Source organism: Mesorhizobium sp. M1143 (assembly GCF_040318435.1).
In the GTDB taxonomy this organism is placed as follows: domain Bacteria; phylum Pseudomonadota; class Alphaproteobacteria; order Rhizobiales; family Rhizobiaceae; genus Mesorhizobium.
Genome location: NZ_JAMYMJ010000002.1, coordinates 56,970 through 114,279, shown reverse-complemented (window position 1 = coordinate 114,279; position 57,310 = coordinate 56,970). Strand labels below are relative to the sequence as shown.

The window sequence follows — 57,310 nt, the reverse complement described above, 5'->3', positions numbered from 1 at the left end:
CATCGAATTGGCGGTGAACATGCCGGAGCACGAGCCGCAGGTCGGGCAGGCCGAGCGTTCGATGACCTTGACGTCCTCGTCGGAGATCTTGTCGTCGGCGGCGGCAACCATGGCGTCGACCAGGTCGAGCGCTTGTGTCTTGCCGGCGAGCACCACCTTGCCGGCTTCCATCGGCCCCCCGGAGACGAAGACGCTTGGGATATTGAGGCGCAAGGAGGCCATCAGCATGCCGGGCGTGATCTTGTCGCAATTGGAGATGCAGACCATGGCATCGGCGCAATGCGCGTTGACCATATATTCGACCGAGTCCGCGATCAGCTCGCGCGACGGCAGCGAATAGAGCATGCCGTCATGGCCCATGGCGATGCCGTCATCGACGGCGATGGTGTTGAATTCCTTGGCGACGCCGCCGGCCTTCTCGATCTCGCGCGCCACCAGCTGGCCAAGGTCTTTCAGATGGACATGACCCGGCACGAACTGGGTGAAGGAATTGACCACCGCGATGATCGGCTTGCCGAAATCCGAATCCTTCATGCCGGTGGCGCGCCACAGGCCGCGGGCGCCGGCCATGTTGCGGCCGTGGGTGGTGGTGCGGGAGCGATAGGCAGGCATGAATTTTCCTTGGCTGGCTGGCTGCGCCCGGTGCGGAGCGTGGCGGCGCGGAACTTGGATCGCAGGGTTTATAGACCGGCAAGTATGGTCTGGCCACTTTTTTGCAATGCGCCAGAGTCTCGCTGAAAATCAGGGTTTCGAAAAAGATTGCCGGCCAGTGTCGGATCGCTAGCCCGGCATCCGTCCTTGGACGACGGCAAGGGAATGGCACCATTTCTATAAGTCAGCAGCTTCACCTGTAACCGCAACCAAACACCCGAGGAGCATGACATGCAAAAGATCACCACCTGCCTGTGGTTCGATGGCCAGGCCGAAGAGGCGATGAATTTCTACGTCTCCATCTTCAAGAATTCGAAGGTGCTGAGCGTGCTGCGTTGGCCCGAAGGCCAAGCCGATGCCGGCAAGGCGCTGGTGACCACGTTCGAACTCGACGGCGTGCAGTTCCAGGCACTCAACGGCGGACCGCAATTCAAGTTCAACGAGGCGATGTCACAGTCGATCGACTGCAAGACCCAGGAAGAGGTCGATTATTTCTGGGACAAGCTCATCGAAGGCGGCGGCGAACCGTCGCAATGCAGCTGGCTGAAGGACAAGTTCGGCGTCTCCTGGCAAGTCGTGCCGGAGCAACTGCCGCGCCTGCTTCTGGATCCGGACCGGGCCAAGGCCGGGCGGGTGATGTCGGCGATGATGCAGATGAGCAAGATCGATATCGCCAAGATCGAGGAAGCTGCCAAAGGCTGAGTGAAGCCCTCAACGCCTCGCTGCCCCTCATCCGCGCTTCGGGCACCTTCTCCCAGTGAACGGGGAGAAGGCAAGATGGCGCCTTACGCCGCCTTGTCGCGGACCTGGTAGTCCTTGACGGTTGCGAAGCGGATCGCCTTCCAGCGTTCGGCTTCGTAGTTCAGCGAGAAGGCGTGCTGGGCCAGAAACACAGGGTCGTTGTCGAGGTCGCGGGCGATGTCGCCGCGATGCGCTTCGATGAAGCGAAGCGTCTCGCCCTTGTCGTCGGCCGAGATCCAGCGGCAGACCGAGAAGCGCGACATTTCGAATTCGACCGGCAGCGTGTATTCGAAATTCAGCCGCTCCTTCAAGACGTCGAGCTGCAACGCGCCGACGACACCGACGATGGCCGGCGAGCCGTCTTCCGGCGAAAACAGCTGCACGACGCCTTCCTCGGCCATCTGGTGCAGCGCTTCCTTGAGTTTTTTCGCCTTCATCGCGTCGCCGAGGCGCACACGGCGCAGGATTTCCGGCGCGAAGTTGGGTACGCCGCGGAACAGTATCTCCTCGCCTTCGGTCAGCGTATCGCCGATACGCAGCGTGCCGTGGTTGGGAATGCCGACGACATCGCCGGCAAACGCTTCGTCGGCGGTGACGCGGGTGCGGGCAAAGAAGAACTGCGGCGCCGACAGGCTCATCGGCTTGCCGGTGCGCACCAGCTTGGCCTTCATGCCGCGCTCGAGCTTGCCCGAACAGACGCGCACGAAGGCGATGCGGTCGCGATGGTTGGGGTCCATATTGGCCTGGATCTTGAACACGAAGGACGTCATCTTCTCCTCCGTCGCCTCGACCTTGCGGGTGTCTGCGTCCTGCGCACGCGGCGGCGGGCCGAAGGCGCCGAGCGCCTCGATCAGGTCGCGCACGCCGTAATTGCGCAGCGCCGAGCCGAAATAGACCGGTGTCAGATGGCCTTCGCGGAAGGCGTCGATGTCGAGCGGGCGGCAAGCTTCGCGCGCGAGCTCCAGCTCCTCGATGAAGGCCTCGCGCTCGTTTTCCGGCAGCAGGCCGGCGACGCGGTTGGAGTCGGGGCCGTTGACCGGCGTGCGCTCTTTCTCGGCATCGCCCCTGCGCACAGCGTTGAGCGCCAGGTGGTAGGTGCCGGCAAAAGTCTTGCCGCGGCCGATCGGCCAGGTGATGGGGGCAGTGTCCAGCGCCAACTTCTGCTCGATCTCGTCGAGAATTTCGAACGGGTCGCGGCTTTCGCGGTCCATCTTGTTGATGAAGGTGATGATCGGGATGTCGCGCAGCCGGCAGACTTCGAACAGTTTCAGCGTGCGCGGCTCGATACCCTTGGCGGCGTCGATGACCATGACGGCGCTATCGACCGCCGACAGGGTGCGGTAGGTGTCGTCGGCAAAATCCTCGTGGCCGGGCGTATCGAGCAGGTTGAAGACATTGTCCTCATATTCGAAGGTCATCACCGAGGTGACGACCGAAATGCCGCGCTCGCGCTCGATCTTCATCCAGTCGGACCGGGTCTGGATGCGGTCCTTCTTGGCCTTGACCTCGCCGGCAAGCTGGATGGCGCCGCCGAACAGCAGCAGCTTTTCGGTGAGCGTCGTCTTGCCGGCGTCGGGGTGGGCGATGATCGCGAAAGTGCGGCGGCGCGATACCGCCTGTTCGATGTCTTCAGCCAATTTCTGGAATCCTGTCTGTGGCGCGGGCTTCTAGCAGCGCATTGCCAGCCTGTCGACCGTTTCGGGCCGGCAGGCCTCGACCGCCCTTGAGCTTAACCCGCTGCGGTGGCATCAGAGGAGCCCATTTTGAGAGGTCCGGTATGAGCAGCGCTAAAGAAGTCATCGTCATCGGCGCCGGCATTGTCGGCGCTTCCATCGCCTGGCACCTGACCAAGGCTGGCGCGCGGGTGACGGTGGTTTCGGAGAGCGGCGCCGGTGGCGTCGCGACGCCCAATTCCTTTGCCTGGATCAACGCCAGCTGGGGTAACCCCGAAATCTATTTCCGGCTGCGCACCCGCGCCATGGCCGAGTGGAAGCGGCTGGCAGACGAGTTGCCTGGACTGCCGCTCGCCTGGTGCGGCGGCTTGTGCTGGGATTTGCCGGCCGACCGGCTCGAAGCCTACGCGGCTGAGCACGCTTCCTGGGGTTACGGCATCGAACGCGTCGACGCCGGGCGGGCAGCGCAAATCGAGCCCAATCTCGTCGAGCCGCCGGAATTCGCTGTCTATGTCGCGGAAGAAGGCGTGGCCGAACCGGTCGCAGCGGCCAAGGCGCTGCTGGCCGACGCAGAACGGCAAGGTGCGCGCGTTCTCTCCAGTTCTGTAACCGCACTTGTCCAGACCGATGGCAGGATTGCCGGTGTCGATACATCGCATGGGCTGATGCCAGCCGAAGAGGTGGTGATCGCAGCCGGTGTCGGGGCGCCCGATATTGCCGCTACCGCCGGCATCAAGCTGCCGATCGAGACGCCGCCCGGTCTGATCGTCCACTCGCAGCCCTACAAGAAGCTCCTCACCGGGCTGGTGCATGCCGAGAGGCTGCATATGCGCCAGACGGCGGAGGGCCGCATCATCGCCGGCTCGGATTTCGCGGGGAGCGATCCCGGTGAGAATCCCGACGCCACGGCGCGCGAGCTGTTTGCAGCAATGAAGGCGGCTTTGCGCGGCGCCGACGAACTGGAATTCGATTTCCACACGGTTGGCTACCGGCCGACGCCGATCGACGGCTTTCCGATCATCGGCCGCGCCGAGGGCGCCGACGGCCTCTATGTCGCCGTCATGCATTCCGGCATCACGCTGGCGCCCGCGGTCGGGCTGTTCGCCACGCGCGAAATTCTCGACGGCGAGCGTGATCCGCTGCTGACGCCTTATGGGTTGGGTCGGTTTGCTCAGTAGCCCGGCGGACGCTTGAAGCCGCCGGTCAGCGCTTCGATCGCCTTGGCGATGCCGAGCAGCCGCGATTCCGACCAGCGCTTGCCGACCAGTTGCAGGCCGATAGGCAGGCCGTCGCGGTCTTGCCCGCAGGGCAGCGAGAGTGCCGGATGGCCGGAATAATTGAAGACCGCGCCATAGGCCGGTAGCATCCAATAGCTTTGCTCCTTGCCGTCGACTTCGATCGGCGTGCCGGGCTCACAATGCGCGAAGGCCGTGGTCATGGCGACCGGGCACAGCAAGGCATCGCAGGTTTCGAAGAACCTGTCCCAGGCCAGGATCGAGCGGTCGCGGCGAGCGAGCGCCTCGAACCAATTGGTGATCGGCGTTGGCTGCTCCGGCGGTTCGGGCTGCGCTGCCTCCAGCATCATGCCGATCAGATCGCCGCCCTGCTCCAGATCGTCATGCAGATCGATCTCAGGCAAGTTCGCTTCTTCCACAATCACCCCTGCTGATTGCAACCGCTTGGCCAGGCTTTCGGCGGCGACAGCGATTTCGCCAGCCACCGGAAAGCCGGGGAAGGACGGCGCGACGGCGATGCGCAATGTCTTGAGGTCGAGCCTGGGCATGGCCTCTACGGGCACCGGCGCGAGGTCGGTGTCTGCTCCGTCCGGGCCGGCGATGATTTTGTAGATCAGCGCAAGATCGTCCACGCTGCGCGCCAGCGGGCCGAGGCAGGACATCAACCGCACGCTTCGCGCCGCGCCGTTCGGATCGGGGAAGGCGCCGGCCAGCGACACGCGGTGCTCGGTCGGTTTCAACCCGTAGACACCGCAAAAAGCCGACGGCAGGCGGATCGAATCCTGCATGTCGGTTCCCACATCGAACGGCGTCATGCCGGTCGCCACCGCTGCCGCGGCGCCACCGCTGGACCCGCCTGACGTGCGCGAGCGGTTCCACGGATTGCTGGTGCGACCGAACAGCGGATTGTCCGACTGCCAGTCGCCCAGCATGGTCGCGACATTGGTCTTTCCAATCAGGATGCCGCCTGCGGCTTTCAATCGGGAGACGACCGGGCTGTCCGATTTTGCCGTATGGTTGGCGAAAGGCGGGAAACCGACCGTGGTCTCCATGTCGGCCGTTTCGTGCGTATCCTTCAGGGTGAAGGGCACGCCATGCAGCGGGCCGAGCGCATCGCCATGCGCCAATGCCACGTCGGCGTTTTCAGCGCGCTCACGGGCGCCTTCGCGGTCGAGATTGACGATGGCGTTGACGGCCTCGTTGTGTCGGTCGATTTGGACCAGATGGGCGTCCAGAGCTTCGACGGCGGAGATCTTTCGCGCCGCGATTGCGGCGGCGAGATCGATGGTCGAGGAAAAGGCGAGGTCCATGATTGCTCCGGCTGCTGCCAAACGTATCGCGGTTTGAAACCAAGTTCAGCATTCGGAGATCATCGGCGCTTGATCAAAATTGCGCTTGCCGGTCGGTTGAGGTTGGCGCTCTACGGCGCCCCCTCTGTCCTGCCGGACATCTCCCCCACTTTGGGGGGAGATTGGCAGCTTTGGCTTCGGCGCCCCTTTTCCTGCGTTGAAAATTGGCGAAGGCCGCCGTGACCTCCAATCTCCCCCCTCGTGGGGGAGATGTCCGGCAGGACAGAGGGGGGCGCGAAGGAATGCGGCTTAGACTAGGGCCTAGACGACCAGTGCCAGCCTTGCCACAGCCGGCACGAACGGCCGAATGCTCATCCCATCGCCAGTGATCGTGACAAAACTCGCCGGCGGGATCGCCTGCCAGTCGCCGCCTTCGCGGTCGAAGGGTTCGGACACGATGCAACGACCGCCGTTGCGGAGCGACGTGTACAGCGTCGGTGCGTGGGCATCGCTTGCGTAGCGCACGGCATAGAGCGCGCGCCCATCCGAAAGGGCCGCAGTGAGTTTCAAGGCCGGTTCGAGACCGGCGTGGCGTGACGCCTCCAGAACCCGAGCGGTGGCGCGCGATACTGCCCCTTGCGGGTCGCCAGCAAGACCCTCGTCGATCATCAGCAGGAAAAACAATTCGGAATCGGTGGTGCCCTCGCGCTGGTCGAAGACGGCGTCAGAGAGCGAGTTCTCCAGCGCGCGGCGGATCTTTTCGAAGCCGCCGATCTGGCCGTTGTGCATGAACGACCAGTTGCCGGAGATGAAGGGATGGCAGTTCATGCGGCTGGTGGCGCCGCCGGTCGACGCCCTGACATGGGCGAGGAACAGGCCGGATTTGATCTGCCGGCATAGGCTTTTCAGATTGGGATCCGACCAGGCCGGCAGGATGTCGCGGTAGAGGCCGGGCTCGGGCCGGTCGCCATACCAGGCAAGGCCGAAACCGTCGCCATTGGTCGGCGACTTGGCTTCCTGGGCGCAATGGCTCTGGGCGATCAGCGAGTGGCAAGGTGCGGTGACGACGTCTTCGAGGAAGACCGCTTCACCCAGATAGGCCGCCCATCGGCACATGGCTTCTAACCAATCCTAGGCGCGATCCAAGAGAGCCTGGGGCTCCTTGACCGCGTGCGAGCCTCTGTTGTGCGTCCGCTCGTAGAGTTCGCGAACGATTCGGCTTGCCGTAGTTTCGAAGAGAAACGGCAAGAAAGCGTGAACGAGTGCCGCACCAGCGGCCATCAGGAGGCGCGAGCAGAACCAGGCGGCAAAGGCCATATGGCTGAAATAGGTCTCGCCCACCTTGGCCGGGTGAGAGGTGAACAGGTTCGAAAACAGCGTCGTCATGGTGATCCCTCCTGCCGGGATAAGCCCCGATGTGGGTATCCTGCCACGGGGTAAAGGTTCATCGGTCTCAATTTGTCCTTGTCTAACGCCGTGGTTCGGGACATTCATCCCACATGGCGCTTGAATTTGATGAAATCGACCGAAGATTGCTGGCCGAGCTGCAACGCGACGGCACACTATCGGTCGATCAGCTCTCCGAAAAAGTGTCGCTGTCGCGCAACGCCTGCTGGCGCCGGGTCAAGCGGCTGGAAGGGGACGGCGTCATCACCGGACGGGTGGCGCTGGTCGATGCCGACAAGCTCGGGCTCGGGCTTTCGGTGTTCATCCTGATCCGCACGTCCAATCATGACCCGGACTGGCTGCAGAAGTTTCGGGCGGCGGTGACCGGTTTTCCCGAGATCACCGGAGTCTATCGCATGTCCGGCGATCTCGACTACGTGCTGCGCGCCCGCGTCGCTGACATGAAGGCCTATGACCGGCTCTATCAGCGGCTGATCGCCAAGGTGGCGCTGTCGGACGTTTCGGCCTCCTTCGTCATGGAGGAGATCAAGGAGACGACGGTCGTTCCGGTGGAATTGCGCTAGGTCACACTGACGCCCGAAAGAAAGCCGTTGATAGGCCTGCGGACGAGTTGACCGAATCGCCGTTCGCGCCGATAGGATCGATTTTATGCGCGCAGCCCTCCACAATTCCTCCGTCATCGGTCCAACCGTCGGCTTCGTCAGGTTGCCGCATGGCGATGGACTTCCCCTTCCCTCTTACGAAAGCACCGGCGCCGCCGGCATGGATCTGCGCGCCGCGGTGCCGGAAGACCGGCCGCTGCTGATCCTGCCTGGCAAGCGCGCCTTGGTGCCGACCGGTCTGATCCTGGAAATTCCCGAAGGAATGGAAGGCCAGGTGCGGCCGCGCTCCGGCCTTGCCTTCAAGCATGGGCTGACCGTCCTCAATTCACCAGGCACGGTCGACAGCGACTATCGCGGCGAGGTTAAGGTGCTGCTGGTCAACCTCGGCGACGAGGATTTCGCGGTGACGCGCGGCATGCGCATTGCCCAGATCGTCTTTGCCGCGGTGACGCAGGTGACGGTTGAGGAGCGCTCGCTGGCCGGCGCCACGACGCGCGGCGCGGGCGGGTTCGGATCGACCGGCACCGCCTGAATGAGCATACCGAAACTGGTCATCTTCGACTGCGACGGAATCCTGGTCGACACCGAGAACCTTGCCAACCGGCGGCTTGCCGAGTGGTTTGTTGCCGCCGGTTATCCCACCACATTCGAATATTGCCGCAAATATTTTTCCGGCCGCAGCATGGCTTCGGTGCAGAAGGAAATCGAAGAGACGACCACGGTGCGGCTCGGCGCCGATTTCGTCGATCGCTGGAATGCCGGCCTGCCCGATCTGTTTGCGCATGGCGTCGAGGCGATCCCCTATGTGCGCGACTTCATCGAGGCGGTTCGCGCGGCCGGCATTCCCTATTGCGTAGCCACTTCCGCGCGTATCTCGAAGATGCACATCACGCTCGGCCAGACCGGGCTGCTGCCTTTGTTCGAGCACGCCATGTTCTCTTCGACCATGGTCGGCCGCGGCAAGCCGTTCCCGGACCTGTTCCTGCATGCGGCAAAGACCATGGGCTTTGCGCCCGCCGACTGCATCGTCATCGAGGACAGCGTTGCCGGCACGCAGGCCGGCATTGCCGCGGGCATGCGTGTCTATTCCTATCATGGCGATCCCTATTCCGACCGCGATGGCCTGGCCGGCGCCGGCGGCGTCCTGTTCGACGACATGCGCGGACTTGCCGGGCTGGTGCCGATCCACTGAAGCTGTGTTAGGTTCCGCGCGGCCAGCCTGAGGCACCCATGCCAACGAACCTGCTTCGCTCCATCCTAAAGCGTTTCACCGTTTCATGGAAACGGCGAACCGCTCTATCTTTTTGTTTTGTCGCAATTTCCGGCCGGAAAACTGCACACACTTTTCCTGAAATTGCTCTAGCGCTTGTGCTGCTGCCGTGGCTTTGGACCGCAGCCGGCGCGCAAGCCGTCAGCTTCCCGGAATTCGGCAGCGCCATCCCCGGCCACATGGATGTGACCTATCTGGACCTCGCAAGGATGGTCATTCCCGGCCTCGCAGGTGACAGCAACGGTTTCTACCGGGGTGGATTGCCGATCGAGATGCGCCACATCGAGGGACCGGATGGCGGCGGTTCGCCGCCTGAGACATCGGGCCTCTCCAACGCCGGCGTGCTCGCCATCAAGGCCGGGGGTAAGGACCGGCTGGCGATGCTCTACGACCTCGGCGACTCTCCCGACAGCGCCGAAGGCTATGCCGTGCTGGCGCTCTACGACATCACAGACAAGCCGAAGCTGCTCGACGCCGTCAATGTCGCGCTCGACCGCGGCACCTATTTCCGTGAACCGGGCAAGCTTTCCGTTGGGCCGAACGACGACATCGTGATCACCATGAGCGCGCATTTCAATTCAAGCCAAAACTACGCGATCACGCCGCTGATCATGGTGCGCGACGACAAATTCCAACTGATCGACATGATCTTCACCTTCGATGAGAACCTGTGCGCCTACAGCCGCAAGCAGGACGTTGCTTTCCAGACGATCGCTGACGGGCAGCCTTATGCCGCAGTCAAAGTGACGGTGACCGACGCCACGGTGCTCAACGGCGAGAGCTGCGACGGCCAGCCGCCCAAGCCTGAAGCCCACGCAATTTCCGTTGCCTATCATTGGGACAAGAAGACGTTGCACTACGTCAAGGATTCCGACGCGCTGGACAGATTGGCAGGAGAGAACGCCAAACGCTTCTGAGCCAACCGCATTCGTTTGCCCGGTGCATTTCTGCACGATAGAATCTGCCGATATTCCGCATCTGAAGGGAGCACTCATGGACAAGGGCAAGATCTTTCGCGACCTGCACGCCTCGACCTTCGTCATGCCAAACCCCTGGGATGTCGGCACGACCAAGCTCCTGGCCTCCTTCGGCTTCAAGGCGCTGGCGACGACCAGCGCCGGTTTTGCCTTCTCGCGCGGCCTGCCCGATGGCGCAGTGACCTTCGAGGCGATGATCCACCATTGCCGCGAGCTGACGGCGGCAACCAGCCTGCCGGTGTCGGCCGATCTCGAGAAAGGCAAGGGCGACAGCGCGACGAGTGCCGCCGAGACGGTTTTTGCGGCCGAAGCGGCAGGTCTCGCCGGCTGCTCGATCGAGGACCATACCGGCGATCCCGACAAGCCCATCTATGAGTTTTCACACGCCGTCGAGCGCGTTGCAGCTGCTGCTGAAGCCGCACGGGCGCTCAAGCATGATTTCGTCTTCACCGCACGGGCCGAGAATTTCCTTTGGGGCAAACCGGATCTCGACGACACGATCAAGCGGCTGCAGGCCTTCGAAAAGGCCGGCGCCGATGTGCTCTATGCGCCCGGCCTCAAAGATGTCGAGACCATCCAGAAAGTCTGCTCGGCGGTGAGCAGGCCGGTCAATGTCATGGCACTCCCGGCCTTCACCATCGCCGACCTTGCCATGGCCGGGGTCAAGCGCATCTCGCTCGGTCCGTGGCTGACCAATTTCGCCTTCGGCATGCTGGAAACCGCGGCGCGCGAGATCCAGCAGGACGGCACGTTCGGCTTCACCCGGGCCGCCATCCCGTTCGGCAAATTGCAGGCGCTGTTTTCCAAATCCTCAGGCTAGGGGGTCCCGGCGCATGACGCTCACCGTCGTCGACATGCACACCGGCGGCGAGCCGCTCAGGATCGTCACCGACGGCTATCCAGACATTCCCAAAGGCACGATCCTGGAAAAGCGCGCCTATGTGCGCGACCACCTCGACCATTTGCGCAAGCTGCTGATCTTCGAGCCGCGCGGCCACTACGACATGTATGGCGCGCTGCTGGTGGAGCCCGACCTGCCCGGCGCCGAGCTGGCCGTGCTGTTTATGCACAACGAGGGCTATTCGACGATGTGCGGCCACGCCATCATTGCGCTTGGCCGCTACGCCGTCGACGAAGGGCTGGTGGTCAAGCAGGAGCCAATCACCACCGTCAACATCGAGGCGCCGTGCGGCATGGTCGTCGCCTCGGTGGAGGTCAGGGACGGCAAAGCGGGATCGGTGTCGTTCGAAAGCGTGCCGGCCTTTCTGTTTGCCCATGACCAACAAATCGAATTGGGGGGATACGGCAAGATTGCGTTCGACATCGCCTATGGCGGCGCCTTCTACGCGCTGGCCGGCTGCCATCAATTCGGCCTGGAGTTCGGCCGCAGCCGGGTGCGCGATTTCGTCGACGCGGCAACCGCGCTGACCGAGCGGCTGAAGGCGGCGTTCCCTCTATCGCATCCTGACCATGCCGATCTCGCTTTCCTCTACGGCACCATCCTCACCGATGGACACGATGCGTTCTCCGGCGAGGCAACAAAAAACATCTGCGTCTTTGCCGATGCCGAGGTCGACCGCTCGCCGACCGGCTCCGGCGTCACCGCGCGGCTGGCGGCAATGCATGCCAAGGGTGAGATCAACCCTGGTCAGGAGCGGTCCTTCGAAAGCATCGCCGGCTCGCGCTTTTCCGGAGCGGTGGCGCGCACGACCATGGCCGGCCCGCATGATGCGATCATCGCCCGCGTCGGCGGCCGCGCCTACTATTCGGGCCGGGCGGAATTCACCGTCGAGCCGGATGACGAATTGGGACGCGGTTTTCTTCTGCGTTGATAGGCCTATCGCCCGGCGCTCTCCCGCGCGCCGACCGCCTTGTGCAGATGCACCATCATGGCGGCGGCAAAGAGCGGCGTAAGCAGGTTGAGCAGCGGCACGGCGAGAAAGGCGGCAATGAGCAGCCCGGCCAGAAACACGGTGCCGGCATGTTTCCGGCGCAACGCCCTCGCCTCATCTTCCGGGCGGAAGCGCATGGCGGCGAATTCGAAGAATTCACGTCCGAGCAGATAGCCGTTGACGATGAAGAAGGCGGCGATGTTGACGCCTGGAACCAACAGAAGGAGCAAGGCGACGATGTTGCCCAGGATGACGACGCCGAAGAATTTCACCGACAACACGAGCGAGCGCAGCGCCGGCATGGCGCGTCCGACGGGATCGGCCGGATAGTCGGTGCGCTCGACCACTTCGGCGATGTCGTCGAGAAACAGGCCCGCCACGATTGCCGTCACCGGCGCGATCAGCAGCGCCATCCCGAAGGCAAGCGCGATGGCAGCGATGATGCCGCTCAGCCATCCGGCCCAGGACGGCAGGCCGGGCAGCAAGGAGTGAACCCATGGCAGGGCCAGCCAATCGACAAGCCCGGTCAAGACGAACCACAAGGCGACCAGCGCCAGGACGGTCAAGCCCAGCGTCTTCAGGAAAACCGCGCGGAATTCGGGAGAAAACAGCCGGCTGAAGGCGGCGCGGGCAGCGTTGGAGATCACGGCGTTTCCACCCCCAGGAACAAACGGATATCTCCGACATAGGCGGAGACCCTGTCAGCCGCAAGCCTGCTGGAGCGGGCGCAATTCCGGACGGGAACTAGAGCATGATCCCAAAAAGTGGGTACCGGTTTTTGGAAAAGATCATGCTCCAACAAAGGGTAAGATCATGATGAGATTTCAACCAAATCTCATCACGATCTAGCGCGCCAGCGCCCGGGAGCGGGCGGGGATGGTCATTGCCGCAACGCCGGCGACGACGCAGCCCATGCCCCAGAAAGCTGTCGGCCCAAGGCTCTCGCCGAGGAACACGACGCCGATGCCGACGCCGATCGGCACGCGCAGATAGGCCTGCGACGTCGTGCCGACCGAACCAAGCGTGTGGATGAGGCGGAAAAAGATGCAGAAGGCCAGCGCCGTGGAGAACACCGACAATGCCAACAAGGCCAGTATCGACGCCATTGAAGGCGACAGGGTCCACGGGCGGTCTAAGGCCAGGCTCAAGGGGACGAGGATGACTGCGCCGCACAGCATCGAGCCGGCGGCCGGCAGCATCGGGTCGAGTCCCCTGAAGCCGCGGCCGAAAATGGCGGCGCCGGCATAGCAGACCGTGGCGGCAATGACGGCAAGCTGCGCCCACAATTGATGGCCGAGCCCGCCAAGCGCCTGGGTGCCGACGATCAGGCAAATACCGGCGATGCCGGCACCGACGCCGAACAGCTTGCGTGCGGTCACGGATTCGTGGCGGGTGATCAGCGCGGTCAGCAGAAAGGTGAAGATCGGCGAGGTCGCGTTGAGAATGGTGGCCAGGCCGGCATCGATGGAACGCTCGGCGGCGGCGATCAGCGTGAACGGCACGACGCTGTTGAGGCAGGCCTGGACCATGAACCGCCACAAGGTCGCGCTGTCCTTGGGCATGGCGAGGCCGCGCCAGCGGATCAGCGCGAGCAGGATGGCGCCGGCAATCAAGGTGCGGGCAGCGATGAAGGATATCGGCGGGATCGTCTCGACACCGATCTTGATGAAGGTATAGGACGCGCCCCACAGGGCGGCCAGCACGCCAAGCAGCGCCAGTTCGGTGGTCATGTCGGTCTTTGCTTGCATGCGGGTGCTTCCAGCGCTTGATTTGAGGCCAAGCTTGTAGGCGACCCGGCGGTCAGATGCTTCGGCCACGGTCGAACTGTGATGGAGCCTCGTCCCAGGCGCGCGCGCCGGCTTGGGCCGGCAAAGGATGGAAATCGGTTGCCATTTTTCGGGGTGATGCTGTAGACCCGCCCGGGCGCGGCAGAAAGCCGGCAGGTTCCGAGGCGGAGACATTGATGCCGGATTTTGACGTGCTTTGCATCGGCAATGCCATTGTCGACATCATCGCCCAGTGCGACGACGCTTTTCTCGAGACCAACGGCATCATCAAGGGTGCGATGAACCTCATCGACACCAAGCGCGCCGAGCTGCTCTACAGCCGCATGGGGCCGGCGATCGAGGCCTCGGGCGGCAGCGCCGGCAACACGGCGGCGGGCGTCGCCAGCTTCGGCGGCCGCGCCGCCTTCTTCGGCAAGGTGTCGAACGATCCGCTCGGCGAAATCTACGCCCATGACATCCATGCCCAGGGCGTTGCCTTCGACACCAGGCCGCTTGAGGGACAGCCGCCGACGGCGCGCTCGATGATATTCGTCACCCCCGATGGCGAGCGTTCGATGAACACCTATCTCGGCGCCTGCGTCGAACTCGGCCCGGAAGACGTCGAGGCCGACAAGGCATCCGGCGCCAAGGTTACCTATTTCGAGGGCTATCTGTGGGATCCGCCGCGCGCCAAGGAGGCGATCCGGCAGACGGCGAAGCTCGCACACGAGGCCGGGCGCGAAGTGTCGATGACGTTGTCGGATTCGTTCTGCGTCGACCGCTACCGGGACGAGTTCCTCGAGCTGATGCGCTCGGGCACTGTCGACATCGTCTTTGCCAACAGCCACGAGATCAAGTCGCTCTACCAGACAAAATCCTTCGACGAGGCGCTGGCGGCTATCCGCAAAGACTGCAAGATTGCCGCCGTCACCCGCTCCGAAAAAGGCTCAGTGATCGTGCGCGGCGACGAGACCGTCACCATTCAGGCGACGACGATCCGCGAACTGGTCGACACCACCGGCGCCGGCGACCTCTATGCCGCCGGTTTCCTCTACGGCTACACCTCGGGGCGCAGCCTGAAGGATTGCGGCGATCTCGGCTCGCTGGCCGCCGGGCTGGTGATCCAGCAGCTCGGACCGCGGCCACGGCAGAATCTGCGCAGCGCTGCCCAACTGGCGGGGTTGCTGTAGGGCCGTCTTTCGGCGCGCAGCGCCCAGCCAGATGAGGGGTGCCCGCCGGTTCAGGCTGTCCGGCGCTCCGCTCAGGCGGTGCGGCGAAGGTCGTCGGACGTAGGCCCAGGTTCCAACGCCCCGGCGGTGACCAGCCGGTTGCGGCCGCTCTTTTTGCCGATGTACATCAGTCGGTCGGCGAGCGTTATCAGCGCCTCCGAATCGGACGCTTCCGCCGGGTAGATGGCGACGCCAACGGTGCAACCAACATGGATGGCACCATTCGGCGTCGGCACCTTGATCCGCAACTTTTCCAGGATACGTTCGGCGACGCCCACGGCCTTCTGTCGGGCCCGGCCAGCCTCTCCTGAAAACAGGAATGCGAACTCGTCTCCACCGAGCCGCGCCACGAAATCAGCGCTGCGCAGGATGGTGCGAAGCTGACCCGCCACCTCCTGCAGCAGCGCGTCGCCGGCCTCATGGCCGAGCGTGTCGTTGACCTTCTTGAACCTATCGAGGTCGATGAACAGCAGGCCGGCCGCCTGGCCGGTGCTGTCGCAGCGGTCGATCACCGACCTCAGCTCATTGTGAAAGGCGCGCCGGTTGGGCAGGCCGGTCAATGCATCGTGGTTGGCCGAGTGGTCGCTATGCTGCTTGGCCAGCTCGATCTCGCGCTTTTGTACGGAGAGTTCCTCATTGGCGGCCTTGAGTTCGAGCAGCAGCTCGGCATTGAGATCCTCGACTACCTTACGGTCGCTGATGTCGACGACGAAACCTTCCAGGAATTCCAGTTCGCCGGCCTCGTCCCAGACGCCGCCGCCGATCTCGCGGACCCAGAGCGGCTCGCCGACCTGCGGCACGATGCGGTAGTCGACGTTCCAGTTGCAGCGCGCCTCGAGCGCGGTATCGACGGCGGCATAGACGGCAGCGAGATCATCCGGGTGGATGGCCGAGACATAGTCGCGCACGACATTTTGAATGAAGTCGCTCGGCCGATAACCGCTGACGGTGAAAATGCCGTCGCTGATGTAGAGCATGGTGTAGGACGCATCGTTGCGGCAACGGTAGAGATAACCGTCCATGCGGCCGGTGATGCTGAGCAGCGCATCCAGGCGCTCGTCGTGATAGACCCCCTGGCCGACCACAGATGCCGTGTCATGCTTCATGGCCGCACCCCCGTTTTGGCGGTCTGAGCGCGCCGCCAATGCCATAAGGGCATAGGGGGCGAGAACGTTCCCTATAGCAGCCGAATATTATCAATCTCTTATGGGTTGGCTATTTTGCCGCCAATCAGGCTCCCGCGCTATAGGCCGCGATCGCAGCCATGTTGACGATGTCCGAATCCTTGGCGTTGAGCGAGACGATCTGGACCGGTTTGTTCAAGCCGACCAGCAGCGGGCCGATGACGGTGGAGCCGCCGAGTTCCTGCAGCATCTTGGTCGAGATCGAGGCCGAGTGGAACGCCGGCATGATCAGCACATTGGCCGGGCCGGTCAGGCGAATGAATGGATACTGGGCCATGGCGCGGGCATTGAGCGCCACGTCGGCGGCCATCTCGCCATCATATTCGAAATCGACGCGGCGCTTGTCGAGGATGCGTACCGCTTCCTGGACGCGTTCCGAGCGCTCGCCCTGCGGGTGGCCGAAAGTCGAATAGGCCAGCATGGCGAGCCTCGGCTCGTAGCCCATGCGGCGGGCGAAGCCCGCCGCCTCCTCGGCGATATCGGCGATCTGCTCGGCATTGGGCATATCGTGCACGGCGGTGTCGGCGACGAGCACGGTCTTGCCCCGGGCGAGCACGATCGAGACGCCGATGACGCGGTGGCCGGGCTTGGCGTCGATGACGCGGCGGATATCGTCAAGCGCCGTGGAATAGTTGCGAGTGACGCCGGTGACGATGCCGTCGGCATCGCCCAGCGCCACCATGCAGGCAGCGAAATGGTTGCGGTCGTTGTTGATCAGCCGCTGGCAGTCGCGGAACAGGAAGCCTTTGCGCTGCATGCGCTCGTAGAGATAATCGGTATAGATGCCGTTGCGGCGCGACAGCCTGGCATTGATGATCTCGATGCCTTGCTTGTTGAGGTCGATGCCGGCGTGCCTGGCGTTTTCCTTGATGACATCGTCGCGGCCGAGCAGGATCGCGGTGCCGAGCTTCTGGTTCACATAGGAGACGGCGGCGCGCATCACCTGTTCTTCCTCGCCCTCGGCAAAGACGATGCGCTTGGGCTGGCGGCGGACGCGATCGTAGATGCGCTGCAAGGTCGAGGCGATCGGGTCGCGGCGGGCCGACAGCTCCTGCGCGTAGCGGTCGAGGTCGAGGATAGGCTTGCGGGCGACGCCCGACTCCATCGCCGCCTTGGCCACCGCGAGCGGGATGGCCGAGATCAGGCGCGGATCGAACGGCACCGGGATGATGTAGTTCGGGCCGAATTTCGGCCGGTTGCCCTGATAGGCGGCGGCGACATCATCGGGCACGTCCTTGCGCGCCAGGTCGGCCAGCGCTCTCGCTGCGGCGATCTTCATGTCGTCATTGATGGTGGTGGCCCTGACATCCAGCGCACCGCGGAAGATGTAGGGAAAGCCCAGCACATTGTTGACCTGGTTGGGGTAGTCGGAACGCCCGGTGGCCATGATGGCGTCGGTGCGGATTTCGGCCACTTCCTCCGGCGTGATCTCCGGGTCGGGATTGGCCATGGCGAAGATGATCGGGTTCTTGGCCATCGATTGCACCATCCTGGTGGTCAATGCGCCCTTGGCCGACAGGCCGAGGAAGACGTCGGCGCCATCCAGCGCCTCGGCCAGGCTGCGCGTGTCGGTTTTGACCGCATGCGCCGACTTCCACTGGTTCATGCCTTCGGTGCGACCCTGGTAGACGACACCCTTGGTGTCGCACAGGATGATGTTCTCGGGCGCAAAGCCCATCGCCTTCATCAGTTCGATGCACGCGATGCCGGCGGCACCGGCGCCGTTGCAGACCATTTTCGTGGTCTTCATGTCGCGGCCGGTGATCTCCAGCGCGTTGATCAGCCCGGCGGCCGAGATGATGGCGGTGCCGTGCTGGTCGTCGTGGAAGACCGGGATGTCCATCAATTCACGCAGGCGCTGCTCGATGATGAAGCATTCCGGCGCCTTGATGTCTTCCAGGTTGATGCCGCCGAAGGACGGGCCGAGAAAGCGCACACAATTGATGAACTCGTCGGCATCCTCGGTGTCGACTTCGAGGTCGATGGAATCGACATCGGCGAAGCGCTTGAACAGCACCGCCTTGCCTTCCATCACCGGCTTGGAGGCCAACGCGCCGAGATTGCCGAGGCCGAGAATGGCGGTGCCGTTGGAGATGACGGCGACCATGTTGCCGCGCGTCGTGTAGTCGAAAGCGCGGCTGGGGTCTTCGGCGATGGCCAGCACAGGAACCGCCACACCCGGCGAATAGGCGAGGCTCAGATCGCGCTGCGTCGCCATCGGCTTGGTGGCGACGATCTCCAGCTTGCCGGGGCGGCCCATGGCGTGGAATTCCAGCGCCTCCTCGGCGCTGACGGAGGGGCCGCTGTTTTCGGTTTTCTTGGCCATGATGCTTTTGATTTCCTCGCCGGTGTCGCCCCCTTGAGACGGGTGCGTGTTTTTGAAACTTCTGGATCAAGGCTACACGCCACCGCTGTAAATCGCCAAGCGATCTTCACGCCCGCAGCGAAATCTCCCGAGGGTCGGATGGCGTCACGTCGGCTCTGGCTCGCTCACGAAGGCAGCGATTTCGCGCACCGTTCCCCGTCGCATCATGCCGTCTGTGCCGGGGAAAGGCCACGTCTCGATGAGTGGCCCACGGCTCCCCTTGCGCCGCAGCAATGCAGTCAGGAACGCCATGAATTCGATGCGCTGGGTACCGACCTTCTCCAGTGTCCGGCGGCGGATCTCCTCGCGCGGTATAGCGCGGTCGAGCAGCGTTTCGACAGCGCGGCGAATGGCAGCCCGTTCCGGCTCGGCGACGATGCAATAATCCGGATCGAAATAGACGTCGCGACCGCCAAGGCTCGGCGTACTGACAATCGGCAGACCGGCCATCAGATATTCCATCGAGGAGTACATCGCTCCTTCCACGGCCGACAGGCACAGCCCGACGGCGGCCTGGTTGTAGACGCGGTTGACCTGTTGGGCCGTCAGCTTGCCCGGCCAGCCGTCGACGAGCGGATTGGCGATTTTGTGGAGCGGCGATTGCGCCTGCAGTCGCCGGACAAAGGCGCGGGCGGCAACCGGCGGCAATTCGCCGATCGAATAGGTGATGTGGGCCAGCCGCTCTATGTCGAAGGCGAGGTGATGGCGTTTGATCGGCGAGATGCGGCCATTGTAGACGGCGTCGAATTCGACCGGCACGTCCGGCAGTGGCCGGAAGATCTCCTCCGATACCATCAGATTGTGGTTGGAGAAGATGGCATTGCCGCCCGCAGCGGCGATGAGACGGCGCTCTTCCTCGGTGTTGCACAGGAAGATGATTTCGTGCAGCGGAAACCGGCCGGCATACCAGGCGAGATCGCGGCCCATCCGGGCGATGACAGCCGGCCGCTCCATGGTCCACGTCTGCATCGTTAGAAAGGTGACGCGGCGCGCCGCCAGGCGCCGGCCGAGCGCTGCCAGCGGATAGAGCGGCCGCGCCCCGCCAATCGGGACATAGAGCACCAGCGGGTCGCGGCTGAGCACATGCAGCGACATGTCGATGCCGCCATCGACATCGGACAGCGGCCCGCGTGTCGGCAGGAGGAAGGGGATGCGCTTGCGCACTGTCCCCCTAAGCTTGCTTTTGGTGCGGTGGACGCGCCGCGCCGCCAACAGCAGCAGGCGCTCACGCGCCGATCCAGCCGGACCGACCAGCTCTTCGAACGCCTCCTGTTTGTCCTGATCCATGCCGCTTATCCCCGCCATGGCGATCATAGGGTCTGGTTGGCGCCCGAAGCAACCAACGGCTTCACCCGGCGTAGAAGGAGCACAAGCCGCCGTCGAGGCCGGTCGTCCCCTGCTTTTCGGGCCGCCGGCATTAAACCCCGCACCCACATCTGCTAGCGTGCGGGCATGAACATGCACACTTCAGCAGAAACCGACGCCCCCGAGGTGACACCGCCTGCGCCCGTCGGCAGCGTCACGCCGATGATGGAGCAATATATCGAGATCAAGGCGGCGAACCCGGATTCGCTGCTGTTCTACCGCATGGGCGATTTTTACGAGCTGTTCTTCGACGACGCCGAGAAGGCGAGCCGGGCGCTGGGCATCGTCCTGACCAAGCGCGGCAAGCATCAGGGCCATGACATTCCGATGTGCGGCGTTCCGGTGCATGCGGCCGACGACTATCTGCAAAAGCTGATCGGCCAGGGTTTTCGCGTTGCCGTCTGCGAGCAGATCGAGGACCCGGCGGAAGCCAGGAAGCGCGGCGGCAAATCGGTCGTACGCCGTGACGTGGTGCGCCTGGTGACGCCAGGCACCATCACCGAGGATAAATTGCTGGCGCCGTCGGAATCGAGCTTCCTGATGGCGCTAGGGCGGGTGAAGGGCGGCAACAGCGGTGACGCCTTCGCCCTGGCCTGGATCGAGATCTCGACCGGCGTCTTCCGCGTCGCCGAAACCACGGCCGACCGCCTGCTGGCCGATGTCTTCCGCGTCGACCCGCGCGAGCTGATCGTCGCCGAGCCGGTGTTTTACGATCCCGAGCTGAAGCCGGTGTTCGACGTCATCGGCCGCGTCGCCAGCCCGCAGCCGCCGTCGCTTTTCGATTCGGCTTCGGCAGCGGGGCGGATCGCGCGCTTCTTCGACGTGGCGACGCCGGACAGTTTCGGTGCCTTCTCGCGCGCCGAATTGTCGGCGATCTCGGGCGCCATCGCCTATGTCGAAAAGACGCAGAAGGCCGAGCGGCCGCCTTTGTCGCGTCCCGAACGCGAGGAGCAGGGCTCGACGCTGTTCATCGATCCTGCGACACGCGGCAATCTGGAACTGTTGCGCACGCTGTCGGGCAGCCGCGACGGCTCGCTGTTCAAGGCTATAGACCGCACGGTCACCGGCGGCGGCGCCAGGCTGCTCGCCGACCGGCTGATGGCGCCGCTAACCGATCCGGCGGCGATTGCTGCCCGGCTTGATTCGGTATCGTTCTTCCGCACCGAGACGCGGCTCTGCCAAGCTGTGCGGTCAAGCCTGAAGAGCGTCGCCGACATGCCGCGAGCGCTGTCGCGGTTGGCGCTCAACCGCGGCGGCCCGCGCGACCTCGGCGCGCTGCGTGCCGGCTTTGAAGCGGCGGGCGCCATTGCCGAAATCTTCGCCGCAACAGCGCTGCCCCATGAATTGACGGAAGCACTTGCCGCGATAAAGGCGCTGCCGCGTGCGCTGGCCAAGCATCTGGCCCAGGCTCTTGGCGAGGAACTGCCGCTGCTGAGGCGCGACGGCGGCTTCGTGCGTGGCGGCTACCATGCCGAACTCGACGAAATGCGGGCGCTGCGCGACGAATCGCGCAAGGTGATCGCCGGACTGGAGCGCTCGCTGATCGAGGAGACCGGCATCCGCTCGCTGAAAATCCGGCACAACAATGTGCTGGGTTACTACATCGAGGTGACCGCCAACCACCATTCGATCATGACCGGAAGCGACGGCGCCAAGGCGCGCTTCATCCACCGCCAGACCATGGCCAATGCCATGCGTTTCACCACGACCGAACTTGCCGAACTCGAGACCAAGATCGCCAATGCCGCCGACCGGGCGCTGAGCATCGAGCTTGCCGCTTTCGATACGCTGACGGCTGAGGCGGTCGGCGAGGCGCAGAAGATCCGCGCCGGCGCCGATGCGCTCGCCGTGCTCGACGTGTCGGCGGCGCTCGCGCTGTTGTCGGAGAGCGAAGCCTGGTGCCGGCCGCTGGTCGATTCCAGCCTCGCCTTCGATATCTCGGGCGGACGCCATCCGGTGGTGGAACAGGCGCTGCGGCGCTCGGGCGAAGGGCCGTTCGTCGCCAATGATTGCGATCTGTCGCCGCAAGACGGGGCCAAGGCCGGCGCGATCTGGCTGCTCACCGGTCCGAATATGGGCGGTAAGTCGACCTTCCTGCGGCAAAACGCACTGATCGCCATCCTCGCCCAAACCGGTTCCTTCGTGCCGGCGACATCGGCCCATATCGGCGTCGTCGACCGGTTGTTCTCGCGGGTCGGCGCCTCGGACGATCTGGCGCGTGGCCGCTCCACCTTTATGGTCGAGATGGTCGAGACGGCGGCGATCCTCAACCAGGCCGGTGAGCGGGCGCTGGTGATCCTCGACGAAATCGGCCGCGGCACCGCCACTTTCGATGGCCTGTCGATCGCCTGGGCGGCGGTCGAGTACCTGCACGAGAAGAACCGCTGCCGGGCGATCTTTGCCACCCATTTCCACGAGATGACGGCGCTGTCCGGCAAACTGCCGCGCCTTTCCAACGTCACCATGCGGGTCAAGGAATGGGAAGGCGACGTCGTCTTCCTGCACGAGGTCGGCAAGGGTGCCGCCGATCGCTCCTATGGCGTTCAGGTCGCTCGCCTTGCCGGTCTGCCGGAAGCGGTGGTCGGCCGCGCCAAAGAGGTGCTGCATCAGCTCGAGGAAGGCGATGTCTCCGGCAAGGCCAACCGGCTGGTCGACGATCTGCCGCTGTTTTCGGTGGCAATGAAGCGGGAAGCGGCAAAGCCTGCGAAGAGCGACGCATTGGGCGCAGCGCTGGGTGAGATCAATCCAGACGAGATGACGCCGCGCGAGGCGCTGGAAGCGCTCTACCGGCTGAAGGGGCTGGCGGGGAAAACCTAGCCCGATTTCGGCCTTGACCAATTGTACCGATTGGTACAATGCTCGCCATCGCCTTTGCCGATGGGAGAATGACATGAGCCGTCCGCCGCTGCCGCCCTTCACCGCCGAGACCGCCGCGCAGAAGGCTCGGCTTGCCGAAGACGCCTGGAACAGCCGCGATCCCGAACGGGTTTCGCTCGCCTATACGCAGGACAGCACCTGGCGCAACCGCGCCGAGTTCGTCTCGGGCAGAAATGAGATCGTCTCCTTCCTCACGCGCAAATGGGCTCGCGAGCTCGACTACCGCCTGATCAAGGAGGTCTGGACCTGGAACGACAACCGCATCGCGGTGCGCTTTGCCTATGAATGGCGCGACGACAGTGGCCACTGGTTCCGCTCCTACGGCAATGAGAATTGGGAATTCGACGCGGCCGGGCTGATGCGTAGGCGCGTCGCCAGCATCAACGACCTGCCGATCGCCGAGGGTGAGCGCAAATATCACTGGCCGCTCGGCCGCCGGCCGGACGACCATCCCGGCCTGTCCGAACTCGGACTTTAGAATATGATCCCTAGAGCTGTGTCGCGGTTTTCGGCAAAGATCATGCTCAAGCGGAAAAACTAGCGCATGCGCAGGATCGCGCCCGATCGCGCCGATTTGCTCTCCATCATCGGCGAGGTTTTCCGCGAACACGGCTATGAAGGGGCGAGCCTGGCGCGGATCGGTGCGGCGACCGGCCTAGGCAAAGGCAGCCTTTACCACTTCTTCCCGGGCGGCAAGGAAGAGATGGCGGCGGCTGTCATTGCCCATATAGATGGCTGGTTCGAGGAGAATGTCTTCGTGCCGTTGCTGGACAGGGCCGACCCTCGCACGGGCATCGACCGGATGTTCGAAGCGACCGAGAGCTATTTCCGGTCGGGCCGCCAGGTGTGCCTGATCGGCGCCTTCGCGCTGGACGAATCCCGCGACCTCTTCGCCAAGGCCATCAAAAGCTATTTCGGCCGCTGGGTGGCGCATCTTGCCGAAGCGCTGACCCGAAGCGGGCACAGCGCTGCCAGGGCGGACGAACTCGCCGAAGAAACAGTCGGCGCCATCCAGGGCGCGCTCACGCTGGCGCGCGCCTTCGACGACACCGCAGTGTTTTCGCGCGCGTTGCGACGGGCGCGGGCGGCGCTCGGCTAGAGTGCTACAAGGGCTCGAAGCGGAAAGCCGTCTCGGTTCGAAAAACCCGGCCGACGCCGGGCGAATCAAGATGCGCGCCGGCGACGTAGCAGTCGGTGTTGGCCGCAAGCGCCAGCATTTGCAACCGGCTTTCCCTCGCCTGCTGCTGGTCTGCGTCGAATTCCCACGTGATCTCGGGTCGATCGAATTGAAGCGACGGCACATGTACGATGTCGCCCCAGATCAACAGTGTTTCGCCTGCGCTCACAAAGCGAAAGCAAGTGTGGCCGGCTTCATGGCCAGCGGAGCCGATCGTATCGATGTCAGCGCTGACGCGCTGTCCAGCATCGAGAGGCTGGGCGCGATCGTGGAAGCGTTCCAGCCTCGCCACGTCGCGAAACATGCCGAGCTCAGCGCGCGGGACAAGCAGCCGAGAGAGCTGCGGGAAGCCGTCGCCACCATCGGCAAGGATGAGCCCGTGTATATGGTCGAGATGGGTGTGGGTGAAAGCAACAGTCCGAATCCGCTCGGTGGCGATCTTCGCCTCGCGCAGCGCCTCGGGCAGGTGCCCCATTGTCGGGTGCCAGGCGTTCGAAGCCCCTGTGTCGATCAGCGTGATGTCGTCGCCGTCATCGATGGCGAAGGCGTTGACCGACAGCCTGAGCGCACCGTCGACGAGCGGTACATGCGAGGGCAGGTTGTCACCGAATGTCAGGTCTCCGGGCTGGCGCAGCCGCCTGATTGGCATGTCGACGTAACCGTCGCGCAGCGACGTGACCGTCATGGCTCCGACTCTATACGCCGTATGATGATACCCGGTCGAAACCCGTTCCAATCTAGATCATCTCCAGCCCGCGCTTGCGCGCCGGCGGTGGAAAGGCGCGGTCGAGTTCGGCGAGGTCTTCGGCCGTCAGCTCGATGTCGAGCGCGGCAAAATTCTGGCGGACATGCTCCTGGCTACTCGCCTTCGGGATGGCGATGACACCGGGCTGCGCCATCACCCAGGCAAGCGCGATCTGTGCTGCCGTGGCGTTGTGGCGGGCGGCGATGGTTTCCAGCCTGGAATTGCGCGCCAGCGCGCCCTGCTCGACCGGCGAATAGGCCATCAGCGGGATGCCGCGCTGCCGGCTCCACGGTGCGAGATCGAATTCGGGGCCGCGCCGCGACAGATTGTAGAGCACCTGGTTGGTCTGGACATGATCGCCAGACGACAGGCCGGTCAACTCCTCCATCTCGTCGGTGTCGAAATTGCTGACACCCCAGTGGCGTATCTTGCCGGCCTCCTTCAGCGCCTCGAACGCCTCGACGGTTTCAGATAGAGGCACACTGCCCGGCCAGTGCAGGAGATAGAGATCGATGCGGTCGGTGCGCAGGCGCTTCAAGCTGTTTTCGCAGGCCCGCGCCACGCCGGCGCGCGAGGCATTGGACGGCAATACCTTGGAGACAAGAAAGAGTTCGTCGCGGCGCCCGGCAATGGCTTCCGCTACCACCTCCTCGGCGCCGCCGCTGGCATACATTTCAGCGGTGTCGATCAACGTCATGCCGAGGTCCAGCCCGAGCTTCAGGGCATTGACCTCGCCGGCGCGGCGGCGGGAATCCTCGCCCATCTTCCATGTGCCCTGTCCCAGCACCTGGACGGCCTCGCCCGAAGGCAGTGTGGTGGCTCTTATCGTCGATGGCATGTGGGCTCCTGGCGCCGTGTAATCGATGCGAATGGCATCACAAGCACGGAGAGAAATCCAGAATGAATCTCTCCGGCATGGCCGTTGCTGCCTTACTTCGCCGGATGGGCGGCGAGCCAGACCTGCATCTTGGTGATCTCGGCTTCCTGCGCGTCGATGACATCTTCGGCCAGCTTGCGGATTTCGGGATCCTTGCCATTGGCGAGTTCCACCTTGGCCATGTCGATCGCGCCCCGATGATGCGGGATCATGCCGCGCACGAAATCGACATCGGCATTGCCGGAATATTCGATCATCATGTCGGTGTGCATCTTGTCCATCGCCGCCTTGTAGCCGTCGGTCGAAGGACCTTGCGCGCCCATCGCGCCCATGTCGTGTTTCATCTCTTCGGATTGCGCCGGGACGCTTTCGAGGAAAACGGCAAGCAGCATTCCCGCCGCCATCATCAAAAGCACGATTTTCTTAGCCAAGGTCATCCATGATCTCCTGTTGATTGAAATTCGTATCTGGGGGCTTTGCTCAGAGTTTCAACGTCCGCAGCCGCAATGCGTTGGCGATGACCGAAACCGAAGACAGGCTCATGGCCGCCGCCGCCAGCATCGGCGACAAAAGCGTGCCGGTGAGCGGATATAGCACGCCGGCAGCAACCGGCACGCCAAGCACATTGTAGAGGAAGGCGAAAAACAGATTCTGGCGGATGTTGCGGATCGTCCCCTGCGCGAGCGTTCGCGCCCTGACGATGCCGTTGAGATCGCCCTTGACCAGCGTAATGCCGGCGCTCTCGACAGCGACATCGGCGCCGGTGCCCATGGCGATGCCGACATCGGCGCTGGCCAGGGCCGGCGCATCGTTGACGCCGTCGCCGGCCATGGCGATGCCGGCACCTTTCGCACGCAACTCCTCGACAAGGGCTGCCTTTTGTTCCGGCAGCAGGCCGGCGCGCACCTCGTCAATGCCAAGGCTTTTGGCGATGGCGCGCGCCGTGCGCTCGTTGTCGCCGGTCGCCATGATGATCCGCAAGCCTCTGTCGTGCAGCGCCCTGATCGCCTCGGCTGTCGTTGCCTTGACCGGATCGGCGACCGCGACAATGCCGGCCAGTTTTTTGTCCACCGCAACGAACATCGCCGTCTTGCCTTCTGCCTGCAGCGCCTCGGCCCTGGCCGACAGGGAAGCGGTGTCGATGCCAACATCGGCCATCATAGCGGCGTTGCCGAGCGAAACCTTCCTGCCAGACACCGTGCCGGATACGCCCTTGCCGGTGACGGCGTCGAAGCCGCTGGCCTCAACGAGCGTCAGGCCGCGTACGTCGGCGCCGCCGACAATGGCCTCGGCCAGCGGATGCTCCGAGCCTTTTTCCAGGCCGGCGGCGAGCGCCAGCAATTCATTCTCAGACAGGCCTTCGGCAGCGACGACATCGGTCAAGCGAGGCTTGCCTTCGGTCAAGGTGCCGGTCTTGTCGACGATCAACGTGTCGACCGAAGCGAAGCGCTCGAGCGCGGCCGCGTCCTTGATCAGCACGCCCGCGTGCGCCCCGCGCCCGGTGGCGGTCATGATCGACATCGGCGTCGCCAGGCCGAGCGCGCAGGGGCAGGCGATGATCAGCACCGAGACCGCCGAGACGATGGCAAAGATCAAGCTGGGTTCGGGACCGAAGATCGCCCAGGCGGCAAAGGCCGCGAGCGCGACCAGCACGACGGCCGGCACGAAGTAGAAGGAGACGCGATCGGCTAGACCTTGAATCGGCGCGCGCGAACGCTGCGCCTTTGCGACCAGCTCGACGATGCGCGAAAGCGTCGTTTCGGAGCCGACCTTTTCGGCGCGCATGATCAGCGAACCGTTCTTGTTGAGCGTGCCGCCGGTCAAGGCATCGCCTTTCGTTTTTTCGACCGGCAGCGGCTCGCCCGAGATCATCGATTCGTCGATGGAGGAACGGCCTTCCGTTACGATGCCGTCGACCGGCACGGCGTCGCCTGGACGCAGGCGCAGGTGGTCGCCGGTCCTGACCGCATCGAGCGGCACGTCGGTGTCGGAGCCGTCCTCCCCGATCAGCCGTGCCGTCTTCGGCGCCAGGTCGAGCAGCGCACGGATGGCCGAGCCGGTCTTTTCGCGCGCCCGCAATTCGAGCACCTGACCGAGGAATACCAGCGCGACGATGACGGAAGCTGCCTCGAAATAGACCGGGACGGTGCCGCCATGGCCACGGAACTGATGCGGAAAGATGTCCGGAAACAGTGCGGCGACGACGCTGTAGAGGTAGGCCGCACCCACACCCAGCGAAATCAGCGTCCACATGTTGGGGCTGCGGTTGACCAGCGACTCCCAGCCGCGGTGGAAGAAGGGGAAGGCCGCCCACAGCACCACTGGGCTGGCCAGCGCCAATTCCAGCCAGACCATCGTTCGCCCGTCGACAAACGCCTGGAACGTCAGGCCGAGCATCGGCGCCATGGCAACGATCAGCAGCGGCAGGGACAGCACCGCGCTGACCCAGAACCGTCTGGTGAAGTCTACCAGTTCGGGGTTCGGGCCCTCATCGCCAGTGGGAACGCCCATCGGCTCAAGCGCCATGCCGCAGATCGGGCAGGAGCCGGGCTTGTCTCTTATCACTTCGGGGTGCATCGGGCAGGTGTATTGAGTGCCTTTCGGCACTGGCGACGCCGCCGGCCTATCGCCGAGATAGTTTTGCGGCTCGGCCTCGAACTTCGCCCGGCAGCCGGCCGAGCAGAAATAGAAACCCTGGCCTTCGTGGCGGAAAAAATGCCTGGCGGTAGCGCGGTCGACACTCATGCCACAGACGGGGTCGGTGGCGGTCAGGTATTTTTCAGGCCCGGCGACGAATTTCGTACGGCAACCCTCGCTGCAGAAGTGAAAAAGACGGCCGCCATGCTCGGCCGTCGGCTTGCCGGCTGCCGGATCGACGCTCATGCCGCACACCGGATCGCGCACCACGGCTTCGGCGGCCGGCTCAGCAGCCTTTGCCACACAACAGCTGCCATCGGCCGCGTGGTGGTGATGCTCGGAATGCGCCATCGAAAAGTGCCTTATATCTGTCTGGGTGAGGAGGTAGTGCTTCCAGTAACTGGAAGGTCAAGGGGCGATTTCCACTTTTCGATCGTGGCCGTCATCGCGCACATCGAGGGAAAATCGCTTACGCAACTTCGTTCCCATGCTATGGACGCGCGTCCCACTGCATCGATCCCACCCAAATGAAATGCCTGATTATCAATCTCGATCGGTCCCGCGATCGCCTCGCCCATGTAACGGCGGAGTTCGCCCGCATCGGCATCGCCTTCGAGCGGGTCGCCGCCATCGATGCGCGAGATCGGCCGGATCTGGCCGAAATGCCGCAGGGCAAGAAGCATTTGCGCCTGGCCGACGCCGAGATTGCCTGCCTGCTCAGCCACCAACAGTGTTGGTCGACGATCGCTGCAGGTGAGGATGCTTACGCGGCGATTTTCGAGGACGATGTCGTTTTCCCGGACAAAGCCGGCGCTTTGCTTGCCGATGCGGGCTGGATTCCCGCCGATGCGGACATCGTCAAGTTGGAAACGTTCTTCAACCGGACCGTAATTTCACGCAAGCAAGTTGCCTGCGGCCACGGTTTTTCTGCGAGCAGACTGCACGGGCTCCATATCGGTACGGCGGGATACATCCTGTCCAGACAGGCCGCGCGGGACCTTCTTGCGGCAACGAATGAGATCAGCATTCCCGTCGATCACCTCATCTTCAATCCGCGTTTTGCTACCTCGTCCGACAAGGTCATTTACCAACTCGTCCCAGCATTGTGCCTGCAGGCACAATTCCTCGGCGACAGTCCGGTGAGATTGCCAAGCCTGCTCAAGCAGGAGCGAACAGAGGAATGGGTGGCAAGCGGGATAGGTAAACGGCGCCCCAGGCCAATCACCGCCAAGGTAAGGATCGAGACCAGGCGGTTGACGCGGCAGATCGCCGATCTCTTCCGGCTCCGGCGCGAGATGATCATCCCTTTCTGGTATCGCGGCCGACGCGTCCGTCCGCCCCATACACAGCGCCGTGAAAACGCGCTATAGACGCCGCGCAAAGGCGAGGCCCACCGGCAATCCATGGCAAAAATCTCCCTCAAGCTCGACGCGCTGATCGACAGCGAGGCTTTGCGCCGCGACATGACGGCGCTGATCTCGGCGGCCAGCGGCATCGAGCCCGGCGCGCGCGTCGGTGCGCTCCGGCTGCTGAAGGATCGGCTGACCGAGGGCCGCAAGGTTGCCGAGCGCATGCTGATGGACGATGGCAGCGGCACGGCCTGCGCCGCCCGGCTGTCGCATCTGATGGACGAGATCATCCGCGCCCTCTACGAGTTCGCCGCGACCCACGTCTACCGGGTGAAAAGCCCCTCGACCGCAGAGCGCATGGCGGTCGTTGCCGTCGGCGGCTATGGCCGCGGCACGCTGGCGCCGGGCTCCGACATCGACCTGTTGTTCCTGCTGCCCTACAAGCAGACGCCGTGGGGCGAACAGATCGTCGAATATATGCTCTATATGCTGTGGGACCTCGGGTTGAAGGTTGGCCACGCCACCCGCAACATCGACGAGTGTCTCAGGCTGTCGCGCAGCGATATCACCATCCGCACCACGATCCTGGAAGCGCGGTTCCTGTGGGGCGAACAGAAGCTCTTCGACGAATTGCTCACCCGCTTCGACCATGAAGTGGTGCGCACCACCGGACCGGAATATGTGCAGGCCAAGCTCGCCGAACGCGACGATCGCCATGCCAAGGCCGGCGAAAGCCGCTATCTGGTCGAGCCCAACGTCAAGGACGGCAAGGGCGGCCTGCGCGATTTGCAGACGCTGTTCTGGATCGCCAAGTATTTTTATCGCGTGCGCACCGGCGAGGAATTGGTCGACAAGGCTGTGTTCACCGAGGCCGAATACCGGGAATTCCTCAAGGCCGAGGATTTCCTCTGGGCGGTGCGCTGCCACATGCATTTCCTCACCGGCAAGGCCGAGGAACGGCTGCATTTCGACATCCAGCGCGAGATTGCCGAACGTCTCGGCTACACCACCCATCCCGGTCTGTCGGCGGTCGAGCGCTTCATGAAGCATTACTTCCTCGTCGCCAAGGATGTCGGCGACCTCACCCGCATCTTCTGCGCCGCGCTCGAGGAAGAGCAGGCCAAGCATGTGCCCGGCTTCAACCGCATCTTCCTCACCTTCCAGCGCCGCAAGCGCAAGCTGGCAGGCACGTCGGACTTCATTGTCGACAATCACCGCATCAACGTCGCCGACGACAGCGTGTTCGAGCGCGACCCGGTCAATCTGCTCAGGCTGTTCTGGTTCGCCGACAAGCACGGGCTGGAGTTCCATCCCGATGCGCTGAAGCTGCTCACCCGCTCGCTCGGTCTGGTCAACAAGTCGCTGCGGCGCGACGAGGAGGCCAACCGGCTGTTCCTCGACATCCTGACCTCGGACCGCAATGCCGAGCTTAATTTGCGGCGCATGAACGAGGCCGGCCTGCTCGGCAGGCTGATCCCCGATTTCGGCAGAATAGTCGCCATGATGCAGTTCTCGATGTACCACCACTATACGGTGGACGAGCACCTGATCCGCTGCATCGGCGTCTTGGCCGAGATCGAGCGCGGCGACGGCGAAAAGGTGCATCCGCTCTCGCACACGCTGATGCCGGGGCTAGAGAAGAGCCGCGAGGCGCTCTATGTCGCGGTGCTGCTGCACGACATCGCCAAGGGCCGGCCGGAGGATCACTCAGAGGCCGGCGCCCGGATCGCGCGCCGCATCTGCCCGCATATGGGGCTGTCGGCGGCCGACACCGAGACAGTCGCCTGGCTGGTCGAGAACCATCTCGTGATGTCGATGACGGCGCAGACGCGCGACCTCAACGACCGCAAGACGATCGAGGATTTCGCCTCGATCGTGCAATCGGTCGAGCGGCTGAAAATGCTGTTGATCCTGACCGTCTGCGACATCAGGGGTGTCGGGCCGGGCGTGTGGAACGGCTGGAAGGGCCAGCTCCTGCGCACGCTCTACTACGAGACCGAACTGCTTTTGACCGGCGGCTTCTCGGAAGTGTCGCGCGCCAAGCGGACGGCGGCGGCGCGCGAGCGGCTAGCCGAGGCGCTAGCCGATTGGCCGGACAAGGCCCGCAAGCGCTATGTCGGCCTGCATTACGAGAACTATCTGCTGACGGTCGACCTCCCCGATCAGCTGCGTCATGCCGAATTCATCCGCGAAGCCGACGCGGCAGGCAAGAAGCTCGCCACCGTGGTCAGGACGCACCAATTCGAGGCGGTGACCGAGATCACCGTGCTGGCGCAGGATCATCCGCGCCTGCTTTCGGTTATTGCCGGCGCCTGTGCCGGCGCCGGCGGCAACATCGTCGACGCGCAGATATTCACCACGTCCGACGGCCGCGCGCTGGACATCATCCTGATCTCACGGGAATTCGACCGCGACGAGGATGAGCGCCGTCGCGCCGAGCGCGTCGGCCGGCTGATCGAGGACGTGCTGTCGGGCAAGAGCTGGTTGCCGGAGATGATCGAGAAGCGAACCCGGCCGCGGCGCGGCGCCAAGGTGTTCAAGATTCCGCCGCGCGCCGAAATCCGCAACACGCTGTCGAACCGGTTTTCGGTGATCGAGGTCGAGGGACTGGACCGGCCCGGGCTGTTGTCGGAAATCACCAGTGCGTTGTCCGATCTCTCGCTCGACATCGCCTCGGCTCACATCACCACCTTCGGCGAGAAGGTGATCGACACTTTCTATGTCACCGACCTTACGGGGCAGAAGATCGACAACCCGGCACGCACCGCCACCATCCACGCCAGGCTGATCGCGGCGCTTGAAGGCGTTGTCCCAGAGCGCGGCGGCAAGGCCAAGGCGGCGGCCGAGTGACCATCACTTTGTCCCAATCACCCCCTTTGTCCCAATCATCCAGGCAATCTCCCCGCGCATGAGCCTCGTCAAGAAATTCGCCACGGTTGCGTCCGGCACGCTGATGAGCCGCGCCCTTGGCTTTGGCCGCGAAATGCTGATGGCGGCCGCACTCGGCACCGGGCCGGTGGCGGACGCCTTCAACGCCGCCTTTCAGTTTCCCAACACGTTTCGCCGGCTGTTTGCCGAAGGCGCCTTCAACGCCGCTTTCGTGCCGCTGTTTGCCAAGGAGATCGAGACTCACGGCACCGACGGCGCCAAGCGCTTTTCGGAGGAAGTGTTCGGCGTCCTGTTCACCGCACTTCTGGCGCTGACCATCGTCATGGAATTGGCGATGCCGCTGATCGTGCGCTATCTCGTGGCGCCGGGCTTTGCCGACACGCCGGGCAAATTCGAGACGACCGTCCTGCTGGCGACGATCATGTTCCCGTATCTCATCTGCATGTCGCTCGCAGCCATGATGGCCGGCATGCTGAATTCGCTGCGTCGCTATTTCGCGGCTGCCGTGGCCCCCGCATTCCTCAACATCATCCTGATTAGCGTGCTCGGCTACGCCTGGTACCACGGCATGGATGCCCGTGAGGTTGGTTTCAGCCTGTCCTGGGGCGTGCTGGCGGCGGGGCTGGTACAGCTCGCCATTGTCTGGGTGGCTGTGCGCAATGCCGGCATCGCGATCGGTTTTCGCCGGCCGAAGATGACGCCCAACGTCAAGCGCCTGCTGATCCTTGCGCTGCCGGCGGCGATCACCGGCGGCATCACCCAGATCAACCAGCTGATCGGCACGGCGATCGCGTCGGCGCAGGACAGCGCCGTGTCCTCGCTTGCCTATGCCGACCGCATCTACCAACTGCCGCTCGGCGTCGTCGGCGTTGCCGTCGCCATCGTGCTGCTGCCGGAGCTGTCGCGGGCGCTGAAATCGGGCAATCTGGTCGAGGCGGCCAATCTGCAGAACCGCTCGGTCGAGTTCACCCTGTTCATGACCTTACCGGCGGCGGCGGCACTGTGGGTCATGGCGGAGCCGATCGTGCGGCTGGTTTATGAGCGCGGCGCCTTCGCCGCCACCGGCTCGACGCCGACGGTGGCGGCGATCCTGGCGATCTTTGGCCTCGGCCTGCCGGCCTTCGTGCTGATCAAGGCCTTCACCCCCGGCTATTTCGCCCGCGAGGACACGCGCACGCCGATGATGTTCGCCGCCATCTCGGTCGGCGTGAACGTGATCACCGCGCTAACGCTGTTCCCGAAAATGGGCGCGCCCGGCATTGCGGTGGCCTCGGCCGTTGCCGGCTGGGTCAACGCGGTGATGCTGCTTGCGGTGCTGATCCGACGTGGCCATTGGGGCCGCGACGTGCCGCTGTTGAAGCGCATTCCGCGTCTTGTGCTGTCGGCGGCGGTGATGGCGACAGCACTCTATTTCGCCGAGCATTGGCTGGCCGTCAGGCTCGGCCCCGGCTCGCCACTGGTGATCAAGGCCGTGACGCTTCTCTCATTGGTGGCCGGCGGGGCGCTGCTCTACTTCGTCACGGCTTTCGCCACCGGCGGCGCCGATTTCGGAATGATCCGGCGCAATGTGAAACGCGGCTCGAGCAAGGCAGCGGCGCCAGCGCCAAACGCCGATCTGGACGAATAGTCCGGGCGAGCTAACAGCAACACCGGCCTTGATCCTCTCCGCCCCTTCGTCCATAAGCGCGCCGTCGCAAGACTTTCGCCGCGCGTGGTTTCCAGCCGCGTGATTGGCTCCGAAAAGTCTGCAACTTTTCGGAATCACGCTTATACGGCCCTCCACAAGCCATGAGGAACCCATGACCGCCTTCAAACAGCTCGTCTTTTCCGGGGTACAGCCGACCGGCAATCTGCATCTCGGCAACTATCTCGGCGCCATCAAGAAATTCGTCGCCCTGCAGGAAACGTCCGACTGCATCTATTGCGTCGTCGACCTGCATTCGCTGACGGCACAACTCGTCCATGACGACCTCGCCGACCAGACCCGCTCGATCACCGCCGCCTTCCTTGCCTCCGGCATCGACCCGAAGAAGCACATCGTCTTCAACCAGTCGCGGGTGATGCAGCATGCCGAGCTTGCCTGGATCTTCAACTGCGTGGCGCGCATCGGCTGGATGAACAAGATGACGCAGTTCAAGGACAAGGCCGGCAAGGACCGCGAAAATGCCTCGCTGGGCCTGCTAGCCTATCCCTCACTGATGGCGGCCGACATCCTGCTCTACCGCGCCACCCATGTGCCGGTGGGCGAGGATCAAAAGCAACATCTGGAGCTGACCCGCGACATCGCGCAAAAGTTCAACAATGACTTTTCGAGCCGCATCGCCAGTCTTGGCGCCGGCGTCGAGATGCAGGTTGGCGAAGAGACGGTAAACGGGTTCTTCCCGATCACCGAACCGGTGATCGGCGGGCCGGCGGCGCGCATCATGAGCCTGCGCGACGGCTCCAAGAAGATGTCGAAGTCGGACCCGTCGGATCTGTCCCGCATCAATTTGACCGACGATGCCGACACCATCTCGAAGAAGATCCGCAAGGCCAAGACCGACCCGGAAGCGTTGCCAAGCGAAGTCGACGGCCTGGAAAGCCGCCCGGAAGCGGAAAACCTGGTCGGCATCTATGCAGGGCTGGCCGAGATGTCGAAGGCGGACGTGCTGAAGGAATTCGGCGGTCAGCAGTTTTCCGTGTTCAAGCCGGCGCTCGCCGACCTTGCCGTGGAAAAACTGGCGCCGATCGCCGGCGAGATGCGCCGTATCAAGGGCGACCGCGCCTATGTCGACGCGGTGCTGAGAGACGGCGGCGAACGCGCCGGCGCGCTGGCTGAGACCACCATGAAGACGGTACGCGAGATTATCGGCCTGTTGCAGGGCTGATCCTACCGTCAGTGCACCGCACCATTCTGGCCCAAGGCCGGCGGCTTGCCGCCGGTCTGTCGCGGTGGCAGATTGCGGCCGAAACATCGAGTAGATAGACATGGTCTCCAAACGCCTCAGTCGCGAAGCCGGCCATCGCAGGAAATTCCTGACGATCATCGACGACACGCCCGAGTGCGAGCGCGCCGTCGCCTACGCCTCCAAGCGGGCGCAGAGCACCAGCGGCACGCTGGTGCTGCTCTACATCATCACACCGGACGACTTTCAGCACTGGCTGGGCGTCGAGAAGATCATGCGCGAGGAAGCCAACGCCACGGCGCGCGCGGCACTCGACGGCTACGCCAACAAGGTGCGCCAGAAGCTCGGCATCGAGCCCGAGATGGTGGTGCGCGAAGGCAAGCCGACCGAAGAGATCCACAAGCTGATCGAGGAAGACCAGGACATCGCCATCCTGGTGCTGGCGGCAGGTGCCGGCAAGGAAGGACCCGGGCCGCTGGTCGGGGCTGTTGCCGGCAAGGGCGCCGCCTTCCCTATTCCCGTCACAGTGGTGCCGCAGAACCTTTCCGACGAGGAGATTGACAGCCTCGCGTAGAGAGTGATGCGGGAAAGCGTGAAGCGGTTCGGATAACATCACGATCCTGGATTTATAGCCCGCGCGGGATTCCTTCCCAGCCAGCAAAAACATTCCGCCAGCCAGCCATTTTGAGCGATGCGTTTCGCTTGAATGTACAGCCGATTGAGCCTATTTAGAACTATTCCAAACTAGCTGCCCGACTGGGGCACGGAGACGGCCATGTTCATCCAGACCGAATCGACGCCGAACCCGGCAACGCTGAAGTTCCTGCCCGGCAAGGAAGTGCTTGTCGAAGGCACCGCCGATTTCCGCGACGCCGACAGTGCAGCCAGCGCCTCGCCGCTGGCCGGCCGCCTGTTCGAGATCCCCGGCGTGACCGGCGTCTTCTTCGGCTATGACTTCATCACCGTGACCAAGGACGGCCCGGACTGGCAGCACCTGAAGCCGGCCATCCTCGGCGCCATCATGGAGCATTTCATGTCGGGCGCGCCCGTGATGGTCAACGCCGGCCCCGCCGCCGAGACCAGCCAGACCGGCGAATTCTACGACAAGGCCGATGAGCAACTGGTCATCACCATCAAGGAACTGCTCGACACCAGGGTGCGCCCGGCGGTTGCCCAAGATGGCGGCGACATCACCTTCCGCGGCTTCGAGAACGGCACCGTGTTCCTGCACATGAAGGGCGCCTGCGCCGGCTGCCCGTCCTCGACGGCGACGCTGAAGCACGGCATCCAGAACCTGCTCCGCCACTTCGTGCCGGAAGTACAGCAGGTCGAGCAGGTCTCCTAAGACCCCTTCACGCATTCGAGCGAGCAACAAAAAACCGGGCCAGATTGCCCGGTTTTCTGTTTTGGACGTCCGTTGTTGCCTAGACGGTCCGCGTACGAAGGGTAACGCCTATCTTGACCATGATCTTCCCGAAAACCGGTTCCACTTTTCGCTTTCGTGGACCTCGGTTCCGGATCAAGGTCCTACATCACGATGACCTTGGCGCCGACCGACGTGCGGTCGTAGAGGTCGATGATGTCCTGGTTCATCAGCCGGATGCAGCCTGACGACATCGCCTTGCCGATCGAATTCCATTCCGGACTGCCGTGCAGGCGGTAGCCCATGTCGCCGCCCTTGTTGAACAGATACATGGCGCGCGCGCCGAGCGGGTTCTTCAAGCCCGGCTCCATGCCGCTCGCGAACTTGGCTAGCTCCGGCTGGCGCTGGATCATCTGCCGCGGCGGCGTCCAGGTCGGCCATTCGCGCTTCAGCGCGATATGGGCGGTGCCGTGCCATTCAAAGCCTTCGCGGCCGACGCCGATCCCGTAGCGGATCGCCCGGCCGTCGCCTTCGACGAAGTAGAGAAACTTGTTCTGGGTATCGACGACGATGGTGCCCGGCTTTTCCGAGGTGTCGTAGTTCACCTCTTGCCGGTGGTACTTCAGCGGCACCCTCTCGATCGGGATGCGCGGCAGTTGGTAGCCTGCATCGTTCACCGAACCGTAGTTGTTGGTGAACAGCTGCGAGCCGATCGTGCTGCAACCCGAGATCGCGGCCGACAACGCAAGTGCGGCGACGATTGCAAATGACTTCATGCGCATGAAATGGTCCGATGCCCCGCCAAGATGTCGCGACACGTTACGGCCGCTTTTCCTGAAATCATTCATGCTGGCATTTGCTTTGCTTGCCAAGCGCGCGATGCCTATATGCAGGAGCTTACGTGCCGGTAAGCCATCAACTATGGCATTTCGGCAACAGGACTCACGGGATTGTGAAGGAAAAACAATGGGCGGCCCTGTCGGATAGCCTAGAATCAGGGAACCACATCGAGGAATCACAATGAATGTAGGCGATGCCGCGGCGCGGTCCGGCCTGCCGGCCAAGACCATCCGCTACTATGAAGAGATCGGCCTGATCGCGCCGGCGCGCGCCGGCAATGGCTATCGCAATTATTCCAGCGACGACATCCATCGGCTGGCCTTCCTGCGCCGCGCCCGCAACCTCGGCTTTTCAATCGAAGATTGCCGCCAGCTGATGGCGCTCTACCGGGATCGCAGCCGCGCCAGCCACGATGTGCGCGAGATCGCCGCCGCCCATGTCAGCGCCATCGAGGAAAAGGTGCGCGAGCTGCAGTCGATGCGCACGACCTTGCAGACGCTGATCCAGGCCTGCCATGGCGACGACCGGCCGGACTGCCCGATTTTGGATGATATTGCGGGGGCTGCGCTGCTCGAGAACAGGCCGGCTTCGGCCATATAGGTAGTATCTCGACTGACTAAAATACGGGAACGTCCAAGGGACAAGAACGGAACCAAAGCGGTTACATCAGACCTTTGCGTTCACGGCGCAAGACTTTAGTCCGGCCGCCTTATAGCTAAGAACGGAAGTTGATCGGCGGACGCAGGGGCGTTCCGGAGCAATACCAGACCGCGCCGATACAGATATGGTGCGATCGCGGAAGGCGCTCGGATCAAGTCGTAGCCTCAGTTCTGTAAACCGTATAATCGCCGCCATTCCCCTACGGCTGGGTAGCGCTCGTGAGCAGTGGGTCATCTAGCTCTGCCTTTGTCTTCAGGACGGCATCAACGAGGGAACCGAACTCCTCGACGCTGAATGTGCAACTATCCTGGACCGCTCCCATATGGCTGAGGCGGAAGCGTGCGAATTTCCGGTTTTCGGCTGGGATGCGCTTCACCAGAAACATGAATGAATAGGGACCCGCGATCGCTGAGTACCGGCGCAACTCTTCGGTCGCGGGGAAAAGCCGGTTGATGAATCCCAAAAACCCCATGGTGTCTCCCCTCGTGCCAAGGACCGTGCTTCTTATCATTGCGAGAGAAAATTCGCCTATGGGTTTGTCAACCATACGATCGCCATGGTCACACAGGGTTCAAACCGTGAACAAAATCTGGCATGGTGGCTGCCATGCCGATCATTTCACCGATTCCCCTCAATCCGCTGATCGATGGCCGCCAGTCGGAACGCGCCATGCTGGTGCGGCGTGGCGTGCAGAGGCTGTTGATGCAAATGGGCATGCATGTGCTGCCCGAACTGTCGCTGGCCACCGGGCGGCGCGCCGACCTTGTGGCGCTGACCAGGCAGGGCGACATCTGGATCATCGAGATCAAATCCTCGATCGAGGATTTTCGCGTCGACCGCAAATGGCCTGATTACCGGTTGCACTCCGACCGCTTCTTCTTCGCCACGCATCCCGGCGTGCCCTCGGATATTTTTCCGGAGGAATGCGGCTTCATCCTGTCCGACGGCTACGGCGCCGAGATTTTGCGCGAGGCGCCCGAGCACCGCATGGCCGCAGCAACGCGCAAGGCGCTGATGCTGCGCATTGCACGGGCGGGTGCGGCGCGGCTGCTGGCGGCGGAGCTGGCGGGTGTGGCGGTGCCGGCGCTGGCGGGAGAGAGCGAGTAGACGAAGCTCAAGTTCCTCGCCCCGCTTTGCGGGGGCGAGGAGCCCAAGAACACCTACTCCACCTCTTCCCCCTCCACCGCCGGCGCCATCAGGAGCACGGCGGCACCCAGCAACGCCGCAATGAACGACCCCGCCAGGATGCCGACCTTGACGGCATCCTGCAGCGCCACGTCGCCGGCGAAGGCGAGCAGGCCAATGAACAGGCTCATGGTGAAGCCGATGCCGCAGAGCAGCGAAATGCCGATCATGTGCAGCCAGCCGGCGTTGACCGGAAGGTCGGCGAAGCCGAGACGGATGGCAAGCGCCGACGAGCCGAAGACGCCGACCAGCTTGCCCAGCACCAGGCCTGCGGCGACGCCGAGCGTCAGCGGCTCGACCAGGGCAGAGGCGCTGAGGCCGGCCAGCGACACGCCGGCATTGGCAAAGCCGAAAATCGGGATGACGAAGAAGGGCACGATCTTGTGCAGGCCGTGTTCGAGCCGGTGCAACGGCGAATGGTCGAGATCGTGGCTGCTGCCGGCAGAGATTTTCAGCGGAATGGTGAGCGCCAGCGCGACGCCGGCCAGCGTGGCATGCACGCCCGATTTCAGAACCAGCACCCACAGCACGGCGCCGAGCACTAGGTAGGGCGTCAGCCTCGTCACCCGCATGCGGTTGAGCATGATGAGCACCGCGATGACGGCGAAGGCCGCACCGAGATAGGCCAGCGACAGGCCGCTTGTGTAGAAGATGGCGATGATGATGACGGCGCCGAGATCGTCGATGATGGCGAGCGCGGTGAGAAATATCTTGAGCGACGCTGGCACGCGGTTGCCGAGCAGCGACAGTACGCCGAGCGCAAAGGCGATATCGGTGGCGGTCGGGATCGCCCAGCCGGAGAGCGCGGCGGCGTTGTTGCGGTTGATGGCGACATAGACCAGCGCGGGAACCAGCATGCCGCCGGCGGCGGCGACGCCCGGCAGCACGCGGCGCGGCCAGGTCGAGAGCTGACCGTCGAGCATCTCGCGCTTGATCTCGAGGCCGACCAGCAGGAAGAACACCGCCATCAGCCCATCATTGATCCAGTGCGACACGCTGAGCGGGCCGAGATAGGCGTGGAGAGCGGCGAAATAGGTTTCGGCCAATGGTGAATTGGCGACGATCAGCGCAAGGGCTGCCGCAACCATCAGGATGATGCCGCCCGCCGCCTCGCCGTCGAGGAATTCGCGAAGGATGGATTTCGGCTGCTTGTCGCGCATCTGTGCTCCGTTGCCGGGTTTTCCGGCGGCGTTATTGCCGATGATGGGCAAAGGTCGATGGCACGGCAAGCGCAACTGTTTCCAGCGTTGGCGCCGCCCCTCATTGTCCTGCCGGACGTTCGTCATTCGAAAAGCCAAGCAGTTGGCTTTTCGTCCGCTTCGCGGACCATTCCTCAACTCCCCACATAGCGACGGGGAGAAAGAGGCAGTGTCCGAACCGGATAGATAGGTAACAGAATGGACCGATAGCATGGGTGACAGTTTTCTCCTTCGCCGGGAGGACCGGCGATGGTTTGGCGAGAGACTGGCATCATGGACGAGCGGCTACGGTTTGTTGTGGAGTGTCTTGCTGGGGATGAGACGATGGTTGCGCTTTGTGCGGCCTACGGGATCTCACGCAAGAACGGCTACAAATGGCTCGGACGTTATCGGGAGTTCGGCCCGGAAGGTTTGCACGACCTGCCGCGAGCACCGCTCAATCAAGGCCGGGCGACAGCTCAGGACCTAGTTGAGCGGATTGTGGCGGCCAAGGAGCTGCATCCGCTCTGGGGTCCAAAGAAGATCGTGGCACGGCTCAGGCGCACGGCTCCCGAGTTCATGTGGCCTTCAGCCTCGACGGTCGGCGCGATCCTTGCGCGGCATGGGCTTGTCCGCGCCCGCAAGCGACCCCGCCTGCGGGCCTGCGGCAATGGACCCTGGCCACAGCCGCAAGAACCGAACGCGGTGTGGACTGGCGATCACAAGGGCTGGTTCCGGACCCGCGACGGCTGGCGTTGCGAACCCTTGACGGTGATGGATGCGTCGAGCCGCTATCTTCTGGCGCTCGAAGCGACGGGGTCGACGGCCGATAGCGAAGCCTGGCCGGTGTTCGAACGGCTGTTTGAAGAGCATGGCCTGCCAGATCGGTTCAGAAGCGACAATGGCCCACCCTTCGCATCGGCCGGCGTCACCGGACTGACGCCGCTTGTCGTGCGCTTCATCAAGCTTGGCATCACCTTGGAGCGGATCGCACCCGGCAGGCCACAGCAGAACGGACGTCACGAGCGCTTTCACCTGACCATGCTGCCGATGGCCGAGGCACCGGAAGCCGACCGAACGGCACAGGGCCAGGCCTTCGAGACCTTCCGCCACAGCTACAATGAGGAACGTCCCCATGAGGCGCTGGGCATGGATACGCCCGCCCAGCACTACCGGTCCTCACAGCGCGGCATGCCCAGGACACTACCCGAGCCCATCTATCCGGCCGAGGCCTCGGTCCGCCGCGTGCGCCACAATGGCGAGATCCGATGGAATGGCGGCTTCATATATGTCTCGCAAGCGCTGGCGGGCGAACCGGTCGCTGCGTTGGAGACCGAAGACGGACAATGGACACTCTCATTCCATGCCCACCCGCTCGGCATCATCGACACACGCCGCATGAAGCTTGTCCGCCGCATAGGGGGAGAGAAGTGTCACCTATGTATCCGGTTCAAAGTGTTACCCATCTATCGACTGGACAGCAGCTTCAGCCTCGCCGTCGTCTCCTGCAACGCCGGCGATTGGCGAAACCGGCGATGAGAGCGCCCCTCTCCCCCGTCTCTATACGGGCAGAGGATGCCGGACAGGCAGGTGAGGGGCAGCGCTGAGGTTCGGCAATTGGCGGCCGGCGCCACCGGCGCGTGAACCTCAGCGTGGTGCGCGCTTGGCGAGTATCCGCTGCAGCGTGCGGCGATGCATGTTGAGCCGGCGCGCGGTTTCCGACACGTTGCGGTCGCACATTTCGTAGACGCGCTGGATGTGTTCCCAGCGCACGCGGTCGGCCGACATCGGGTTTTCCGGCGGTGCGGCGCGTTCGCCGGCGGTGCGGGTGAGCGCTGCAAACACGTCGTCGGCGTCAGCCGGCTTCGACAGATAGTCGATGGCGCCGAGCTTCACCGCGGTCACCGCGGTGGCGATGTTGCCGTAGCCGGTGAGGATGACGGTGCGGGCATCGTCGCGCTTCTCGCGGATGGCGGCGACGACGTCGAGGCCGTTGCCGTCGCCAAGCCGCATGTCGACCACCGCATAGGCCGGCGGGTGGGCGCGCGCCTTGGCCACTGCCTCCTCGACGCTCTCGGCCGTCTCGACCACGAAACCCCTGGTTTCCATGGCGCGGGCCAGCCGCGTCAGGAACGGCTTGTCGTCGTCGACGATGAGCAGCGAGGTGTCCTCGCCTTCGACCATTGCGCCAATTGCTTCTTCGCCAGTCATTATCTCAAAAAATCCTGCTGCCTTAATTTTACGCAGATATAGTTCCTGAACGCCATTGTCCAATTTTGCCGCCTCCGCCAAGGCTTTTACGCGGTGTCGAACATCGAGATCCCCACCGATTCCGGGTTGAGGAAGACCGTGCGCGGCCACGATATCTGCACGATCGCGCCTTCGCCCAGTCCGCTCGAATTGCGGAAATCGAGCGTGGCGCCGGAGCGTTCGAGCAAGGTCTTGGCGATGAACAGCCCGAGACCCAGGCCACCGCCAGCCTCGTTGCCCTGGCGTGTCGACATATAGGGCTCGCCGATGCGATCGATGATTTCGGGGGGAAAGCCCGGCCCGTCATCGATGATCGAGAAGGTGACGTCGAGTTCGTCCCAGCTCCATCGCACCGTCACACTGTTGCGGGCGAAGTCGACGGCGTTCTCGACCAGATTGCCGAGGCCGTAGATGACGCCGGGGTTGCGCCGTCCCACCGGTTCGGGGCCGACGCGCTCGCCCGGCCGAAGCTTGATCGAGATGCCGAAATCGCGGTGCGGCGCGGTCACCTCCTCGACCAGCGAGGTCAGCGGCAGACGCGACAGATGCGCCTCGCCCTCGGAGGACAGGCTGGTCAGCCGCTTCAGGATCTCGCGGCAGCGCTCGCTCTGCGACCGCAGAAGTTTGACGTCCTCACCGTATTTTGGGTCGTCGCCAAGTGCCTTTTCCATCTCCTTGGAGACAAGGGCGATGGTGGCGAGCGGCGTGCCGAGTTCGTGCGCGGCGGCGGCGGCAAGCCCATCCAGAGCCGACAGATGCTGCTCGCGCTGCAACACCAGTTCGGTGGCGGCAAGCGCATTGGCGAGCAGGCGGGCTTCCTCGGCGACGCGGAAGGCATAGATGGCGGTGAAGGCGATCGAGGAAAACACCGCCATCCATATGCCGGCGACATAGATGAATGGCATGGGCAGCGGCGCGCCCTCATACCATGGCAGCGGCTGGTGGAAGAAGACCAGCAACGTGGCCGCCGCCATGACCAGCGCGCCGAGCACCGCAGTCAGCCGCAGCGGCAGCGACGCCGCCGAGATGACGACGGGCACGGTCATCAGCACCGAGAACGGGTTGGTGAGGCCGCCAGTCAAAAAGAGCAGGCCGGCAAGCTGCAGGCTGTCGAAGGTCAGGATGAAAAAGGCTGAGAACGGGGTCAGCCGGTGCGCTGCCGGATAGCGGAAGGTCAGCACCAGGTTAAGCCAGGCCGAGCAGGCGACCAGCGCGAAGCAGAGGCTGACCGGCAGCGGGAATTTGAGCCCATAGGCGACGACCAGCACCGCCAGGCTCTGGCCCACGATGGCCAGCCAGCGCAGCCGGATCAGCGTGTTGAGGCGCAGCCGCTGGCTTTGCTGGAAGTCTGGCGCGTGCACGATGTTGATCATGGCCAAGGATTATAGCCGGGAAAGGACGAGCGCTAGTAGCGCTGCAGCAGGGGTTTCATAGATGCGGACCGTTGATGGGATGGGCTAAGACTCGCGCTTTCGTCATCCTATGGTCTGCGCCGCGTCGCTTCGCTCCTTGCTACGCCCGTGGATGACGACGCGATGAATGTTTTACGCTAATCGCCAATGTGTGCCGCCCGTTAAGCAAGCGGCTCGCCAGGCATTGGTTCAAGCTTAGGTGCCTCTTGGCTTCGCTCTTGCCGTCGCCGCAGCGAGCAGCGGATTTTCCGGCCAGACATGGCGGGGATAACGGCCGCGCATATCGGTGCGCACATCGGCCCAGGAGCCGCGCCAGAAGCCGGGCAGGTCGCGCGTCGTCTGGATCGGCCGGTGCGCCGGCGACAACAGCTCGAGCGTCAGCGGCACGGTGCCGTTGGCGATTGCCGGATGGCGGTCAAGGCCGAACAGCTCCTGCACGCGGATCGCCAGCACCGGCCATTCGCCGTCATAGCGGATCGGCACATGGCTGCCGGACGGCGCGTCGAAATGGGTCGGCGCCAGTGTGCCGATCTTGCGCTGCAAATCATGCGGCACCAGCGCCATCAGGCCCGACGACAGCGTGCCGGGATCGATGGCGGCGAAGGACGCCTTGCCCGACAGGAACGGCAGCAGCCAGTCGTCAAGGCGTTCGAGCAGGGCGGCTTCCGAAACATCGGGCCAAGGCGCGCCTAGGCCGCGATGCAGCCAGCCAAGCCGTTGGCGCAGCGTCTCGCCGTCCTTGCTCCATTCCAGCAGCGACAGGCCGTGCTCGCGCAAGGCATCCAGGATGGCGCGGTCGGCGTCTGTTCCAGTTGGTGCGGGCAGCATGCGCTCCGACAAAGTGATGGCGCCGAGCCTGGCGGTCTCGCGCACGCGCACCGCGCGCCGCTCGCGGTCGAAGCTTGTCTCGCGGCGCGTCTCGATCCTGTCGGCGAGAGCGGCACGGATGTCGGTCTCGTGGACCGCGGCCGCGGCGGTTATACGGGCGTTTTGCGCCTTGCCTTGCAGATCGGCGACGACCAGCCAGGTCTCACCGGCCAGCGGATCGGCGGCGTCGAGCATGGCGCCGGAGCCGTTGGCGAGCACGAAACGCCCGCGCTCGCCGCGCGCTCTGGCGACACGGTCCGGCCAGGCGTGGATGAGGAGAAGACCGGCAGAAGCGGTTTCGCTGCTCTTGGCGCCGCCCGCCTGCTTCGCCAATCGCCCGGCAAGCTGCCTTGCCGCAACGGCGCGCGGTGACTTTTCCGTGCGGAAGCGCATCAGGCGCCGTTCGAGGTCGGCGCCGTCGCCGCCAAGGCCACGCTCGGTGAGCAGGACGGCTAGCATCGCAGCTTCGAGCGCGTGGCCGCCGCCAGCGGCTTCAGCGACCATGTGTGCGAGCCGCACGGGCAGCGCCAGCTTGCGCATCGCGCCGCCTGCCTCCGTCAGCCGTCCGGCCGCGTCGATGGCGTGCAGCGCCGTGAGCAGCGCCCGCGCCTCGTTAAGCGCGGGAATGGGCGGCGGATCGAGGAAGGAGAGACTTGCGGGATCGGCGACGCCGAAGGCGGCGCAATCGAGCAGCAGGCCGGACAGGTCGGCTTCCAGAATCTCGGGCGGGGTGAACGCGGGAAGGGCCGCCGTCTGCTCGGCCCGCCAGAGGCGGATGGTGACGCCTGGCTGCGTGCGCCCGGCGCGGCCGGCGCGCTGGTCGGCGGACGCCCTGGAAACGCGCACCGTCTCCAGCCGGGTCAGGCCGCTCGCCGGTTCGTAGCGCGGCAGCCGCGACAGGCCGGAATCGATGACGACGCGCACGCCGTCGATGGTGATCGAGGTCTCGGCGATCGACGTCGCCAGCACCACCTTGCGGCGGCCGGGCGGCGCCGGTTTGATGGCGGCATCCTGCGCCCTGTTGTCGAGCTGGCCGTAGAGCGGCACGATGTCGGTGTCGGCGCCGAGCCGGCCCTGCAGCCGCTCGGCGGTGCGCTCGATCTCGCGCTGTCCCGGCAGGAAGGCGAGCACGCTGCCGCTCTCGCCGGCAAGAGCGGAGCGGATCGCCTTGGTCATGGCGTCTTCGATGGGAACGCCGGCTGGCCGCTCGTCGTATCTGACATCTACTGGGAACGCACGGCCTTGGCTTTCGATCACCGGGGCGCCGGACAGGAGTTTCGCGACGCGCGCGCCATCGAGCGTTGCCGACATCACCAGCAGCCGCAAATCCGGCCGCAGCGCGCCCTGCACGTCGAGCGCCAGCGCCAGGCCGAAATCGCCGTCGAGCGAGCGCTCGTGGAATTCGTCGAAAATCACCGCCGAGACGCCGGGCAGCTCGGGATCGTCTAGGATCATGCGCGCCAGGACGCCTTCGGTGACGACCAGGATTTTTGTCCGGGCCGATGTGCGGTTTTCCATGCGCATGGCATAGCCGACAGTGGCGCCGGGCTCTTCATCAAGCAATTCGGCCATGCGGCGGGCGGCGGCGCGGGCGGCGAGCCGGCGCGGTTCGAGCAGGACGATCTTGCCGGCGACCAGCCAGGGCGCATCGAGCAGCGCCAGCGGCACCAGCGTCGTCTTGCCGGCGCCGGGCGGCGCCACCAGGACGGCGCTGTTCTGCCTAGTCAGCGCTTCGCCAAGCGCCGGCAGCACGGCGGTAACAGGAAGCTCCGGCAGGGTTCTTTTGCTCATCGTCTCAACGGTATGCAGCCAGGTGACCGCATATCAGCCGCGGATGCCGCCGCGCAACCTCGCGCGTTGCGGCCAGTTCAAAGCCTCGTGCGCGCAAACGGGTTCCAGCGCACCGTGCCCAGCCGCACCTCCTCGCGCACCATGGTGAGCAGGCCGGACGCGCCAACGACGGCCAAGCCGACCAGCGATATCCAGTCCGGATACTCCTGGAAGAACAACGCACCGAGGATCACCGCCCAGACGATCTGCGAATAATGCGTCGGCGCGATGCGGTTCGCCGGTGCGTATTTGGCGGCCAGCAGCTGCAGCAATTGGCCGCCGGCGGTAAAGGCGCCGCCCAGCACCAGCCACAGCAGCTGCATGGCGTTGGGGAGGGTGAACGATGTGGCGATGGTGCCGGCCCCGTTGAACAGCAGCCCGTAACCGATGAGCACGCCGAGCATGGTGGTGCGCTTTTCCTGCTGGGCGAGCGACCGCATCAGGATGACGCTGGCCGCGGCAAGGAAGGCCACCGTGAACGCGGCAAGGTGTCCGAGATGCAACTCGCGAAAACCTGGCCGCACCACCAGCATGACACCTGCAAAGCCGGCAACCACCGCCAGCCAGCGCCATGGACCGACCTTTTCTTTCAGGATGACGGTCGAGAGAATGGTAACGCAAAGCGGCGCCAGGAAGATCAGTGCATAGGTCTCGGCCAGCGGAATGGTGGTGAAGGCGTAGACGCTGAGCACGCCCGAGGCGATGCCGGCCCAGGCGCGGGCCTGCACCGCCCATGGCCGCCCGGTGCGCCAGAAGTCGCGCCAGCGCTCATCGACTGGGCGGCTGAAAAACAGGAAGCAGCCGGCAAACAGCGTGATGAAGAAGCCGATCTCGAAGACGGTGAACTGTCCGCCAAGGCTCTTGATAACGGCATCGCTGCACGAATAGCTTGCATAGGCGATGAGGGCGAGCAGGATTCCGTTCGTCACGTTTTTCCATTTCCGGGGAGAGTGCAGTGAAGGTATTGGCGCTCGGCGCGCATCCCGACGACATCGAGATATTCATGTTCGGTACGCTGGCTGCCTATGCCACGCAAGGCGCAGAACTGACTTTTGCCGTGGCCACGGATGGCGCCAGGGGCGGCATGGGCGACCCGAGCGTTTTGGCTCGTGTCCGCCGCGACGAGGCGGCGGCCGCTGCGGCGTTGCTCGGCGCAACCCTTCGCTTTCTCGACTTTCCCGACGGCGAACTGGTGGCCGATGCGGCACTGATCGCTTCGCTGAAAGCGCTGATACGCGAGACCGCGGCGGATCTGGTGATCACGCATGCCCCCAACGACTATCACGCCGACCATCGTGCTTTGTCGGACGGCGTGCGCATCGCGGCCTCGTTCGGCGTCCCCGTGCTGCATGCCGACACGATGGGCGGCACCGGTTTTGTGCCGACGCATTACGTCGACATTTCCGCCTACGGCGATATCAAGACGCAGGCGATCCGAGCGCACCAGTCGCAGTGGCCGGAGCAATATGTCGACAGAGCGCGCGTCCAGAATGAGTTTCGCGCCGGGCAATGCAACAGCGTTCCCGGCTCCCTGGCCGAGGCCTTCCGATTCGAGCCGACATTTCCCTTCGCCGACATCCGCGCGCTGCTGCCGCCCGCGCCCCCTGTTCGGCCGGTGACGCCGCAGACGAAAATTATAGGCGACCCCGGCTAAGCAACTTCCGGGCGAGCCGTCCGGCAATCATTTCCCAACGATTTCAATCGCCGTTTCGCCATGTTGCGGCGCAGCGACGAATTCGCTTGCCTTGTTTAGTAAAAATTGCATCACTAAACAAATTACTAAACATCTGCGGCGCACCGCGCCGCCCTGGCGGCATAGCGTGCCGTGTTTAGCCCCTCGGAGGAGCGAGGGTTGAGGGGTTCTTGAAACGGCCATCCGGGCGCGTTTCGCAAATGGGAGGAAGGCATGAAATCGAGCTTGAAACTGGCGTTGGGGCTGGCCTCGGCGATTACCGCGTCGACAGCCGTCTCGAACGCGGCGCACGCTGAAGACCTGACGCTTTGCTGGGCCGCCTGGGATCCGGCAAACGCGCTGGTCGAACTGTCCAAGGATTTTACCAAGGAAACCGGCATCGGCATGAAATTCGAATTCGTGCCGTGGACCAACTATGCCGACCGCTTCCTCAACGAGCTCAACTCGCACGGCAAACTTTGCGACCTGATCATCGGCGACAGCCAGTGGATCGGCGGCTCGGCCGAGAACGGCCACTACGTCAAGCTGAACGACTTCTTCGACAAGGAGAAGATCAGCATGGACGACTTCGTGCCGGCAACCGTCGTCGGCTATTCCGAATGGCCGAAGAACACGCCGAACTACTGGGCGCTGCCGGCCATGGGCGACGTCGTCGGCTGGACCTACCGCAAGGACTGGTTCTCCAAGCCGGAACTGCAGAAGGAATTCAAGGAAAAGTATGGTTGGGACCTCGGCCCACCGACCACCTTCGACCAGCTGAAGCAGGTCGCCGAGTTCTTCCAGAAGCGCGAGATCGACGGCAAGACCGTCTATGGCGCCTCTATCTACACCGAGCGCGGCTCGGAGGGCATCACCATGGGCGCCATGGACGTGCTCTACAGCTTCGGCTTCCAGTATGAAAACCCGAAGAAGCCCTACGAGATGGAAGGCTTCGTCAACTCCGAGAAATCGGTGAAGGGGCTGGAATTCTACAAGTCGCTCTATGATTGCTGCACCCCGCCCGGCGCGTCGAACAGCTACATGGGCGAAGGCGTCGACGCCTTCAAATCCGGTCAGGTGGCCATGCACATGAACTTCGCCTTCACCTGGCCCGGCCTGCAGAAGGACGAGAATGTCGGCGGTGACAAGATCGGCTACTTCGTCAATCCGAAGGGTCCCGGCGGCGCCCAGTTTGCGCAGCTTGGCGGCCAGGGCATTTCGGTCGTGTCCTATTCAGACAAGCAGGAATCGGCGCTGAAATACATCAAGTGGTTCGCCAACAAGGATGTGCAGGCCAAATGGTGGTCGCTCGGCGGCTATTCCTGCCTGAACGCGGTGGTCAAGGACCCGGCCTTCCCGTCCAGCCAGCCCTATGCACAGACCTTCCTCGACTCGATGGCGATCGTGAAGGACTTCTGGGCCGAGCCGAGCTACGCACCGCTGCTGCAGGCGTCGCAGAAGCGCTTCCACGACTATGTCGTTGCCGGCCAGGGTTCGGCCAAGGACGCGCTTGACGGCCTGGTCAAGGACTGGACGCAAGTGTTCCAGGACGACGGCAAGATGTAACCGGACCAACGGCTCCTCCCGAGCCTGACCCCAGAGGCGGATGATTTTCAGGCCGAATCGATCAGAAATCATCCGCCTCAGGGCTAAAAAGAGAGAGAGCATGATGTCGTCCGAAAACCGCTTCACACTTTTCGGCATCATGCTCTTGGTCCCGTGCTGCCCTTGGCACGGGACGCAGTTCAGATAAATTCCAGTGTCGAGACTTGACGTGACCGAAGCAGGACTCACCATGCTCAATCGGACTGCGGAGAACGTTGCCCGGGCGACCCCGGAGCCGTTGGCCCGCAAGGTCCGGGGGATCAGCGACAAGGGCCTCGCCTGGCTGTTCATCTCGCCGACGATCCTGTTGCTCTTGGCCATCAACATCTTCCCGCTGTTCTGGGCGATCTACCTGTCCTTCACCAACTTCCGCGCGAACCGCCCGAACGAGGTGGTGAAAAACCTCGGCTTCGCCAACTACCAGCGCATCCTCGGCGACCAGGACATCTGGATCGCCATGCAGACGACGGCGCATTTCGTGTTCTGGACGATCCTGCTGCAGACGCTGATCGGTTTCACGCTGGCGTGGCTGATCGACAGGAAGTTTCGCGGCCACGCCTTCTGGACGACCATCATCCTGGTGCCGATGATGCTGTCGCCGGCGGTGGTCGGCAATTTCTGGCGTTTCCTCTACGAGCCGCAGATCGGCCTGTTCGCCTACGCCATCTCGTTCGTCACCCGGATACCACCGACCGACATCCAGATGCTGTCCAACGTGTCGCTGGCGCCGTGGTCGATCATCATCGTCGACACCTGGATGTGGACGCCCTATGTCATGCTGATCTGTCTCGCCGGCCTGCGCTCCATCCCCGAATACATCTATGAAGCCGCCGAGGTCGACCGCGCGTCCAACTGGCGGCAGTTCTGGTCGATCACGCTGCCCATGGCGCTGCCCTTCATCATGCTGGCGGTGCTGTTTCGAGGCATCGAGAACTTCAAGATGTTCGACATGGTCAACCTGCTGACCGGTGGCGGGCCGGGCTCGACCACCGAGGTCGCCTCGATCACGCTGAAGCGGCAGGCCTTCGAGAGCTGGCGCACCGGATATTCCTCGGCCTTCGCCATCATCCTGTTCGTCGCGGTGTTTGGGCTGGCCAACATCTACGTCAAGGCGCTGAACAAGGTGAAGCAGAGATGAGCCTGACCACCGCCCACTCCGTCGTCGCCCCCTCGGCCAATTCGAAGCGGATCGCCGGCACCATCATCGTGCTCTACGCGCTGATCTCGATCGTGCCGTTGCTGTGGATCTTCGCCACCAGCTTCAAGACGCCGCCGGATTCGATCGCCTATCCGCCCAAGATTCTGTTCCAGCCGAGCATCGAGGGCTATTGCAACCTGTTCACGACGCGCACCAGGCAAACGCCCGAGTATATCAACTCGCTCGGACCCGCGACCGGTTTCTGCGACGAGACCTCGCGCAAGCGCAACATGGTGATTGCCGGCCCGTCCAATTTCCTGCCGCGCTTCGTCAACTCACTGATCATCGCCTTCGGTTCCACCTTCTGCGCCGTATTCCTCGGCACGCTTTCGGCCTACGGTTTCTCGCGCTTCAAGGTGCCGCTGGCCGATGACCTTCTGTTCTTCATCCTGTCGACGCGCTTCATGCCACCGATCGCGGTCGCCATTCCCATCTACCTGATGTACCGCGAGCTCGGCCTGTCCGACACCGCGCTCGGCATGATCCTGCTCTACACCGCGGTCAACGTGTCGCTCGCGGTGTGGCTGCTGAAAGGCTTCATTGACGAGATCCCGCGCGAGTATGAAGAAGCGGCGATGATCGACGGCTATACCAGGCTGCAGGCCTTCTGGCGCACCGTGCTGCCGCAAGCGACCACCGGCATCGCCGCGACCGCCATCTTCTGCCTGATCTTTGCCTGGAACGAATATGCATTCGCCGCACTCTTGACGTCCGGCACCGCGCAGACCGCGCCGCCCTTCATCCCGACCATCATCGGCGAAGGCGGCCAGGACTGGCCGGCGGTTGCGGCCGGCACGACGATCTTCCTGGTGCCGATCCTGGTTTTCACCGTCCTGCTTCGCAAACAATTGCTGCGCGGCATCACTTTTGGGGCGGTGCGCAAATGATTGATGTGCCAGGTCGACCCCCACTCCCTCGAGCTTCGCTCGACACCTCTCCCCCGATCGACGGGGTAGAGGAAGGACGCGAACTTCATTCAGCCAGGCTCCCTTCCTCTCCCTCCGGAGGGGGGAGAGGTGGCGCTGCGAAGCAGCGACGGAGTGGGGGAACCACCTGGCAACCGTCTCGCCCCGTTACCGGGCAGAAGGAAGGGAGCTACGCATGACGCGCCCAGCCATCTCCAAAAAGTCATCCTGGCCTCGCTGGGCCCGGCGCAGCCTCATGGAAAATATCGCCACGACGCTGATCGCCATTGGATTCCTGATGCTGTTCCAGCCCTTCGCGCTGGCGCTCTACACCTACTCCTTCATCACCATGCTCGCCGGCACGGTGATGTTCATCATCGTCTCGAAATTCCCGGAATAATCATGGCCGAAATCCGCGTCCAACATTTGAGAAAGGCCTTCGGCGATTTCGTCGCCGTGCAGGATTCCAGCTTCGTCGTCGAGGATGGCGAGTTCTTCGTGATGCTTGGGCCGTCAGGCTGCGGCAAGACCACGACGCTGCGCATGATCGCCGGGCTCGAACTGCCGACCGGCGGCCAGATCCTGCTCGGCGGCGAGGATGTCACCATGCGCCGGGCGCGGGAGCGGGACATCGCCTTCGTCTTCCAGCTGTTCGCGCTCTATCCGCATATGAACGTGCGCAAGAACATCGGCTTCCCGCTTCTCGCGCAAGGCATGCCCTCGGCCGAGATTCGAAGCCGTGTCGAGGAAACGGCGAAGCTCCTGCGCATCGACCATCTGCTCAACAAATCGGTCTCGGGCCTTGCCGGCGGTGACCGCCAGCGCGTGGCGCTCGGTCGCGCCATCGTGCGACGGCCAAAATGCTTCCTGATGGACGAGCCGCTCGGCACGCTCGACACCGAATTCCGCGATCTGATGGTGCATGAGCTGCGCGAGCTGCACAACCGCATCCACGCCACCACCGTCTATGTCACGCACGACCAGATGGAAGCGATGTCGATGGCCGACAAGATCGCCGTCATGAACCATGGCGTCATCGAACAGTTCGGCAGCCCGCGCGAAATCTACGACCGCCCGGCAACCATGTTCGTCGCCGACTTCATCGGCTCGCCGCCGATGAATTTCCTGGGCTTCGGTGGCGGGCTGGCGAAGGGGGCGAAGGAAATCGTCGTCCAGGGCGCCAAGGTGGCGGTGCCGGAAGTGCGCGAGGAAATTGCGCCCGCCGACATGGCGCTCGGCATCCGTCCCGAGCACATCCGTTTCGACGATGCGTCGAAACTGCGCGGCACCATCTACTGCACCGAATATCTCGGCACGACGCAGATCGTGGCGGTGGAGACGGCGGACGGCATCATCAAGGCGCGGGTGCCGGCCGAAATCCGGCTCGCTGCCGGCGATCATGTCGGGCTGACGTTGAACAGCGCGCGGCTGTCGCTGTTCGACAAGGGCTCGGGTCGGGCGGGGCGCACCGCGATCCACGATACCGCCTCTCAAGGGAGAGCGCAGCATGGCTGACGTGCACATCAAGGGCGTGACCAAAAGCTTCGGCGACCATGTCGCCGTCGATGGCCTCGACCTTAACATCGCCGATGGCGAATTCGTCGTGCTGCTCGGCCCGACCGGCGCCGGCAAGACGACGACGCTGAGATTGATCGCCGGACTGGAGCGGCCGGATGGCGGCACGATCCATATTGGCGGCCACGATGCGACGACGCTGTCGCCGGCCGAGCGCGACACCGCCTTCGTGTTCCAGCAATATTCGCTCTACCCGCATCTGTCGGTCTACGACAACCTCGCCTTCCCGCTGCGTTCGCCAGCGCGGAAAGTACCGGAGGACCAGATTCGCCGCCGCGTCGAAGAGGTGGCGAAGATGGTGCGCATCCACCACAAGCTGAACAACCGCTCGACCAAGCTTTCGGGTGGCGAAATGCAGCGCGTCGCCATTGGGCGCGCGCTGGTGCGCAAGCCGTCGATCTATCTGATGGACGAGCCGCTGTCGTCGCTCGACGCCAAATTGCGCGCCGATCTCAGGCTCGAACTCAAGCGCATCCAAGCCGAGCTCGGCGCCACCATGCTCTATGTCACGCACGACCAGATCGAGGCGATGACCATGGCGGACCGCATCGGCATCCTCAACAATGGCGTGCTGGTGCAGATCGGCACGCCGCGCACCATCTATTCCGAGCCGGCAAACCTTCATGTCGCCGCACGGCTCGGCCAGCCGGCGATCAATCTGCTGCCAGCGGGACTGCTGCCTGATGGTGGGGCGCCGACCGGAACCAAGACCATCGGCGCGCGCACCGAGCATCTGTCGATCGAGAAGACCGCAAACGGCCATGCCGACGGCGTCGTCGACTGGGTCGAACATCTCGGGGACCAGAACCATCTGCATGTTACGGTCGGCCCGAAGAAACTGGTGACGCTCACCGACCCCGATACGGATCTGGCCGAGGGCGACAAAGTGGTGATCCGCTACCGCTCGCCACTTTATTTCGGCGCCGACGGACAAAGACTGATGTGAGGCTTTCGGTGTCTCGCCAAGGGCACGGCACCGGCTTCTGATTGACGAATACAGGACGAATTCGATGAAGCACTTTTTCAACCGCAGGGAAACGATCGTCACCGAGGCGCTGGACGGGCTGTTGCGGACTATCGGTTCCGGCGATCTCGCGCGCCTCGACGGTTACCCCGAGATCAAGGTCGTGCTGCGCGCCGACTGGGACAAGGCGAAAGTTGCCGTCGTCTCCGGTGGCGGCGCCGGACACGAACCGTCCCATGCCGGCTTTGTCGGCAAGGGCATGCTGACGGCGGCGGTCTCGGGCGAGATCTTTGCCTCGCCCAGCGTCGAGGCGGTGCTGGCCGCCATTCGCGCGGTGACCGGCCCGGCTGGCTGCCTGCTGATCGTCAAGAACTACACCGGCGACCGCCTCAATTTCGGCCTAGCGGCCGAGAAGGCGCGCGCCGAGGGGTTTCGCGTCGAGATGGCGATCGTCGCCGACGACATTGCCTTGCCCGATATCAACCAGCCGCGCGGCGTCGCCGGCACCTTGTTCGTGCACAAGATATCAGGCCATTTGTCGGAGACGGGAAGCGGTCTGACAGCGATCGCGACAGCGGCTCGCGCGGCGGCGAAGGACATCATCTCGCTCGGCATGTCGCTGTCGTCCTGCTCGATCCCCGGCCAGCCACATGAAGAGCGGTTCGGCGAAAATGACGGCGAACTCGGCCTCGGCATCCATGGCGAGCCGGGCGTCGAGCGCATCGCCGTGCAGAGCGCCGACAGACTTGTGGCGATCATGGCGGAGCGGCTGGCCGCGCGGCTCGACCCGAACGCCAGCCACGCGTTGCTCATCAACAATCTCGGCTCGGTGCCGCCGCTCGAAATGTCGCTGGTCGCCAATGCCGTGCTGGCCTCGCCGCTGGCCAAGACCGTGAAGCTTGCGATCGGCCCCGGACCGCTGATGACGGCGCTCAACATGAACGGTTTTTCGCTGTCGCTGATCAAGCTCGACGCGGCGCGCGAGGCAGGCTTGCTGGCGCCTGTCGGCCCACATGCCTGGATGCCGGCCAAAACCGTCGTCGCGCCGGCTATCGTGCCTATGGCGAAAGCGGCTGGAAACAGCGCAGCCCAAAGGGCCAGCCAGGATTCCGGCACCAGGCGTTTGATCATCACGGTCTGCGAACGGCTGATCGCGCTCGAAGAGACACTGAACGGGCTCGACGCCAAGGCGGGCGATGGCGATACCGGTTCGACGGTTGCGACCGGCGCGCGCAGCGTGCTGGAACGGCTCGATGCGCTGCCGCTGGCCGACCCTGCCGCCACACTTGCGGCTATAGGCGATAGTCTGGGCGTCGCAATGGGCGGCTCCTCAGGCGTCTTGCTGTCGATCTTCTTCACGGCGGCGGCTCAGGCTTCGAACGGCGGAGCAACCCTGTCCAAGGCGCTGCTTGCCGGGCTTGACCGGATGACCTTCTATGGCGGCGCCAGGGTCGGCGACCGCACCATGGTCGATGCCTTGGAGCCGGGGCTGAAGGCGCTCGATGCCAAGGGGCTGGATGCCGCGGCTACAGCGGCACGGCACGGCGCCGAGGCGACCGCGGCCATGGAGAAGGCGAAGGCCGGGCGCTCCGCCTATGTCGGCACCAAATTGCAGGGCGTAGTCGACCCTGGCGCCCATGCCGTGGCCGAAGTGTTCGCGGCCGCCGCCGCGCTGCATGCAGCGGCCTGACGGCATGCTTCGATTGTCGAATGAAAACTCTTGCGATACTGCCGGCAGGATCGAAACCGGGAATCTGGACATGGCAGCGTTCGACCTTGCCAGGCTGATCACAGCCGCCGCGGACACGATCGCCGCTCACTCGGAAGAGTTGACCGCGCTCGACCAGGCGATCGGCGACGGTGACCATGGGCTGAACATGAAGCGCGGCTTCGAGGCTGTGCGCGCCGATGCCGGGGCGTTCGCTGCAAAGCCGCTGCCCGAGGCGCTGAAGGCGATCGGCACCAAGCTGGTGATGACGGTCGGCGGCGCGTCCGGGCCGCTGTTCGGCACATTGTTCCTGGCGCTGGGCAAGGAGATTTCAGGAGAGCCGGATCGCCCCAAGCTGACGGCTGCTTTCGGCAAGGCAATCGAGGCGGTGGCCGCCAGAGGCAAATCGCAGGTCGGCCAGAAGACGATGCTCGATGTGCTGTATCCGGTGCATGACGCGCTCGCGAATGGAAAGACAGGCTCGGAAATCGCTGATATTGCCGACGCGGCTGCCGAAGCGACCGTGCCGATGAAGGCAACACGCGGTCGCGCCTCATTCCTCGGCGACCGCTCAATCGGTCATATGGATGCCGGCGGACGCTCTGTGGCGCTGCTGGTGCGGACCGTCGCCGAAACCGTCGAGGGCCAAGCATGAGCAATGTCGGCATCGTCATCGTCTCGCATTCGCCGCTGGTTGCCGAAGGCACGGCCGACATGGTGCGGCAGATGGTGGGCGACGAAGTGCCGCTTGCATGGTGCGGCGGAAACGGCCATGGCGGGCTCGGCACCAGCGTCGAAGCGATCATGGGCGCCATCGACAAGGCGTGGTCGGAGGCGGGCGTCGCCATACTGGTCGATCTCGGCGGCGCCGAGACCAATTCGGAAATGGCGGTGGAAATGATCGGCGAGCCGCGGGCGCAGAAGATCGTCGTCTGCAACGCGCCGATAGTCGAAGGCGCGGTGATGGCTGCGACGGAGGCGTCCGGCGGGGCCTCGCTGAAGGAAGTGGTGGCGAC

Annotated in this window: 51 protein-coding genes and 1 pseudogene (2 of these 52 only partly in view); 31 read left to right on the top strand and 21 right to left on the bottom strand. The window is 63.9% G+C overall.

Annotated elements, in window-relative coordinates:
* Window positions 1-612 carry the 5' end (the start) of a dihydroxy-acid dehydratase gene (gene ilvD, locus NKH35_RS02310; protein WP_023702645.1) on the bottom strand. The gene continues 1,233 nt to the left of window position 1, outside the view, so 612 of the gene's 1,845 nt are visible here — the first part of the coding sequence; the start codon lies at window positions 610-612; its stop codon lies beyond the left edge, outside the window.
* Between the two features lie 270 nt (window positions 613-882).
* Between ilvD and NKH35_RS02305 the strand changes: the two genes are divergently transcribed.
* Window positions 883-1,353 (top strand): VOC family protein, encoded by a 471-nt coding sequence (locus NKH35_RS02305; protein ID WP_023688814.1) that lies wholly within the window; start codon window positions 883-885, stop codon window positions 1,351-1,353.
* Between the two features lie 83 nt (window positions 1,354-1,436).
* On the opposite strand, the gene NKH35_RS02300 is transcribed toward NKH35_RS02305, so the two are convergent.
* Window positions 1,437-3,029 (bottom strand): peptide chain release factor 3, encoded by a 1,593-nt coding sequence (locus tag NKH35_RS02300; protein ID WP_286461313.1) that lies wholly within the window; start codon window positions 3,027-3,029, stop codon window positions 1,437-1,439.
* Window positions 3,030-3,169: 140 nt separating this feature from the next.
* Between NKH35_RS02300 and NKH35_RS02295 the strand changes: the two genes are divergently transcribed.
* Entirely contained in the window at window positions 3,170-4,243 is a 1,074-nt protein-coding gene (locus NKH35_RS02295) for an NAD(P)/FAD-dependent oxidoreductase (protein ID WP_023712618.1), read from the top strand.
* Here the strand turns inward: NKH35_RS02295 and NKH35_RS02290 are convergent.
* From NKH35_RS02290 to NKH35_RS02280, 3 genes are all read right to left on the bottom strand, one after another.
* The gene (locus NKH35_RS02290) at window positions 4,237-5,610 is read right to left on the bottom strand and encodes an amidase (RefSeq protein WP_352788981.1); all 1,374 of its coding nucleotides are present in this window, start codon (window positions 5,608-5,610) and stop codon (window positions 4,237-4,239) included. The two genes, NKH35_RS02295 and NKH35_RS02290, sit on opposite strands and share 7 nt — an antisense overlap.
* A 300-nt stretch (window positions 5,611-5,910) precedes the next feature.
* Complete coding sequence (locus NKH35_RS02285) at window positions 5,911-6,705, bottom strand: class II glutamine amidotransferase (protein ID WP_023685116.1); 795 nt, start codon at window positions 6,703-6,705, stop codon at window positions 5,911-5,913.
* Between the two features lie 15 nt (window positions 6,706-6,720).
* The gene (locus NKH35_RS02280; protein WP_352913267.1) at window positions 6,721-6,975 is read right to left on the bottom strand and encodes a DUF6356 family protein; all 255 of its coding nucleotides are present in this window, start codon (window positions 6,973-6,975) and stop codon (window positions 6,721-6,723) included.
* A 113-nt stretch (window positions 6,976-7,088) separates the two neighbouring features.
* Between NKH35_RS02280 and NKH35_RS02275 the strand changes: the two genes are divergently transcribed.
* The 6 genes from NKH35_RS02275 to NKH35_RS02250 all read left to right on the top strand — a co-directional run bounded on the left by NKH35_RS02275 (window position 7,089) and on the right by NKH35_RS02250 (window position 11,677).
* On the top strand, window positions 7,089-7,559 hold the full coding sequence (locus NKH35_RS02275; protein WP_352913265.1) for an Lrp/AsnC family transcriptional regulator: 471 nt from the start codon (window positions 7,089-7,091) through the stop codon (window positions 7,557-7,559).
* Between the two features lie 85 nt (window positions 7,560-7,644).
* Complete coding sequence (gene dut, locus NKH35_RS02270) at window positions 7,645-8,130, top strand: dUTP diphosphatase (protein ID WP_352913263.1); 486 nt, start codon at window positions 7,645-7,647, stop codon at window positions 8,128-8,130.
* Complete coding sequence (locus NKH35_RS02265; RefSeq protein WP_352913261.1) at window positions 8,131-8,790, top strand: HAD family hydrolase; 660 nt, start codon at window positions 8,131-8,133, stop codon at window positions 8,788-8,790.
* 176 nt (window positions 8,791-8,966) lie between these two features.
* Entirely contained in the window at window positions 8,967-9,785 is an 819-nt protein-coding gene (locus NKH35_RS02260) for a hypothetical protein (protein ID WP_245261097.1), read from the top strand.
* Window positions 9,786-9,861: 76 nt separating this feature from the next.
* The gene (locus NKH35_RS02255) at window positions 9,862-10,665 is read left to right on the top strand and encodes an isocitrate lyase/PEP mutase family protein (protein WP_352763651.1); all 804 of its coding nucleotides are present in this window, start codon (window positions 9,862-9,864) and stop codon (window positions 10,663-10,665) included.
* Between the two features lie 13 nt (window positions 10,666-10,678).
* Entirely contained in the window at window positions 10,679-11,677 is a 999-nt protein-coding gene (locus tag NKH35_RS02250; RefSeq protein ID WP_352545560.1) for a proline racemase family protein, read from the top strand.
* Window positions 11,678-11,682: 5 nt separating this feature from the next.
* On the opposite strand, the gene NKH35_RS02245 is transcribed toward NKH35_RS02250, so the two are convergent.
* Window positions 11,683-12,384: a sulfate transporter family protein gene (locus tag NKH35_RS02245; protein ID WP_352913259.1), complete on the bottom strand. Its 702-nt coding sequence runs from the start codon at window positions 12,382-12,384 to the stop codon at window positions 11,683-11,685.
* A 198-nt stretch (window positions 12,385-12,582) separates the two neighbouring features.
* Complete coding sequence (locus NKH35_RS02240; protein ID WP_352913257.1) at window positions 12,583-13,485, bottom strand: DMT family transporter; 903 nt, start codon at window positions 13,483-13,485, stop codon at window positions 12,583-12,585.
* 215 nt (window positions 13,486-13,700) lie between these two features.
* Here NKH35_RS02240 and NKH35_RS02235 point away from each other — a divergent pair, with 215 nt between their 5' ends.
* Window positions 13,701-14,693, top strand: a complete 993-nt coding sequence (locus tag NKH35_RS02235) for an adenosine kinase (protein WP_023692653.1) — start codon at window positions 13,701-13,703, stop codon at window positions 14,691-14,693.
* Window positions 14,694-14,764: 71 nt separating this feature from the next.
* Here NKH35_RS02235 and NKH35_RS02230 read toward each other — a convergent pair whose 3' ends face one another.
* The 3 genes from NKH35_RS02230 to NKH35_RS02220 all read right to left on the bottom strand — a co-directional run bounded on the left by NKH35_RS02230 (window position 14,765) and on the right by NKH35_RS02220 (window position 19,568).
* Entirely contained in the window at window positions 14,765-15,838 is a 1,074-nt protein-coding gene (locus NKH35_RS02230) for a GGDEF domain-containing protein (RefSeq protein ID WP_352913255.1), read from the bottom strand.
* Window positions 15,839-15,962: 124 nt separating this feature from the next.
* The gene (locus NKH35_RS02225; RefSeq protein ID WP_352537249.1) at window positions 15,963-18,242 is read right to left on the bottom strand and encodes an NADP-dependent malic enzyme; all 2,280 of its coding nucleotides are present in this window, start codon (window positions 18,240-18,242) and stop codon (window positions 15,963-15,965) included.
* 144 nt (window positions 18,243-18,386) lie between these two features.
* Complete coding sequence (locus tag NKH35_RS02220) at window positions 18,387-19,568, bottom strand: glycosyltransferase family protein (RefSeq protein ID WP_031261906.1); 1,182 nt, start codon at window positions 19,566-19,568, stop codon at window positions 18,387-18,389.
* Window positions 19,569-19,733: 165 nt separating this feature from the next.
* Here NKH35_RS02220 and mutS point away from each other — a divergent pair, with 165 nt between their 5' ends.
* From mutS to NKH35_RS02205, 3 genes are all read left to right on the top strand, one after another.
* Complete coding sequence (gene mutS / locus NKH35_RS02215; RefSeq protein WP_027049297.1) at window positions 19,734-22,463, top strand: DNA mismatch repair protein MutS; 2,730 nt, start codon at window positions 19,734-19,736, stop codon at window positions 22,461-22,463.
* A gap of 73 nt (window positions 22,464-22,536) precedes the next feature.
* Window positions 22,537-23,001 (top strand): nuclear transport factor 2 family protein, encoded by a 465-nt coding sequence (locus tag NKH35_RS02210; RefSeq protein WP_023729603.1) that lies wholly within the window; start codon window positions 22,537-22,539, stop codon window positions 22,999-23,001.
* 66 nt (window positions 23,002-23,067) lie between these two features.
* On the top strand, window positions 23,068-23,622 hold the full coding sequence (locus NKH35_RS02205) for a TetR/AcrR family transcriptional regulator (protein WP_023732510.1): 555 nt from the start codon (window positions 23,068-23,070) through the stop codon (window positions 23,620-23,622).
* A gap of 4 nt (window positions 23,623-23,626) precedes the next feature.
* On the opposite strand, the gene NKH35_RS02200 is transcribed toward NKH35_RS02205, so the two are convergent.
* The 4 genes from NKH35_RS02200 to NKH35_RS02185 all read right to left on the bottom strand — a co-directional run bounded on the left by NKH35_RS02200 (window position 23,627) and on the right by NKH35_RS02185 (window position 28,310).
* Window positions 23,627-24,385, bottom strand: coding sequence for an MBL fold metallo-hydrolase (locus NKH35_RS02200; protein WP_245260723.1), 759 nt, complete (start codon window positions 24,383-24,385; stop codon window positions 23,627-23,629).
* Between the two features lie 52 nt (window positions 24,386-24,437).
* Entirely contained in the window at window positions 24,438-25,283 is an 846-nt protein-coding gene (locus NKH35_RS02195) for an aldo/keto reductase (RefSeq protein WP_023732512.1), read from the bottom strand.
* 92 nt (window positions 25,284-25,375) lie between these two features.
* On the bottom strand, window positions 25,376-25,759 hold the full coding sequence (gene copM / locus NKH35_RS02190) for a CopM family metallochaperone (RefSeq protein ID WP_023732513.1): 384 nt from the start codon (window positions 25,757-25,759) through the stop codon (window positions 25,376-25,378).
* Between the two features lie 43 nt (window positions 25,760-25,802).
* Window positions 25,803-28,310, bottom strand: coding sequence for a heavy metal translocating P-type ATPase (locus tag NKH35_RS02185; RefSeq protein WP_352913251.1), 2,508 nt, complete (start codon window positions 28,308-28,310; stop codon window positions 25,803-25,805).
* A gap of 176 nt (window positions 28,311-28,486) precedes the next feature.
* Between NKH35_RS02185 and NKH35_RS02180 the strand changes: the two genes are divergently transcribed.
* The 6 genes from NKH35_RS02180 (at window position 28,487) to NKH35_RS02155 (ending at window position 36,427) form a co-directional block, all read left to right on the top strand.
* Complete coding sequence (locus NKH35_RS02180; RefSeq protein WP_023690024.1) at window positions 28,487-29,329, top strand: glycosyltransferase family 25 protein; 843 nt, start codon at window positions 28,487-28,489, stop codon at window positions 29,327-29,329.
* A 33-nt stretch (window positions 29,330-29,362) separates the two neighbouring features.
* The gene (locus tag NKH35_RS02175; RefSeq protein WP_023732515.1) at window positions 29,363-32,158 is read left to right on the top strand and encodes a [protein-PII] uridylyltransferase; all 2,796 of its coding nucleotides are present in this window, start codon (window positions 29,363-29,365) and stop codon (window positions 32,156-32,158) included.
* Between the two features lie 58 nt (window positions 32,159-32,216).
* The gene (gene murJ / locus NKH35_RS02170) at window positions 32,217-33,824 is read left to right on the top strand and encodes a murein biosynthesis integral membrane protein MurJ (protein ID WP_023732516.1); all 1,608 of its coding nucleotides are present in this window, start codon (window positions 32,217-32,219) and stop codon (window positions 33,822-33,824) included.
* Between the two features lie 172 nt (window positions 33,825-33,996).
* On the top strand, window positions 33,997-35,064 hold the full coding sequence (trpS, locus tag NKH35_RS02165) for a tryptophan--tRNA ligase (RefSeq protein ID WP_023732517.1): 1,068 nt from the start codon (window positions 33,997-33,999) through the stop codon (window positions 35,062-35,064).
* A gap of 100 nt (window positions 35,065-35,164) precedes the next feature.
* The gene (locus tag NKH35_RS02160) at window positions 35,165-35,656 is read left to right on the top strand and encodes a universal stress protein (protein ID WP_023672856.1); all 492 of its coding nucleotides are present in this window, start codon (window positions 35,165-35,167) and stop codon (window positions 35,654-35,656) included.
* A gap of 201 nt (window positions 35,657-35,857) precedes the next feature.
* Window positions 35,858-36,427, top strand: a complete 570-nt coding sequence (locus NKH35_RS02155) for a NifU family protein (protein ID WP_023685140.1) — start codon at window positions 35,858-35,860, stop codon at window positions 36,425-36,427.
* A 182-nt stretch (window positions 36,428-36,609) separates the two neighbouring features.
* Here NKH35_RS02155 and NKH35_RS02150 read toward each other — a convergent pair whose 3' ends face one another.
* A complete protein-coding gene (locus NKH35_RS02150; RefSeq protein ID WP_023692663.1) occupies window positions 36,610-37,227 on the bottom strand; it encodes a L,D-transpeptidase in 618 nt (205 codons plus the stop codon).
* Between the two features lie 238 nt (window positions 37,228-37,465).
* Between NKH35_RS02150 and cueR the strand changes: the two genes are divergently transcribed.
* Entirely contained in the window at window positions 37,466-37,885 is a 420-nt protein-coding gene (gene cueR, locus NKH35_RS02145; protein ID WP_023823809.1) for a Cu(I)-responsive transcriptional regulator, read from the top strand.
* Between the two features lie 259 nt (window positions 37,886-38,144).
* On the opposite strand, the gene NKH35_RS02140 is transcribed toward cueR, so the two are convergent.
* Complete coding sequence (locus NKH35_RS02140; RefSeq protein WP_023823810.1) at window positions 38,145-38,492, bottom strand: hypothetical protein; 348 nt, start codon at window positions 38,490-38,492, stop codon at window positions 38,145-38,147.
* Window positions 38,493-38,551: 59 nt separating this feature from the next.
* On the opposite strand from NKH35_RS02140, the gene NKH35_RS02135 reads away from it, so the two are divergent.
* Window positions 38,552-39,052: an MmcB family DNA repair protein gene (locus NKH35_RS02135; RefSeq protein WP_023713558.1), complete on the top strand. Its 501-nt coding sequence runs from the start codon at window positions 38,552-38,554 to the stop codon at window positions 39,050-39,052.
* 53 nt (window positions 39,053-39,105) lie between these two features.
* Here NKH35_RS02135 and nhaA read toward each other — a convergent pair whose 3' ends face one another.
* Entirely contained in the window at window positions 39,106-40,290 is a 1,185-nt protein-coding gene (gene nhaA / locus NKH35_RS02130; protein ID WP_352913248.1) for a Na+/H+ antiporter NhaA, read from the bottom strand.
* 288 nt (window positions 40,291-40,578) lie between these two features.
* Here nhaA and NKH35_RS02125 point away from each other — a divergent pair.
* Window positions 40,579-41,721, top strand: a pseudogene (locus NKH35_RS02125) (integrase core domain-containing protein); the annotation flags it as partial.
* A 234-nt stretch (window positions 41,722-41,955) separates the two neighbouring features.
* Here the strand turns inward: NKH35_RS02125 and NKH35_RS02120 are convergent.
* The 4 genes from NKH35_RS02120 to NKH35_RS02105 all read right to left on the bottom strand — a co-directional run bounded on the left by NKH35_RS02120 (window position 41,956) and on the right by NKH35_RS02105 (window position 47,596).
* Complete coding sequence (locus NKH35_RS02120) at window positions 41,956-42,519, bottom strand: ActR/PrrA/RegA family redox response regulator transcription factor (RefSeq protein ID WP_023672848.1); 564 nt, start codon at window positions 42,517-42,519, stop codon at window positions 41,956-41,958.
* Window positions 42,520-42,605: 86 nt separating this feature from the next.
* Entirely contained in the window at window positions 42,606-43,931 is a 1,326-nt protein-coding gene (locus NKH35_RS02115; protein WP_023692667.1) for an ActS/PrrB/RegB family redox-sensitive histidine kinase, read from the bottom strand.
* A gap of 234 nt (window positions 43,932-44,165) precedes the next feature.
* A complete protein-coding gene (hrpB, locus tag NKH35_RS02110; RefSeq protein WP_352913244.1) occupies window positions 44,166-46,628 on the bottom strand; it encodes an ATP-dependent helicase HrpB in 2,463 nt (820 codons plus the stop codon).
* Window positions 46,629-46,705: 77 nt separating this feature from the next.
* Window positions 46,706-47,596 (bottom strand): DMT family transporter, encoded by an 891-nt coding sequence (locus NKH35_RS02105; RefSeq protein WP_023694178.1) that lies wholly within the window; start codon window positions 47,594-47,596, stop codon window positions 46,706-46,708.
* A gap of 26 nt (window positions 47,597-47,622) precedes the next feature.
* Here NKH35_RS02105 and NKH35_RS02100 point away from each other — a divergent pair, with 26 nt between their 5' ends.
* From NKH35_RS02100 to dhaM, 10 genes are all read left to right on the top strand, one after another.
* Window positions 47,623-48,321, top strand: coding sequence for a PIG-L deacetylase family protein (locus tag NKH35_RS02100; protein ID WP_352496914.1), 699 nt, complete (start codon window positions 47,623-47,625; stop codon window positions 48,319-48,321).
* Window positions 48,322-48,573: 252 nt separating this feature from the next.
* Window positions 48,574-49,905 carry an ABC transporter substrate-binding protein gene (locus NKH35_RS02095; RefSeq protein ID WP_352913243.1) on the top strand — a complete coding sequence of 444 codons (1,332 nt, stop codon included), beginning with the start codon at window positions 48,574-48,576 and terminating at the stop codon, window positions 49,903-49,905.
* A 229-nt stretch (window positions 49,906-50,134) separates the two neighbouring features.
* On the top strand, window positions 50,135-51,082 hold the full coding sequence (locus tag NKH35_RS02090) for a carbohydrate ABC transporter permease (protein ID WP_031198535.1): 948 nt from the start codon (window positions 50,135-50,137) through the stop codon (window positions 51,080-51,082).
* Window positions 51,079-52,029, top strand: a complete 951-nt coding sequence (locus tag NKH35_RS02085) for a carbohydrate ABC transporter permease (protein ID WP_023690009.1) — start codon at window positions 51,079-51,081, stop codon at window positions 52,027-52,029. Before NKH35_RS02090 ends, NKH35_RS02085 begins: the two co-directional genes overlap by 4 nt.
* A gap of 214 nt (window positions 52,030-52,243) precedes the next feature.
* Window positions 52,244-52,447, top strand: coding sequence for a hypothetical protein (locus NKH35_RS02080; RefSeq protein ID WP_023725847.1), 204 nt, complete (start codon window positions 52,244-52,246; stop codon window positions 52,445-52,447).
* A gap of 2 nt (window positions 52,448-52,449) precedes the next feature.
* Complete coding sequence (locus tag NKH35_RS02075; RefSeq protein WP_352913240.1) at window positions 52,450-53,562, top strand: ABC transporter ATP-binding protein; 1,113 nt, start codon at window positions 52,450-52,452, stop codon at window positions 53,560-53,562.
* The gene (locus NKH35_RS02070) at window positions 53,555-54,568 is read left to right on the top strand and encodes an ABC transporter ATP-binding protein (protein ID WP_023738110.1); all 1,014 of its coding nucleotides are present in this window, start codon (window positions 53,555-53,557) and stop codon (window positions 54,566-54,568) included. Before NKH35_RS02075 ends, NKH35_RS02070 begins: the two co-directional genes overlap by 8 nt.
* 64 nt (window positions 54,569-54,632) lie before the next feature.
* Window positions 54,633-56,276: a dihydroxyacetone kinase subunit DhaK gene (locus NKH35_RS02065; protein WP_023826498.1), complete on the top strand. Its 1,644-nt coding sequence runs from the start codon at window positions 54,633-54,635 to the stop codon at window positions 56,274-56,276.
* Window positions 56,277-56,346: 70 nt separating this feature from the next.
* The gene (gene dhaL, locus NKH35_RS02060; protein ID WP_023732533.1) at window positions 56,347-56,949 is read left to right on the top strand and encodes a dihydroxyacetone kinase subunit DhaL; all 603 of its coding nucleotides are present in this window, start codon (window positions 56,347-56,349) and stop codon (window positions 56,947-56,949) included.
* On the top strand, window positions 56,946-57,310 hold the 5' portion of the coding sequence (gene dhaM, locus NKH35_RS02055; RefSeq protein WP_023690004.1) for a dihydroxyacetone kinase phosphoryl donor subunit DhaM. Its footprint extends 25 nt past the window's final position; 365 of the gene's 390 nt are visible here — the first part of the coding sequence; the start codon lies at window positions 56,946-56,948; its stop codon lies off the right edge, out of view. Before dhaL ends, dhaM begins: the two co-directional genes overlap by 4 nt.

Coding starts and splice junctions, on each gene's coding strand:
- NKH35_RS02225 (WP_352537249.1), bottom strand. CDS start 18,242: ATGGCCAAGAAAACCGAAAACAGCGGCCCCTCCGTCAGCGCCGAGGAG.
- dhaL (WP_023732533.1), top strand. CDS start 56,347: ATGGCAGCGTTCGACCTTGCCAGGCTGATCACAGCCGCCGCGGACACG.
- NKH35_RS02070 (WP_023738110.1), top strand. CDS start 53,555: ATGGCTGACGTGCACATCAAGGGCGTGACCAAAAGCTTCGGCGACCAT.
- mutS (WP_027049297.1), top strand. CDS start 19,734: ATGAACATGCACACTTCAGCAGAAACCGACGCCCCCGAGGTGACACCG.
- NKH35_RS02160 (WP_023672856.1), top strand. CDS start 35,165: ATGGTCTCCAAACGCCTCAGTCGCGAAGCCGGCCATCGCAGGAAATTC.
- NKH35_RS02280 (WP_352913267.1), bottom strand. CDS start 6,975: ATGACGACGCTGTTTTCGAACCTGTTCACCTCTCACCCGGCCAAGGTG.
- copM (WP_023732513.1), bottom strand. CDS start 25,759: ATGACCTTGGCTAAGAAAATCGTGCTTTTGATGATGGCGGCGGGAATG.
- dut (WP_352913263.1), top strand. CDS start 7,645: ATGCGCGCAGCCCTCCACAATTCCTCCGTCATCGGTCCAACCGTCGGC.
- NKH35_RS02135 (WP_023713558.1), top strand. CDS start 38,552: ATGCCGATCATTTCACCGATTCCCCTCAATCCGCTGATCGATGGCCGC.
- cueR (WP_023823809.1), top strand. CDS start 37,466: ATGAATGTAGGCGATGCCGCGGCGCGGTCCGGCCTGCCGGCCAAGACC.
- NKH35_RS02275 (WP_352913265.1), top strand. CDS start 7,089: ATGGCGCTTGAATTTGATGAAATCGACCGAAGATTGCTGGCCGAGCTG.
- NKH35_RS02155 (WP_023685140.1), top strand. CDS start 35,858: ATGTTCATCCAGACCGAATCGACGCCGAACCCGGCAACGCTGAAGTTC.
- nhaA (WP_352913248.1), bottom strand. CDS start 40,290: ATGCGCGACAAGCAGCCGAAATCCATCCTTCGCGAATTCCTCGACGGC.
- murJ (WP_023732516.1), top strand. CDS start 32,217: ATGAGCCTCGTCAAGAAATTCGCCACGGTTGCGTCCGGCACGCTGATG.
- NKH35_RS02095 (WP_352913243.1), top strand. CDS start 48,574: ATGAAATCGAGCTTGAAACTGGCGTTGGGGCTGGCCTCGGCGATTACC.
- NKH35_RS02195 (WP_023732512.1), bottom strand. CDS start 25,283: ATGCCATCGACGATAAGAGCCACCACACTGCCTTCGGGCGAGGCCGTC.
- NKH35_RS02290 (WP_352788981.1), bottom strand. CDS start 5,610: ATGGACCTCGCCTTTTCCTCGACCATCGATCTCGCCGCCGCAATCGCG.
- NKH35_RS02220 (WP_031261906.1), bottom strand. CDS start 19,568: ATGGATCAGGACAAACAGGAGGCGTTCGAAGAGCTGGTCGGTCCGGCT.
- NKH35_RS02175 (WP_023732515.1), top strand. CDS start 29,363: ATGGCAAAAATCTCCCTCAAGCTCGACGCGCTGATCGACAGCGAGGCT.
- NKH35_RS02150 (WP_023692663.1), bottom strand. CDS start 37,227: ATGCGCATGAAGTCATTTGCAATCGTCGCCGCACTTGCGTTGTCGGCC.
- NKH35_RS02085 (WP_023690009.1), top strand. CDS start 51,079: ATGAGCCTGACCACCGCCCACTCCGTCGTCGCCCCCTCGGCCAATTCG.
- trpS (WP_023732517.1), top strand. CDS start 33,997: ATGACCGCCTTCAAACAGCTCGTCTTTTCCGGGGTACAGCCGACCGGC.
- NKH35_RS02265 (WP_352913261.1), top strand. CDS start 8,131: ATGAGCATACCGAAACTGGTCATCTTCGACTGCGACGGAATCCTGGTC.
- NKH35_RS02120 (WP_023672848.1), bottom strand. CDS start 42,519: ATGACTGGCGAAGAAGCAATTGGCGCAATGGTCGAAGGCGAGGACACC.
- NKH35_RS02075 (WP_352913240.1), top strand. CDS start 52,450: ATGGCCGAAATCCGCGTCCAACATTTGAGAAAGGCCTTCGGCGATTTC.
- NKH35_RS02065 (WP_023826498.1), top strand. CDS start 54,633: ATGAAGCACTTTTTCAACCGCAGGGAAACGATCGTCACCGAGGCGCTG.
- hrpB (WP_352913244.1), bottom strand. CDS start 46,628: ATGAGCAAAAGAACCCTGCCGGAGCTTCCTGTTACCGCCGTGCTGCCG.
- NKH35_RS02230 (WP_352913255.1), bottom strand. CDS start 15,838: ATGAAGCATGACACGGCATCTGTGGTCGGCCAGGGGGTCTATCACGAC.
- NKH35_RS02285 (WP_023685116.1), bottom strand. CDS start 6,705: ATGTGCCGATGGGCGGCCTATCTGGGTGAAGCGGTCTTCCTCGAAGAC.
- NKH35_RS02115 (WP_023692667.1), bottom strand. CDS start 43,931: ATGATCAACATCGTGCACGCGCCAGACTTCCAGCAAAGCCAGCGGCTG.
- NKH35_RS02180 (WP_023690024.1), top strand. CDS start 28,487: ATGAAATGCCTGATTATCAATCTCGATCGGTCCCGCGATCGCCTCGCC.
- NKH35_RS02140 (WP_023823810.1), bottom strand. CDS start 38,492: ATGGTTGACAAACCCATAGGCGAATTTTCTCTCGCAATGATAAGAAGC.
- NKH35_RS02250 (WP_352545560.1), top strand. CDS start 10,679: ATGACGCTCACCGTCGTCGACATGCACACCGGCGGCGAGCCGCTCAGG.
- NKH35_RS02305 (WP_023688814.1), top strand. CDS start 883: ATGCAAAAGATCACCACCTGCCTGTGGTTCGATGGCCAGGCCGAAGAG.
- NKH35_RS02295 (WP_023712618.1), top strand. CDS start 3,170: ATGAGCAGCGCTAAAGAAGTCATCGTCATCGGCGCCGGCATTGTCGGC.
- NKH35_RS02185 (WP_352913251.1), bottom strand. CDS start 28,310: ATGGCGCATTCCGAGCATCACCACCACGCGGCCGATGGCAGCTGTTGT.
- NKH35_RS02080 (WP_023725847.1), top strand. CDS start 52,244: ATGACGCGCCCAGCCATCTCCAAAAAGTCATCCTGGCCTCGCTGGGCC.
- NKH35_RS02235 (WP_023692653.1), top strand. CDS start 13,701: ATGCCGGATTTTGACGTGCTTTGCATCGGCAATGCCATTGTCGACATC.
- NKH35_RS02255 (WP_352763651.1), top strand. CDS start 9,862: ATGGACAAGGGCAAGATCTTTCGCGACCTGCACGCCTCGACCTTCGTC.
- NKH35_RS02200 (WP_245260723.1), bottom strand. CDS start 24,385: ATGACGGTCACGTCGCTGCGCGACGGTTACGTCGACATGCCAATCAGG.
- NKH35_RS02210 (WP_023729603.1), top strand. CDS start 22,537: ATGAGCCGTCCGCCGCTGCCGCCCTTCACCGCCGAGACCGCCGCGCAG.
- NKH35_RS02205 (WP_023732510.1), top strand. CDS start 23,068: ATGCGCAGGATCGCGCCCGATCGCGCCGATTTGCTCTCCATCATCGGC.
- NKH35_RS02090 (WP_031198535.1), top strand. CDS start 50,135: ATGCTCAATCGGACTGCGGAGAACGTTGCCCGGGCGACCCCGGAGCCG.
- NKH35_RS02240 (WP_352913257.1), bottom strand. CDS start 13,485: ATGCAAGCAAAGACCGACATGACCACCGAACTGGCGCTGCTTGGCGTG.